Annotated in this window: 34 protein-coding genes, 1 tRNA gene and 1 riboswitch; of the genes, 31 read left to right on the top strand and 4 right to left on the bottom strand. The window is 49.1% G+C overall.

The features are described from left to right. Positions 1-232: 232 nt before the first annotated feature. A complete protein-coding gene (gene smc / locus PHS46_07310) occupies positions 233-3,901 on the top strand; it encodes a chromosome segregation protein SMC (protein ID MDD3906314.1) in 3,669 nt (1,222 codons plus the stop codon). A gap of 38 nt (positions 3,902-3,939) precedes the next feature. On the opposite strand, the gene PHS46_07315 is transcribed toward smc, so the two are convergent. Then, on the bottom strand, positions 3,940-5,139 hold the full coding sequence (locus tag PHS46_07315) for a diguanylate cyclase (GenBank protein MDD3906315.1): 1,200 nt from the start codon (positions 5,137-5,139) through the stop codon (positions 3,940-3,942). Between the two features lie 15 nt (positions 5,140-5,154). Next, on the bottom strand, positions 5,155-5,589 hold the full coding sequence (locus tag PHS46_07320; protein ID MDD3906316.1) for a hypothetical protein: 435 nt from the start codon (positions 5,587-5,589) through the stop codon (positions 5,155-5,157). A gap of 93 nt (positions 5,590-5,682) precedes the next feature. Further along, positions 5,683-5,830: riboswitch (FMN riboswitch) on the top strand. A gap of 67 nt (positions 5,831-5,897) precedes the next feature. Here PHS46_07320 and PHS46_07325 point away from each other — a divergent pair. The 30 genes from PHS46_07325 to PHS46_07470 all read left to right on the top strand — a co-directional run bounded on the left by PHS46_07325 (position 5,898) and on the right by PHS46_07470 (position 43,215). Further along, on the top strand, positions 5,898-7,091 hold the full coding sequence (locus PHS46_07325) for a bifunctional 3,4-dihydroxy-2-butanone-4-phosphate synthase/GTP cyclohydrolase II (protein MDD3906317.1): 1,194 nt from the start codon (positions 5,898-5,900) through the stop codon (positions 7,089-7,091). Between the two features lie 27 nt (positions 7,092-7,118). Further along, the gene (ribE, locus tag PHS46_07330) at positions 7,119-7,583 is read left to right on the top strand and encodes a 6,7-dimethyl-8-ribityllumazine synthase (GenBank protein MDD3906318.1); all 465 of its coding nucleotides are present in this window, start codon (positions 7,119-7,121) and stop codon (positions 7,581-7,583) included. A 38-nt stretch (positions 7,584-7,621) separates the two neighbouring features. Then, positions 7,622-8,047 (top strand): transcription antitermination factor NusB, encoded by a 426-nt coding sequence (gene nusB, locus PHS46_07335; GenBank protein MDD3906319.1) that lies wholly within the window; start codon positions 7,622-7,624, stop codon positions 8,045-8,047. Positions 8,048-8,054: 7 nt separating this feature from the next. Beyond that, positions 8,055-8,891 (top strand): PHP domain-containing protein, encoded by an 837-nt coding sequence (locus PHS46_07340; GenBank protein ID MDD3906320.1) that lies wholly within the window; start codon positions 8,055-8,057, stop codon positions 8,889-8,891. Beyond that, the gene (gene ribD / locus PHS46_07345) at positions 8,878-9,951 is read left to right on the top strand and encodes a bifunctional diaminohydroxyphosphoribosylaminopyrimidine deaminase/5-amino-6-(5-phosphoribosylamino)uracil reductase RibD (protein MDD3906321.1); all 1,074 of its coding nucleotides are present in this window, start codon (positions 8,878-8,880) and stop codon (positions 9,949-9,951) included. The genes PHS46_07340 and ribD overlap by 14 nt, the downstream gene beginning before the upstream one ends. Continuing rightward, complete coding sequence (locus tag PHS46_07350; protein MDD3906322.1) at positions 9,951-10,586, top strand: riboflavin synthase; 636 nt, start codon at positions 9,951-9,953, stop codon at positions 10,584-10,586. Before ribD ends, PHS46_07350 begins: the two co-directional genes overlap by 1 nt. Positions 10,587-10,659: 73 nt before the next feature. After that, positions 10,660-10,998, top strand: coding sequence for an exosortase system-associated protein, TIGR04073 family (locus PHS46_07355; GenBank protein MDD3906323.1), 339 nt, complete (start codon positions 10,660-10,662; stop codon positions 10,996-10,998). Between the two features lie 131 nt (positions 10,999-11,129). Further along, positions 11,130-11,206, top strand: a tRNA-Pro gene (locus PHS46_07360). Positions 11,207-11,307: 101 nt separating this feature from the next. Further along, the gene (locus PHS46_07365; GenBank protein MDD3906324.1) at positions 11,308-11,607 is read left to right on the top strand and encodes an acylphosphatase; all 300 of its coding nucleotides are present in this window, start codon (positions 11,308-11,310) and stop codon (positions 11,605-11,607) included. Between the two features lie 2 nt (positions 11,608-11,609). Beyond that, entirely contained in the window at positions 11,610-12,338 is a 729-nt protein-coding gene (locus tag PHS46_07370) for a metallophosphoesterase family protein (GenBank protein ID MDD3906325.1), read from the top strand. A gap of 3 nt (positions 12,339-12,341) precedes the next feature. Further along, entirely contained in the window at positions 12,342-14,351 is a 2,010-nt protein-coding gene (ligA, locus tag PHS46_07375; protein ID MDD3906326.1) for an NAD-dependent DNA ligase LigA, read from the top strand. Positions 14,352-14,371: 20 nt separating this feature from the next. Continuing rightward, a complete protein-coding gene (locus tag PHS46_07380) occupies positions 14,372-14,923 on the top strand; it encodes a hypothetical protein (protein MDD3906327.1) in 552 nt (183 codons plus the stop codon). Continuing rightward, the gene (locus tag PHS46_07385; protein MDD3906328.1) at positions 14,907-15,539 is read left to right on the top strand and encodes an MBL fold metallo-hydrolase; all 633 of its coding nucleotides are present in this window, start codon (positions 14,907-14,909) and stop codon (positions 15,537-15,539) included. Before PHS46_07380 ends, PHS46_07385 begins: the two co-directional genes overlap by 17 nt. Further along, complete coding sequence (xerD, locus tag PHS46_07390; protein MDD3906329.1) at positions 15,536-16,423, top strand: site-specific tyrosine recombinase XerD; 888 nt, start codon at positions 15,536-15,538, stop codon at positions 16,421-16,423. The genes PHS46_07385 and xerD overlap by 4 nt, the downstream gene beginning before the upstream one ends. Positions 16,424-16,829: 406 nt before the next feature. Continuing rightward, positions 16,830-17,735, top strand: coding sequence for a hypothetical protein (locus PHS46_07395; GenBank protein ID MDD3906330.1), 906 nt, complete (start codon positions 16,830-16,832; stop codon positions 17,733-17,735). 374 nt (positions 17,736-18,109) lie between these two features. Continuing rightward, positions 18,110-20,776, top strand: a complete 2,667-nt coding sequence (locus PHS46_07400) for a CBS domain-containing protein (GenBank protein ID MDD3906331.1) — start codon at positions 18,110-18,112, stop codon at positions 20,774-20,776. Positions 20,777-20,792: 16 nt separating this feature from the next. After that, on the top strand, positions 20,793-21,167 hold the full coding sequence (rbfA, locus tag PHS46_07405) for a 30S ribosome-binding factor RbfA (GenBank protein MDD3906332.1): 375 nt from the start codon (positions 20,793-20,795) through the stop codon (positions 21,165-21,167). Then, positions 21,164-22,138: a bifunctional oligoribonuclease/PAP phosphatase NrnA gene (locus PHS46_07410; GenBank protein MDD3906333.1), complete on the top strand. Its 975-nt coding sequence runs from the start codon at positions 21,164-21,166 to the stop codon at positions 22,136-22,138. The genes rbfA and PHS46_07410 overlap by 4 nt, the downstream gene beginning before the upstream one ends. Further along, positions 22,113-22,793, top strand: coding sequence for a tRNA pseudouridine(55) synthase TruB (gene truB / locus PHS46_07415; GenBank protein MDD3906334.1), 681 nt, complete (start codon positions 22,113-22,115; stop codon positions 22,791-22,793). The genes PHS46_07410 and truB overlap by 26 nt, the downstream gene beginning before the upstream one ends. Next, complete coding sequence (locus PHS46_07420) at positions 22,790-23,755, top strand: bifunctional riboflavin kinase/FAD synthetase (protein MDD3906335.1); 966 nt, start codon at positions 22,790-22,792, stop codon at positions 23,753-23,755. Before truB ends, PHS46_07420 begins: the two co-directional genes overlap by 4 nt. Before the next feature lie 36 nt (positions 23,756-23,791). Further along, positions 23,792-24,061 carry a 30S ribosomal protein S15 gene (gene rpsO / locus PHS46_07425; protein ID MDD3906336.1) on the top strand — a complete coding sequence of 90 codons (270 nt, stop codon included), beginning with the start codon at positions 23,792-23,794 and terminating at the stop codon, positions 24,059-24,061. A 20-nt stretch (positions 24,062-24,081) separates the two neighbouring features. Next, the gene (gene pnp / locus PHS46_07430; GenBank protein ID MDD3906337.1) at positions 24,082-26,232 is read left to right on the top strand and encodes a polyribonucleotide nucleotidyltransferase; all 2,151 of its coding nucleotides are present in this window, start codon (positions 24,082-24,084) and stop codon (positions 26,230-26,232) included. 77 nt (positions 26,233-26,309) lie between these two features. Next, positions 26,310-26,750, top strand: coding sequence for a dUTP diphosphatase (gene dut / locus PHS46_07435; GenBank protein MDD3906338.1), 441 nt, complete (start codon positions 26,310-26,312; stop codon positions 26,748-26,750). Beyond that, positions 26,750-28,957 (top strand): DNA translocase FtsK, encoded by a 2,208-nt coding sequence (locus PHS46_07440; protein MDD3906339.1) that lies wholly within the window; start codon positions 26,750-26,752, stop codon positions 28,955-28,957. Before dut ends, PHS46_07440 begins: the two co-directional genes overlap by 1 nt. Continuing rightward, positions 28,950-29,744: a DUF4115 domain-containing protein gene (locus tag PHS46_07445; GenBank protein ID MDD3906340.1), complete on the top strand. Its 795-nt coding sequence runs from the start codon at positions 28,950-28,952 to the stop codon at positions 29,742-29,744. The genes PHS46_07440 and PHS46_07445 overlap by 8 nt, the downstream gene beginning before the upstream one ends. Positions 29,745-29,831: 87 nt before the next feature. Continuing rightward, positions 29,832-31,163, top strand: a complete 1,332-nt coding sequence (rimO, locus tag PHS46_07450) for a 30S ribosomal protein S12 methylthiotransferase RimO (protein MDD3906341.1) — start codon at positions 29,832-29,834, stop codon at positions 31,161-31,163. Then, positions 31,160-31,750, top strand: coding sequence for a CDP-diacylglycerol--glycerol-3-phosphate 3-phosphatidyltransferase (gene pgsA, locus PHS46_07455; protein ID MDD3906342.1), 591 nt, complete (start codon positions 31,160-31,162; stop codon positions 31,748-31,750). Before rimO ends, pgsA begins: the two co-directional genes overlap by 4 nt. Then, entirely contained in the window at positions 31,734-32,189 is a 456-nt protein-coding gene (locus tag PHS46_07460) for a phosphatidylglycerophosphatase A (protein ID MDD3906343.1), read from the top strand. Before pgsA ends, PHS46_07460 begins: the two co-directional genes overlap by 17 nt. A 51-nt stretch (positions 32,190-32,240) precedes the next feature. Further along, positions 32,241-32,426: a hypothetical protein gene (locus PHS46_07465; GenBank protein MDD3906344.1), complete on the top strand. Its 186-nt coding sequence runs from the start codon at positions 32,241-32,243 to the stop codon at positions 32,424-32,426. A 202-nt stretch (positions 32,427-32,628) separates the two neighbouring features. Continuing rightward, positions 32,629-43,215, top strand: coding sequence for an HPr family phosphocarrier protein (locus PHS46_07470; protein MDD3906345.1), 10,587 nt, complete (start codon positions 32,629-32,631; stop codon positions 43,213-43,215). A gap of 237 nt (positions 43,216-43,452) precedes the next feature. Here PHS46_07470 and thpR read toward each other — a convergent pair whose 3' ends face one another. Together thpR and PHS46_07480 are read right to left on the bottom strand one after the other, a co-directional pair. After that, a complete protein-coding gene (thpR, locus tag PHS46_07475) occupies positions 43,453-44,070 on the bottom strand; it encodes an RNA 2',3'-cyclic phosphodiesterase (protein ID MDD3906346.1) in 618 nt (205 codons plus the stop codon). Between the two features lie 78 nt (positions 44,071-44,148). Beyond that, the coding region (locus PHS46_07480) for a nicotinamide-nucleotide amidohydrolase family protein (GenBank protein ID MDD3906347.1) at positions 44,149-44,564 on the bottom strand (416 nt) is incomplete at its 5' end.

Below are 44,564 nucleotides of genomic sequence, written 5' to 3' on the forward strand. Positions count from 1 at the left end.
ATGAGCGTGAGGATAAGTCTAAGTACATGTTTATGTTAATCAAAGAACCCTATTTTGAGATTGCTTCGCCGCCTTCGGCGTCTCGCAATGACAAAATAGAAAGCGCCCAATTATCTTGACACCACTTTTTTTTACCTTTTCTTGTTATTTACATGACTTCGTGATATAATTTTATACGATTTAGTATACATTATCGTATTTTATCTTTTTACTTAAGGCATAATAAAAACATATGCATTTTAAATCCTTAGAGCTTATCGGCTTTAAGTCATTCGCTGAAAAGACCAAAATAAACTTCGAACCCGGTGTCACTGCCATCGTCGGCCCAAATGGCTGTGGAAAAAGTAATATAGCCGATTCGATCCGCTGGGTCCTGGGCGAGCAATCCGCCAAATCCCTGCGCGCCTCCAGCATGCAGGACGTCATATTTAACGGCACTGATACCAAGGAGGCGATAAACTTCGCAGAAGTTTCCCTCACGTTCACCAATGAAAAACGCATTCTCCCTATAGATTATGATGAAGTGACCATATCGCGCCGCGTATTCCGCTCAGGCGAGACCGAATATCTGCTTAACAAAACTCCTGTCAGACTGAAAGATATTTCCGAACTTCTTATGGGTACCGGCATCGGCACCGAGAGCTATTCTATTATTGAACAAGGCAAAATGGACCTTATTTTAAGTTCCCGTCCGGAAGACAGGCGGTTCGTATTCGAAGAGGCGAGCGGCATAACCAAGTACAAATCAAAGAAAAAAGAGGCCATGCGCAAGTTGGAACAGACCGAGCAGAACCTTCTGCGCATAAACGACATCATACTCGAAGTAAAGCGGCAGATAGGTTCTATAGAGCGTCAGGCGCGTAAGGCCGAAAGATACAAGGTCGACTTCGACCGTCTCAAGGACATGGAGCTTAAAGTTTCGTCCGCCGAATATAAAGACCTGAAAACCGCCGAGATGACCTGCGCCGTAGAAAGCAATGATTCGAAGGGCCGGGAGAAAGAGATAGTAGCGGAGATGTCGGCCATAGTGACCACCATATCATCATACCGCGCCTCGCTCGACGACGTTAACCGCAAGATGCTTGAGTTGAAAGACAAATATCAGGCGATGTCCGGCGCGCTCGACATGAATAACCAGAAGATAACGATCGACAAGGAGAGAATAGCGGAGGCGTTGGCGCTTCAGGAAGGGTTGAAGCGCGAGATAGAGGCGGCCGCAGAAAAAATAAAACTTGCCCGCTCGATGGTCGAGCGCATAAAAGAAGACCTGCGTGTCGTCGCTACTTTAAGAGGCGATAAGCAGAAATCGGTTTCAGACAAGGACGCGTTTTTGCGCAGTATCGAGCAGTATATCGAGGAGACCGAAAAGCGCGCGGCCACATGTAAAGTCCAGCTGGTCGATTTCCTATCCAGAGAAACGCACATAAAGAACGAACTTATAAAGGTTAGCGCCGATATACAGAATAGGCGAGTTCGCGAGCGGCGTCTGCACATAGAGAAGGAGACGGTATTAAAAGATGTCGAAACTCTCGAGAGCGGCCTGACGACGATACTGAATGATTTCAAGGAAAGCGATAGCCGTGTATCCTTGATGAGAAAAGAGCTGGAAGAGAAGAAAGCCGCCGAGGATTCTGTCCTGGCGGAAGTCAAAGCTCTCGAAGAGGCGGTGGCGAAGGAAGAGAAGCGCTCGACGGCGTTAAAGTCGAAGATAGAGATACTGGAAGAGAATATCAGGTCATACGAAGGATTCAACCGCGGCGTAAAGACGATATTGAGCCGCCGGGATGAATTCGCGCCTCCGGCGGTGCTTGCCGATGTGATACGGGTGGAACGGGGGTATGTAGAGGCCGTCAGCGCTTTTCTGGGCGACGCGGCGCAGACTATTATAATGGATTCCGACGCCGACATATCCAGGACTATAAATTATCTAAAGGAAAATAACCTGGGCAAGGCGGCTTTCGTTTCGCTGGAGATGCTATCCCGGGCAGGAATTAACCGCACAGGTTATTTAACGGTGAACGCGTCGCCAGCCTGCGCGGTTGGCCATGCCGTTCCGCTTAAGAATTTCATCAAAGTTGATTCAAAATATGAGCCGGTGCTCGAATATTTCTTCGGCAATGCCTGCCTGGTCGAATCGATAGAGGATATGTCCAGGACTTTTGACGGCAGGGTTTCCGTAACAGCTGTGACAAAAGCGGGCGCCATATTCGATAACGGTAAGGTGTACGGTGGGAGCGCCGCGGAATCCATCGATACTATGCCGATAGGGCGTAAACACCGGCTGGAAGACATGAAGGTGGAATTAGCGGAAGCGGAATCGAATGCCGTATCTTTGGCTGAAAGCCGCGCGGGCAAAGAGACGACGGCGAAGGCTCTCGAGGCAGAAGTGGCGTCGCTCGCCGAACAACTGCATATCGAAGAGATAAAACTTTCCAATATAAAGATGAAGAAGGATTCGCAGGAAGAGTCCCAGAAGAAACTGAAGGAAGAGCTGGATATAGTCAGCTCGGAGTTTGCCGAAGCCGAAGAGACGATAAAAGAGCTTACCGAAAAAGGCGTATCTCTCAACGCGGAACTGAATAATTTAGAACAGGAGAGGTCGTCCTCGCAGAACTTTGTCGAAGAATCGCATGATCTTATTACAAATAAACGGCAGGAGCGGGAGGCTCTAAGCCTCGAGATGGCTACGCTTAAGGCCGAACTGCAGGCGATGGAGAAGGAAGAGGAGGGCGTGCGCAGTTCTCTTAAAGTTCAGGAAGGGATCGTCTTCGAGTCCGAAGAGACGCTGTATTCAAAAGAAGGGCTTTTAAAAGATTCAGCGGAGAAAGTAAAAGCGCTCGAGGACGAGATATCGAAATTGACTGCCGATAACGAAACTATCTCGAAGTCGCTTGAGGTATTTAACACGGAGTCATCGGCCATAGAGAATACGCGGACGGGCCTCGTCGGTGAACTGAATGCCGCGGAATCGCTTCTTAAGAATAAAGAGAACGCGGTTGAGTTATTAAGGAACCAGATACGGGATCTCGACGTTAAACTTACCGAATTAAATTACAAAAAGACGAACTTAAAAGAGCGGATAAGCCAGGCATACAAGACGGATCTGGAATCTCTGCATCCGGAGCCTGAGGAAGGGGTCGATTGGGAATCGATAAAGACGCAGGTTGTGGAGCTTAAAGACCGGTTGGAGAAACTGGGGCCTGTGAACCTTATCGCGATAGATGAACATAAAGAACTGGAGGAGCGGTATTCCTTCCTCGTGCATCAGCAGGAAGACCTTGTGAACGCGAAAGACTCTCTCCACAAGGCGATATTAAAGATAAATAAGACGACAAAAGATCTGTTTGTGGAGACTTTTCAGAAGATACAGGTGGAGTTCAAGAATTTCTTCCGCATGCTTTTCGGCGGCGGCCAGGCCGAGCTCGTCCTGATAGATGAGCAGGATGTGCTGGAATCGGGTATAGAAATAGTGGTGCGCCCTCCCGGCAAAAAACTGCAGAACCTTACGCTATTATCGGGCGGTGAAAAAGCCATGACCGCCACGGCGCTTTTATTCGCGATATTCAAAGTTAAGCCGAGCCCGTTCTGTGTGCTTGACGAAATAGACGCGCCTTTAGACGAGTCCAATGTTACGCGATTCTCGAGCGTATTGAAGGATTTTCTTAAGATATCCCAGTTTATAATAATAACGCACAACAAACGTACTATTGAGCTTGCGGATGTGATGTATGGTATAACGATGCAAGAGAGGGGCGTGTCGAAGATTGTGTCTGTGAAGTTCTCGGACGATAAGAAGAAGCCGGAAGCCAGAGAGATCTCCGGGCTTAAACAAAATGCAGAGGAATCAAAAGTAGAGATTAAAGAAGAACATAAGGAAGAAGTAAAAGAAGAAGTTAAGTAAGCGGAAGAATCTAAAACAGAGTTAACCCCGCAGGAAACCTAAGTCAGCTTTCGCTCGCCCATCGCTTTCGAATACACACAAGTCCTGTTTTTACCAGCGCCTTTTGCCTCATATAAGGCGGTATCCGCCATCGCTATGAGCTCATCTTTGGTATGCGCGTCGTCCGGATAGCTGGCGACGCCACAGCTTATGGTGAGCCGGTTCTGGGAAGGCAGTCCATTTTCACCCGCGAAGAGTTTTTCCACCTCGCTACGCAGTCGTTCCGCGAATAATCGGGCATTTTCTTTGGACGTATTCGGTATAACTATGGCGAACTCCTCGCCGCCGTAACGCGCGACCGTATCCACCTTGCGCGACTTAGCCTGCAGGACGGATGATATCTCCCGGAGGGCGCTGTCGCCGCGCACGTGGCCTAACGTATCGTTGTAATGTTTGAAGTTGTCCACATCGACCATGACAAGGCCGACGCTCGTTTGTGTTATCTTCGAGCGTTCGAGTTCATACGACAGGCGTTGTTGGAACTTGCCGTAATTCCAGAGTTTGGTGGACCAATCGATGCTCGACAGGTAAACCGTCTCTTCGTACAGACGTGAATTCTCTATAGCGAGCCCCGCGTGATTGGCGAACATGGTCAGCATCCTTACATCGGATTTCGATATAGGTTTTTTATTGAAGATATTATCGACGAGTATAGCGCCGAGCACCTTATCTTTTGCCTTGAGCGGGACGGTTACAAAGAAATCGGTTTTAAGCGTCTTCTGTGTGTCAGCGTCGACGAGCTTTTTGGCCTCTTGAGTCGTTATTTCGAAAGGCATCCCCTCAAGGATCGTGAGGACGAGTATCCCCATGTCTTCCCTGAGGGGTATTTTTATACCTTTGACTATCGAGTTCAGTTTCGACTCGGGGTCGCGTTTAAATGTGTCGTAAGAGGCTATGAAGTCGTCGAGCGTCTTCTTGCTCTGTGATACATAATGCCATATCTTTCCGGCTTCCTCGGCGCTGTGGGGCCCTATTCCCATCACGCCCTCGAGCACGTTCTCTTTCTCGTTTACGAGGAAGAGCATGGCGCGGTTGAAGCCGAGGCCTTCGTGAGAAGTAAGCGCCGTCAGGATTATGTACAGTATCTGGTCGAGCTTAAGCGTCGTGCGGATAGCATTTGAGATTTCATAAAGAAGCGCGAATTCCCAATTAAGCTGTTCTATCTCCGCGTAAAGCTCGCTCTCTTTCTCTTTATTCATAATTCTTCATAATTCCTATTTTTTCGCGGTGGCGGCCGTTGCCTTTGCGGCCGGTTTTGCGGCTGTAGCGGCGGGCGCGACCATAGGTTTCAATTTACCGAACATTATACCCATCGCAACCTCTTTATTATCGGCTTTTTTCGTCATCATCCTTACGTTATCGCCTGCCTTAAGCTCTGAGATATCCGTTGTCTTGGTGATACTCGTGTAAGGAGTGACCGATATGGCACGGACTACGCCGTCAGCGTCATTCTTTACCGATACTTTGATATTAGCCGGATCGGAAACATCGACCGATTCTATCGTTCCTGCTACCATGGCAAAGCTCGAGGTCGGTTTGATTGCGGCTTTGGGTGCGGCCGCTGTTTTCTGCTCTACGGCTAACGCGCCGATCTGGCCAACAAATGCAAAGCATACAGCTAAAATCACCACTAATGCTATTTTACGCATAAATCCTCCTTATATTTTATGACATTATGATACCATGGTGGCATACGGGGTGTCAATTTTACCTTGACAGGAGTATAATTGCTGTTATAATAGTAACATCTTCGGGGTGAGGTGCGATTCCTCGACCGGCGGTTATAATCCGCGAGCCAAAAGGCTGAGCCTGTGGAATTCAGGCATCGACAGTAAGTCCCACCGGCCGTATCGGAAGGGCGGGATAGAGTCTGGATGGAAGAAGATATAACAGAGAATTGCCGGATAACATTGTTTCAATTTTAACCCCGAAGGATAACCTGCGGGGTTTTTTATTTATGAAACTAAACACTATACCTGAAATCTTAGACGACATAAAACGCGGCCGGATGATCATAGTAATGGATGACGAGGGCCGTGAAAACGAGGGTGACCTTGTAATGTCCGGCGCGTTTGCCAAACCGTCCGATATTAATTTCATGGCGACTTACGGCCGCGGGCTCATCTGTGTTCCCATGGAAAGCGCAAGGCTGGACGATCTGGATCTGCACCCGATGTCTTCCGTCCGGCACGACGCTTACAGGACGGGGTGGGCGATATCGTGCGACGCGGGACAGGGTATAACTACCGGCATTTCCGCCCATGACAGGGCAAAGACCATCAATATACTGGCGAATCCTAAGAGTAAAGCCTCCGATCTTGTTCGTCCGGGCCACATGTTCCCGCTGAGGGCAAATGAGGGTGGCGTACTCGTCAGGGCCGGCCATACCGAAGCGTGTGTCGATCTTTTAAAGATGGCATCACAGCGGCCGGTAGGGGTTATCTGCGAGATAATGAGAGACGACGGCTCCATGGCAAGATTGCCGGATCTAAAGGAGTTCTCCCGAAAGCATCATCTTAAGATATGCACCATAGCAGGCCTTATAGAATATAGAAGAAGGTCGGAAAAGCTTGTGAAGGTTGTCGCCAGGACAAATATTCCGACGCCTTTCGGTGATTTTAAAGCGTTCATTTATGAATCGGTTGTAGATAAATACCATCATGTCGCGCTTGTAAAAGGCAGGCTCAATAAAAAAGATTCTCTTGTCAGGGTCCATTCGGAATGCCTTACCGGCGACGTATTTGGTTCCAAGAGATGCGACTGTGGAGAGCAATTGCACGCCGCCATGAAGCTTATAGGGAAAAGCCCGTGCGGTGTCGTCCTGTATATGAGGCAGGAGGGCAGGGGTATAGGATTGGCGAACAAGCTGAAGGCTTATGAGCTTCAGGATAAAGGGATGGATACCGTCGAGGCGAACGTGGCGCTGGGGTTTGAGCCCGACCTGAGGGATTACGGTATAGGCGCGCAGATCCTCGCGGATCTCGGCCTGAAGAAGATACGACTGCTTACGAATAATCCGAAGAAGATTGTGGGGCTCGAAGGGTACGGCCTCGAAGTGACCGAGCGTGTGCCGCTCGTGATACGTCCGAATAAATCAAACAGGAAGTATCTGCGGACGAAGAAGTATAAACTGGGGCATATAATAAAGTAGCGATTAACCTTAAGAAGGAGGATGGTTATGGCAAATGTAATAAAAGCGGATCTGACGGCTAAGGGAAAGAAGTTCGCGATAGTGATATCACGGTTCAACGAGTTCATTTCGACGAAACTTTTAGAGGGATGCTTAGATACTCTGTCACGGCACGGGGCGCAGGACAGCGCGCAGGACGTCGTGTGGGTACCGGGCGCTTTTGAGATACCGGTGGTGGCTCTGAAGATGGCGAAGTCGAAGAAGTACGACGGTGTGATATGCCTCGGGACGGTGATAAGGGGGGCGACGCCGCATTTCGAGTTCGTGGCCAGTGAGGCGGCAAAGGGCGTGGCGCAGGTTTCGATGAATACGGGTGTGCCGTGCATATTCGGTGTGATTACCGCCGATAGTATTGAGCAGGCCATAGAGCGCGCAGGCACTAAAGACGGCAACAAAGGCCGCGATGCCGCGGTATCCGCGATCGAGATGGCGAATCTGAACGATAAGATATAGCGTTTCCACCCCGGGGTGGAAATATAAGGAGACGATTGATGAGGAAGCGGACGAAAGCGCGCGAAGCGGCGCTCAAGATACTTTATGCCATCGACATTACCGGCGACGAGCCGAAGAAATGCATCGATGCGTTCTGGCGCGACAGCGAAGAGAAAGACACCGAGGTCAAGACGTTTGCCAATTCACTTGTCCTTGGCGTTTCGAATAAGATAAAAGATATCGATAAAACCATCACGGAATGCGCTACGAATTGGCAGCTTAAACGCATGGCGGTCATAGACAGGAATATTCTCAGGTTCGCGGCGTATGAACTTTTATTCGCAGACGAGATACCTCCCAAAGTTACTATGAACGAGGCGATAGACATAGCGAAGCGGTACGGTGACAACGAATCCGGTAAATTCGTTAACGGCGTGCTTGATAAGATAAATAAAGAGTTTATCGCGAAGAAGAAAGAGAAATAACCAAAGCATGAAATACGCGGATCTTCACATACATACCGATTTTTCAGATTCCACATTCACTCCCGAAGAAGTCGCGGCCTGCGCGAACGAAAGAGGTTTAAGCGCGATAGCCATCTGCGATCACGATTCCGTAGATGGTATAGCCCCTTGTGACCGGGCGGCAAAGCCTTTGGGTATCGAGGTGGTTCCCGGGATCGAGCTTACCGTCGAGAAAGAGGACGCAGAGATACACATCCTCGGCTATTTCATCCGGCCTGAAACCGTGTGGTTCTGTGAACGGCTTGCCGAAATCCGCCGCTCCCGCGTCGAGCGAACGCGTAAGATGATAGGGAAGCTTAACGAGCTGGGGATCGACGTGAAAGCCGAAGACGTATTCGCGCTTGCCGGTAGAGGCACGGTAGGCCGCCTGCATCTAGCCAGGGCGATGCTCAATACGGGCAAAGTCAACGGATTCCGCGAGGCGTTCAATAAGTATATAGGTTTTGCGAAACCATGTTATGTGCCGAATGAGCATTTCTCGCCCAGAGAAGCGATAGAAGCCATATCGAAAGCCGGAGGGGTTCCCGTTCTGGCGCATCCGGGTATCATGGATAAGGACGGGTATATCCCGGAACTGATCGGATACGGCCTTAAAGGCATAGAGGTTTATCATACAGACCATAAAGGCGCTACCGTGCGGCATTATGAAGAAGTGGCGGAAGAATACGGTTTATTGCTTACGGGTGGGTCGGATTGTCATGGGATGGGCAAAGGCAGAGTCCTTTTGGGCACGGTGAGAGTTCCGTATGAGCTCGTAGAGAAACTTAAAGCAGAAGCCGAAAAGATACGCGATGCATACAGATGAGAAATACATGCGCATGGCGCTTGATCTCGCGCGCAAAGGTTTGGCTCTGACGAGTCCGAACCCGGCCGTGGGCGCTGTCGTCGTCAAGGGCGGCAGAGTCGTCGGGCGCGGCTACCATAAGAAGTGCGGGGCGGCACACGCCGAAGTAAACGCGCTTAATGATGCCGGGGGTAAGGCTAAAGGCGCCACGCTTTACGTTACGCTCGAACCGTGCAATCATTTCGGCAGGACGCCTCCATGCACCGACGCTATAATCGCCGCTAAGATTGTAAGAGTAGTAGCCGCTATGAAAGACCCAAACCCGCTAAATGATGGCGGCGGACTGAGAAAGCTGAAAAAGCGCGGGGTAAAAGTTTCGGTTGGCGTGCTGGAAGAAGAGGCTCAGGGTTTGAATAAGCCTTTTGCAAAGTTTATTACCACGGGGATGCCGTACGTTACCGTGAAACTGGCAGAGTCGATAGACGGCAAAATAGCTACCAGGGCGGGTGATTCGAAATGGATAACCGGCCCTGCTTCGCGACGGTATGTCCATGATTTAAGATCGAGAGTTGATGCCGTCATGGTCGGTGTAAATACTGTTATAAAAGATGACCCCAGATTGACCTGCAGGATACCCGGCAGGCGGGATCCTGCCAGGGTCATAGTGGATAGCGCTTTAAAGACGCCGCCCGGCGCCAGAATATTTTCCGGAAGTTCCGCCGCGCCGGTCTACATGGCTACACTCCGCCGCGCCGGGACGGTGGCGAAGGACGCACGCCTTATAAGGACGCGTTCCGATCACGGGAGGGTGGATCTAAAAGAACTTTTAAAGAAACTCGCTCGGCTTGGCATGACGCATATATTAGTCGAAGGCGGTGGAGAGCTGGTAGCGGGCTTAATCGAGAAGAAGCTGGTCGACGAATTCATGTTTTTCATAGCGCCGATGATAATAGGCGGCAGAGACGCTGTGTCTTCGGTGGGAGGTGTTGGAGCGCGCAGGATGGGCCAGGCACTTGCGCTTGGCGAGATGAAGGTACGAAGATTTGGGAAAGATATTCTAATAGAAGCCGAGGTGAAATAATGTTTACTGGATTGATACGAGAGCTCGGGGTTGTGCGCAATTTTAATCGCTCCGGTAACGTCTACCGCCTGGAAGCCTCTTCGGATATAATCGCAAAGACGGCCCAGATAGGCGACAGCGTATCTATTAACGGCGCTTGTCTGACGCTTGTAAATAAGAAGTCGGGCGTCTTGGAGTTCGATGTCATGGAAGAGACTGTCCGCAGGACGGCTCTTTCGTCTGTAAAGAGCGGGGATAAGGTGAACATGGAGGACGCTTTGCGCGCCGGCGGGCCGCTTGGCGGACATTTTGTACTGGGCCACGTCGATTGCGTGGGTACGATAAAACACATTGAGAGTTCAGGGCAGGAATATATTATTGAAATTGAATTTCCGGCGGAATTCAGCCATCTCATCGTTGAAAAGGGATCGGTTACGCTGGATGGTATAAGCCTGACGATCGGCGAAACGGCTCGCGGCGGATTTAAAGTTTACATAATACCGCATACCATGAAGATGACCAATCTATCCGGTAAGCGCGCACGGGATAAGATCAATATAGAATTCGATATTATCGGGAAATATCTCGCGCGTTTCCGTCAACTCGATAAAGGCGGCGGGGTTACCGAAAAATTCCTGAAAGAGATGGGATTTTAAGCGGAATAGCGCTTAAATAGATTTGAAATATAGGGATTTTCGTGATATAGTTTTATCCAACAAGGAGGTAGGGATGGCCAGACGTGTGATATCGATAGCGTTGGTAGTGTTTTTGTTCGCTTTTGCGTTTGTTCCGTCGGGATACTGCGATGATCCGGTGAAAAAATTGGGTAGAGGATTATGTAATATCGGGACGTTTCCTTTTGAATTATGCCTGCAGACATCCAGGGTTAATGATACAGATGGCCCAATGGCGGCCTGTACCTGGGGGATTTTAAAAGGCCTGGGTATGAGCGGGATAAGACTTCTGGTGGGTGTGTATGAAACGGTGACATTCCCTATACCTCAACCGAAAAATTACGCGCCTATACTCACCGATCCGGAATTTATGTTTCAGGACCAGAACTGGTAATGGTTCGACGCGCCAAAAATTGCATATGCAATTTTTGGCTTGCTCGCCACTTATAATAAGTAGGGCACCTTAAAAGGTGCCCTACTTATTTATTTGCTCATAATATAATGTTATGTTATTATAAACCCAGTCGGGGCGTAGCGCAGTTGGCTAGCGCGCTTGGTTCGGGACCAAGAGGTCGACGGTTCAAATCCGCCCGCCCCGACCACTGACTTTGCCGTTATTTAAGTCCGGCAAAGTCGTGCCGAAGCCTATTTGAAGAATATCGAAGATATTTTTCAAATGCTTAGGCAAGGCATAAGCAATCATATGAAAACCGCTTCAAAAAAAATAACCGCGAATAAACGCGCACACCTCTACTATTCCGGAGCGGTCCAGGGAGTAGGTTTCCGGTATACGGCCGAGAGGCTGTCGAATTCTTTCAAAGTGTCCGGATGGGCTAAAAATCTGTCTGATGGCAGGGTGGAAATGGTCTGTGAAGGCGCCGAACCGGACGTCAGGGCCTTCCTCGAGAAGATCGCTGATGTGTTCATGGAGTATATTAGGGGCATTGACGCCGATTGGAGCGAGGCGACCGGTGAGTTTACCGGATTCGACATACGGTTCTAACGATGCGCTACGGTATTATATCCGACATACATGGAAATCTTGAAGCCCTCTCAGCCGTCCTTGAAGCTATGGCGTCGGAGCGGATAGACGCATATCTTTGCATAGGTGACATAGTCGGCTATGGCGCCAATCCGAAAGAATGCGTAAAGACGGTTGAATCGCTCCGGCCGGAACTGCTTATAGCGGGAAACCACGAGTGGGGTGTGGTCGACTTCCTCGATATCGATTATTTCACCGAAAATGCGGCAAAAGCTATTAACTGGACTAAGGATATTTTAAGCGACGATGAGAAAGAGTACATCCGGTCTTTTAAATTACTCGGTAACATTGGGCGCATGGTTCTGGTTCACGGCTCATTAGATGCGCCGGAAGATTTTAATTATATAGTTAACTCGACCGATGCCGTTAAAACACTTAAACTTTTAAAACAAGGGATATGTTTTGTGGGGCATTCCCACTATCCCGGCATATTCTGCCTGGAAGGCGATTCTGCCGTCGCTGTCGAAGGGTTCAAGGCCGGCATCGAAGACGGTAGGAAGTATGTCGTGAATGCCGGTAGCGTCGGACAGCCGCGAGACGGAGACCCGAGAGCGTCTTTTATCGTTTATGATGAAGATGCGGCTTTCGTGGAGATAAAAAGAGTAGATTATAACATCAAGGAAGCCCAGCGAAAAATAACTACCGCAGGACTCCCGGATGAGTTTGCGTTACGATTGGCGGAAGGGCGATAAAGGATGCGCGATATATCTGCGAAAAAAGAGATAGAAAAATTACGGGAAGAGATACGACGGGCCGACCGGCTTTATTACGTCGAGAACTCCCCCGAGATCGCGGATCAGGAATATGACCGCCTGTACCGGCGCCTTAAGGATCTCGAAAGCGCGAACCCGGAACTCATAACGCCGGATTCGCCTACCCGCCGGGTGGGTGGAGAGCCTGTGAAGGGCTTTAGCACGGTTAAGCACCTGACGCCTATGATGAGCCTCGACAATACCTATTCGCCGGACGAAATCCGCGCTTTCGACGCGAGGGTCAGGAAGAACCTGAAAGGCGAGGCGCTCGAATATGTGGCCGAACTGAAGTTCGACGGCGTATCGATATCGCTTCTTTATGAAGACGGCAGATGGGTTCGCGGCGCTACCAGGGGAAATGGTGTCGAAGGCGATGATGTTTCCAATAATTTAAGAACGATAAGCTCCATACCGTTAACGCTTTCAAAAGAAGCCGGGAAGCCGCCTAAAGTTATCGAGGTTCGAGGCGAAGTTTACATTACGAAGCTGTCGCTCGAGAAACTGAATAAAGAGAAAGAACGCGCCGGCGAAGAGCTCTTTGCGAACCCCCGTAACGCGACAGCCGGATCCTTAAAACTACTCGATCCGAAGATGGTCGCCGGGCGTTCGCTTGAAATATACGTCTGGGGCATCGGCCATTGCGAAGGAGTGGAGTTTAAGACGCATTCCGAGGTCTTGCAATATCTTCAGGCAGTAGGCTTCCGGGTCAACCCGCACCGCAAGGTTTGTGAAACAATCGAGGACGCGATAAGCTACTGCGATTCGTTCGAGGACAAAAGATATAAATTGGAATTTGAGATAGACGGAATGGTGCTGAAGGTCAACTCGCTTGCCCAGCAGAAACGCCTGGGCGCTACCTCGAAAAGCCCTCGCTGGTCGATCGCGTACAAGTTTCCGGCCGAGAGGGCGCTGACGGAGATAGAAGATATAGTGGTTGGCGTGGGAAGGACGGGAGTAATAACTCCGGTGGCAGTGCTCCGGCCGGTGCACCTTTCCGGTACGACAGTGTCGCGAGCAAGCCTGCACAATTTCGACGAGATAGAACGGCTCGGCGTCAGGATAGGCGATCACGTATACGTCGAGAAGTCGGGCGAGATAATCCCTAAAGTGATAAGTGTCGCCAAGGAGCGGCGGACGGGCAAGGAGAAGCGGTTTGCCATACCGTCGGAATGTCCGGCCTGCGGCGCGAAACTCGTCCGGCCGAACGAAGAGGTGGCCGTGCGATGCGATAACGCCGGATGCCCCGCGCAGATAAAAGAGTCGGTACTGCATTTCGCCGCGCGCGACGCGATGGACATAGAGGAGATGGGCGAGGCGATAGTCGGACAACTCGTCGAAAAGGGGTTTATCAGGGATTACGGCGACATATATCGTTTAAAATTCGATGACCTAAAAGGCCTCGAGCGCATGGCCGACAAGAGCGCCGCGAACCTTATCGCGGCGATCGACAGGAGCCGCTCGCGCGACCTGAATAAACTTATCTACGGCCTTGGTATACGCCATATAGGTGAGCATGCCGCCTGGGTGCTTACCGGGCATTTCGGTTCTATCGAACGGATCGAGCGCGCATCGCTGGAGGAGTTGTCCGGAGTCCCGGAGATGGGGCCGGTCATGGCCGAGTCGGTGTATAATTTTTTCCGTAACAAAGAAAATAACGCGATCGTAAAGAAACTGAAAGACGCAGGCCTTAAAATGTCCGCGCCCGTCAAGGCCGTCTCTGCAGGGCCATTCGCCGGAAAATCCGTCGTCATAACCGGTACTCTGAAAGGATTCTCACGATCCGAGGCGGAAGACGCGGTTCGTCATTCCGGCGGCTCTCCCTCGTCGAGTGTCGGTAAAAATACGGCATTCCTTGTGGCTGGCGATGAACCGGGGTCGAAATTGGACAGAGCGAAGGCCCTCGGAGTAAAAGTTATAAACGAAGAAGAATTTAAGGCTTTGATCCGGAAATGAAAAGCTACCGTGGAGATATCATGAAGAAATGGCTTGTTATGTTTTTTGCAATCATATTTATCGCCAATATTACAGGATGCGATGCCGTGCAGAGGAAATTTACACGAAAAAATAAAACGGTAAAGAAGCCGCGTTTTTATCAGCTAAAGAAGTACACTAAGAAACCGCCGCCGGAACTCTACAAACAGCATTACTCGTACTGGGCGTCATGGCAGGAGGAGATGGTGAAGGTCGTGGGGCAAAATATAAAGAAGGATCAGAGATGCGCGGCGGAAGCGATAGGTCATCTTAAAGATATGCAGGCCCTGCTCGTCGAGGAAAAAGCGGATGAGCTCGAGGCGCACATAGAGAGTATGGAAAGCCTTAAAGCGATAATAGCCAGGGGCAGTCTTTCGTCCGCCGGTAAAGATTATGTGCGGAATTCTCTGGACCGGGAGGATAGGATTATAAAGCGGGATTTTTGTTACAGTAAGGTCAAAAAATTCATAAGGATGGAAACGGAAGAGCCGTCGGGCGCCAAACTAAGCATGGCCGTCGGAAAGGAAATAAAACCGCTTGAATCGGAAAAATAAAGACAGATTTTTCCTCGAAAGGTTCGTTGTGGGCCCGTTGGGTGTCAACGCTTACCTGCTGGCAGATCCCGTCTCCAAAGATGCCTGCCTTATAGATCCGGGTGCCGACGCTGACAGGCTAAAAGATTGCATAAAGAAACACGGTTTCAATCTCCGCTGTATAATAAATACCCACGGCCATGGCGATCACATAGGCGCCAACGCAAGTTTTAAAGTCCCTATATACGTGCACGAAGCGGATAAGGATTTTCTCGCCGACCCCGATAAAAACATGTCCCGTTTTTTCTTTTTCAATATCATATCCCCTCCGGCCGAGCGCCTGCTTAAAGAAGGCGATATTATCGAAATCGGTTCCATTAAATTAAAAGTAATACATACGCCTGGACACACGCCCGGCTCGATCGCGCTTGCGACGGGCAATGTGATATTTACCGGCGACACGTTATTCAAAGACAGTGTCGGCCGCACCGATTTCGATTACGGCTCCTCCGCCGCGCTCTTCGATTCGATAAGGAAGAAGCTCCTTGTGTTTTCCGACGAGACGGTTATATATCCCGGTCATGGCGCGCCATCGACGATAGGCGACGAGAAGAAAGGCAATCAGTTCCTCGCATGAAACATCTGATAGAAGAATTTCTTAATTATCTTACCGTTGAAAGAGGCTTGAGCAAAAATACGACAGCCGCGTATGGTACGGACCTCAAACATTTCACCGAACGCATGGAGGCTATAGGCATAACCGACCCCGCGAAAATAAAACGGCAGGACATAATGGCCTATATGCTATACCTCAAAGATAACGGCATAGGGAGTAATTCTATATCGCGTTCGCTCGTGGCTATAAAGATGTTCTATCGATTTTTGGTTCAGGAGCGGCTCGCCAAAGAAGACGTCTCCGGACTGGTAGAGTCGCCTAAGCTTATACGCGCCCTGCCGGATGTGCTTAATCTCGATGAGATCGAAAAACTCCTGGCCGGCCCCGACCTGCGCGACGGTGTCGGCATACGGGACAGGGCGGCGCTGGAACTGATGTATGCTACGGGGATGCGGGTTTCGGAAGTCGTGGAGCTTACGAAAGAGGGTTTGAATCTCGATGTCGGGTTCGTGAAGTGCAAAGGCAAGGGGGATAAAGAGCGGATCGTGCCGCTGGGTAAGAAAGCCAAAGAGGCGCTCGCGCGATACATCGAAAAGGTGCGCCCCGGGCTCGTCAGAGACAAGGACGTTCCGCAACTTTTTATTTCGCGGCTTGGGAAGAAGGTATCGCGGCAGACATTCTGGAAGATGATAAAGCGCTACGCAAAACTTGCGCGCATAAAAAAGGAAGTAACTCCGCATACGCTTCGTCACAGTTTCGCGACGCACCTATTGGAACATGGAGCGGATCTTCGGGTCGTACAGGAGATGTTAGGGCACGCGGATATCGCGACGACTCAGTTTTATACGCACATCGATCGCACGCGGCTGAAGTCGGTCCACAAACAGTTCCATCCGCGCGCTTAAAATTTTTCGCTGTAATTTTAGAACGTGCTGTGCCTTTGCGGTTTGCGCCGAACGCGGGCGGTGACTTTTGGGTGGTGCCTTCGCTCGCCGCGAATCGGCATTAGGCATGCCGATTCGCTGTCAAAAATTTTCGATGGCCGTTCAACCTGCCAATACGCAACTATTGAGCAGTTTGTCCGGCCTTTCTGGATCGCCATAAAGTATCGAAAATTTTAAGATTCGCTTCGGCACGCACCCAAAAGTTTCGCCACTCTATAAGCGGAAATTTTATATGAAAGCGTCATTGCGAGGCCGCCACCGAAGGTGGCGAGCCGAAGCAATCTCGCTTGGAGAGTAATGTTGTTTTAGCATTTTTTTGCGCTGGAATTAAAAATAGAATGTTACTACGTAGGAGCAAGTAAATATAATGGGAAAGAATTTTAAATATTGCAACTACATAGTAGCGTTTATTGATGTTTTAGGGCAAAAAGATGCGTTTAATGGAATTAGCGATATTCCTGAAAATAAAGAGCAAGAACACAAATTGAATCAAGCTCATTCGCAAACTGTTTTGTTTGTTGAAAAATTGCGGGGGTATTTCTATAACTTTTTTAATTCTTATAGTGCTTATGCGGAAGAAGGATTGATTAAAGTAATTATTCCAGAAGAAAAAAAAGAGCAATTTAAAGAAATGCGTAAATGTATTTTAAAACATGTACGTTTTTCGGATTGCATTCAAGCATTTGTGCCCCTGGAAAGCGTTAAATATCACGCACCTTGCGCGAAAGGTGTTGTTGGGGTGTTAGGTGCTTGTGGCATGTCAATGCTGTTTTCTTTATCGGAAGGTAAGTCTTTCCGCGCTGGCATTGATGTTGGAATTGGAACGGAGCTAAGTAGCGGTGAAGTGTATGGGCCGGGTTTTTTCAGCGCATATAGATTAGAAAGTGAAATAGCTCAATATCCACGGATAGTAATAGGTGACACAATGGTTAATTATTTAGCAAATTTATGTCACAGCATAACGCAATTACCCAATCAAACAATAGAGGATATACAGGTATGCAAGGCGCTTGCCGGTATGTGCGAAAAAATGATGACCACGGACTTGGATGGGCGTTATATATTAGATTATCTAGGAGCCGGGTTTAGAGATATTTTTTATAGCAATTTGTCTGCAGAAGAAAAAAAGGAAATGGCAGATCTTTTTAAGTGCGCGTTTACCTTTGTCGAAAATGAGTATAAAAAACAGAAAGCTAATAGAGGTAAGCTGGCTATCAGATACTATATGCTTTATAACTATTTTAAAGCAAGAGTAAAGCTTTGGGAAAAATAGAAAACGCGTAATTTATTTTCCACCCCGGGATGGAAAATTTGGGTGCAAAAATCAGTTAAACTTAGCATTGGCACCTGTAGTGATAGAAGGGTAAATTTATGGGTGGCCGAGGTCTAAGCCTTGAGGCGCGAATTAAAAGGCCGAGGTTGGATGGGGTGCCGCCGCTTAGGATTGCGACAATAGTACGAGCTTGACTGTAAAAAGCCTCTCCGACAGGCAATCCTGGCGGCACATAGATACGCGCCTGGCCAGAGCGAAATTGTAAACCCAACCTCGGCCTAATGAGCGCCGAAAGGCGACCGAGGACAGGCCCCATAAATTTACACGTAGAAAGGCGGCAGGGCCCGCCCAGGGTTAAGCAGAAAAGGATAATCATGGATCTGATCACGACACATGTTAACGCCGACTTTGACGCGCTGGGTTCGCTCGTGGCCGCGAAGAAACTCTACCCGCAGTCGCGACTGCTTCTGCCCGGCTCGCAGGAGGAGGCGGTGCGCGAATTCCTCTCGCTGGCGCGCGAGCTTGTCGCCGTCGAGAGTGAACGCGAATGCCGGCTCGATGATATCGACAGGCTCGTCCTCGTCGATACTAAGCAGAAGGCGCGCATCGGTATTGCCGCCGAGCTCGTCGATAGAGGCGTCGAGGTGCACGTCTATGATCATCACCCGAGGATGAAGGGCGACGTCGTCGCCGATAAGGACGTCTACGAAGAAGTCGGCGCGACCGTTACGATACTATCCGGCATGATCAAAAAACGGAAGATAAAATTATCGTATCTTGAGGCGACGATAATGCTTCTCGGCATATACGAAGAGACAGGATCACTTACCTACCGGTCGACGACGAAATTCGACGTCGATATGGTCAGCTTCCTTTTTTCGCAGGGCGCCAATCTTTCGGTTGTATCGAGTTATCTGAACCGGGAAGTGAGCCGCGAGGGGCTTTCGCTTCTGACGAAACTCATTAACCTGACCGAGCGCGTGGAGATAAACGGCGTCAGCGTCTCGCTCGTCGAGATCGACGCCGAAAATTATGTCAGTGACTTAGGCGCGCTCATGCAGAAACTGATGGAGCTGGAAAACATCAATATCCTCTTTGTGCTCATAAAGTCGCCGGGCGGCAAGGTCGATATAATCGCGCGTAGCCGTGTGCCGGCCCTCGACGTCAATAAAGTGCTTTCGCTTTTTGGCGGCGGTGGTCACCCGGGCGCGGCCAGCGCTAAGACACGCGGCATTGGTATCGTGTCCATACGACAAAAACTTTTTAACGTTTTAAAGAGCAAAATCAAAGTCGCCAAGTATGCCAAAGACATAATGTCCAAAGGCGTCAAAGCGATGAGCGCGAATGAGAAGGTGTTCGCGGCGCGCGCGACGCTTACAAAGAATAATCTGGACGGGATGCCCGTTACACAGAAAGGCCGGGTCGTCGGTATCATAACTTTGAATGGCCTTAATAAGGCTATCAAGCGTAGTTTTGGCCATTCGCGTGTCAAAGGTTACATGACGCGGGAGTTTGTGACGGTAAGCCCGGACACGCCTTTACATATCCTGCAAAAAATGTTGTTTGAAAATCCAGTCGGCGTGTTTCCTGTGACGCGTGGGAAAAAGGTGGTGGGCGTGATAAACAGGACGGCGCTTTTACGAAGCGTCCACGGAACATTGTTTGCCAAGCCGCCGGTGATAGACAGGAATGTTACCTTAAATCTTGCTAAGAAGATGTCCGCGGTGTTGCCGGCGGATGTCATGGCGCTCGCCCGCAAGATCGGCCGGAAAGCCAATTCGCTTAACTATACCGCCTTTATTGTGGGTGGGCTTGTGCGCGATCTCATCCTCGGGGTGAAGAACCTGGATCTCGATATCGTAATAGAGGGTCCGGCCATAAAGATGGGCGAGGAGTTGGCAAAGGATCTGGGCGCGGCCCTTATAATTCACAGGCGTTTCGGCACATGCACGCTTATAACCAAAGCCACCGGATACAACCTACGCGGTAACCGCGTAGGTTACCGCGTAGGTTGTAGTGGTTTCAAGATAGACCTTGCAACGGCAAGGCGGGAGGTATATGAACGCCCTGCCGCGCTCCCTACGGTGGAGTTCAGTTCGCTTAAAGATGACCTTGTTCGGAGGGACTTTACTATAAATGCCATGGCGCTTAGCCTTAATAAAGAGAGCTTCGGCCGGCTGATAGATTTCTTCGGCGGTGAACGCGATCTCGCCCGGGGTGTTATAAAGGTAATGCACGACGCAAGTTTCATCGACGACCCGACGCGCGTATTCAGGGCGGTGAGGTTCGAACAGCGTTTTGGATTTACCATCGACCCGCACACCGAAGATCTCATAAAGAATGCCATAAAGATAGAGATGTTCGATAAAGTGGAGCCGCAGAGGATACGCGACGAGCTTATCGCGATATTGAAAGAAGACGATCCTTGCAGGGCGGTCAGGCGGATGTCGGAACTTGACGAATTGAGGTTCCTCCACCCGAAGATAAAGTTCGATAGCCGCATAGTGAAGCTCTGCCGCGCCATAAATAGTACCTGCGATCGCTATGACGGTTCTATTTTCAGAAAACGCAGTGTAGAGCGGTGGCTTATATATCTTATGGCGTTATTCGACCGTTTGAGTTATAATGATGTCTCCTCTATATGCAGTCGATTTGCCTTAAGACGCTCAGAGACTATCCGTCTTTTATCATGCAAAGAGGACGCCGACAAGGCGGCCAAGGCGCTCGCATCCGCCTCCGCGGTTTCTCCCAGCATAATATACAGGATATTGGAGCCGCTTTCATTTGAGGTGATACTATTCATTACCTCAAAGGCGTTTTCGCCTAAGGTAGCGGCCAGGGTGGAAGATTTTTTCCGCAAATTGAACGGCGCGAGGGTAAATATAAACGGCGCCGACATTGCTTCGATGGGATTGAGCCCGTGCCCGGAGTATAAAACGATCCTCGACAAAGTATTGTACGCGAAATTAGACGGCAAGGTAAAGACGAGGAAAGCAGAACTTGAACTAACGAGGAAACTTGTAAAAAAGTTTATGCGTTAACAACGAAAGAATAAATATGGCTAAGCAAAGACCCGAGAGAGTGCAGGAAGCGTTGCGGCAGGAGATATCAAAGATCGTTCAGGGCGAGATGAAGGATCCGAGGATAGGTTTCATTACGATTACGAAGGTCGACCTGACAAAGGATCTAAGGTATGCCAAGGTATATTTCAGCGTGTTTGGCGAGGATAAGGATAAGAAGCTTGCCCTTAAGGGGTTGAATAGCGCCAAAGGCTATGTAAAAGGCCTGATAGCGGACAGGATAAATTTGCGTTTCATGCCGGAGATAGTTTTTATGGTGGATGAATCAATAGAGCACACCAAACACATATACGGCATACTTGATAAGATAAGAAAAGAGAGAGAAGGCGCGGAGGAGGAACAGGGCGAATGAGACAGATAATCGACGCGATAAAAAAATACGACAGATTTCTGTTAACGGCCCATGTCAATCTGGAAGGCGATTCCCTCGGCAGTCAGCTCGGCATGAAGGCCCTCCTCGAGTCGCTCGGCAAGACGGCCATTATCGTAGATAACGATGCCGTGCCCGAGCATTACAAGTTCCTCCCCAAAGCGGCTGAAGTATCTAATGACATGGACGGAAAATACGATTTTGACGCCGCGATAGTCCTCGATTGTCCGACATTGAAGAGGACAGGTAAGGTGCGAGATATAATTTCGAAAGGAAAGCCTGTAATAAACATCGATCATCACATCTCGAACGAAAATTTCGGGGATGTAAACTGGGTAGACGCTAACGCCAGTTCCGCCGGAGAGATGGTTTACAAGATATATAAAGAGATGGGGATAAGCCCGACCAAAGAGGCGGCGCTCGTCCTCTACATCGCGATACTCACGGATACCGGTTCATTCAATTATGAAAACACCTCCCGCGTTACGCACGAGATAGCGGGCGAACTTTTAGGTTACGGCATAGAGCCGGCCAGTGTTTCCGAAAGTGTTTATGAGCGCCGCTCGGTCGCTGATATAAAATTTCTCGCGCTTGTCCTGGCTACGCTGAAGGTGAATAAAACCGGCGATGTCGCGTATCTCGAAGTTACTTCCGCGATGCTGAAGGCGACCGGCGCTAATCTTCTCAAGTCCGAGGGATTTATCAATTACGCTCGTTCCATAGATAAGGTGAAGGTCGCCGTGATATTCAAAGAGGACGCGCTCGGCAAGATAAGCGTGAGTTTCAGGTCGAAAGGTATCGTAGATGTCAATAAAATAGCGTCGTTCTTCGGCGGCGGCGGACATGCCCGCGCCTCGGGCTGTGTGATAGAGGGAAGGCTCGCTGAAGTGGAATCCAAAGTACTGGCAAAAGTCGAAGAGGTCTTGCGTGGACGGAGTACTGATAGTAAATAAAGCGCAAGGCATGACGAGCCACGACGTTGTCGATCTTGTAAGGCGGCGTTTCCGGATCAAAAAGGCGGGACACGCCGGAACCCTCGATCCGATGGCTACCGGGGTTTTAGTCCTTCTCATAGGCGCCTATACCAAACTCTCCGGACAACTGATGTCGGAGGAGAAAGAGTATGAAGGCTCGCTCATCCTAGGCGCCTCATCGGAAACCGGCGACGCGTGGGGAAAGATAACGCCGTCGGGTGTGAGTGTCGATTTCAGCGATGATGAGATAAGGGCGGCATTCGATAATTTTCTCGGCGAGATTGAACAATTCCCACCCATGTATTCATCCGTAAAGATCAATGGCCGCAAACTTTATGAGCTCGCCAGAAAAGGCGTAAGTGTCCAGGCCCCCGCGCGCAAGATAACGATAAAAAATATCGAGGTAACCCGGATAGCGCTCCCCGAAGTATTTTTTAAACTCACATGTTCAAAGGGCACGTATGTCCGCCAGCTCTCGTCGGACATCGGTAGTCATCTCGGGTGCGGGGCGTATATGGCGAGCCTGAACAGGACCCGATCGGGAAAGTTTGTGATAGATGAGGCGATAAGGGTTGAAGAATTGCGAAAAATGAATGACGAAGAACTGGCGGGTATAATAAAGAAGGTTGCATGAAGATCGTTACCGGATTACGGGGGGCCAAGGCGCCGGTTAAGGGTTCCGTTATCACGATAGGCGTATTCGACGGGGTGCACCTGGGGCATAAAGCTATAATACGCCGGACGGTGGATTTTGCGCGGAAGGCCGGGCTGGCAAGCGTTGTCATAACATTCGATCCGCATCCGGCAAAGATCATGAAGACGCTTTCAGGAGTTCCGAGCCTTATATCCTTAAGGCACAGGGCGCGGCTTATCGAAGAGCTCGGCGCGGACATACTGCTCGTAGTGAAATTCACCAGGGCGTTCTCGAAGATGCCGGCGGAAAGATTTGTGAAGGATGTGTTGGTCGGCAAATTCCGTGTTAAGCGCCTGTGCGTAGGAGAAGATTTCTGTTTCGGCAAAGATGCCGCCGCAGGCATGGATATTTTGCGAAAGCTCTCCGCACAGTACAGTTTTAAATTGACGGTTATAAAACAGGTGCGCTCGTCTGGCCGCGTAATAAGCTCCAGCGCTATCAGAGAATTGATAGCAGTGGGCAAACTTGATCAGGCGAAGCGGCTTCTGGGCAGGCCCGTGTCGGTTCTCGGCACGGTAGTCAGGGGCTCCGGCATAGGGAGGGGGTTGGGATTTCCGACAGCGAACGTGAACCCGCACCATGAAGTTATTCCGTCCAGAGGTGTCTATGCCGTAAAGGTGTTTTTTGACGGAAAAGAGTTCGATAGTATCCTTAATATAGGCTTTCGGCCGACATTTTACAGTTCCAGAGATAAGGAACCGACCATAGAGGTGCATTTGTTCGGATTCAAGGGCAATTTATATAATAAAGATATTGAAGTATATTTTGTGAAGAAGTTACGCGACGAGGTCAGATTCCGCTCGGAATCTGAGCTGGCACGGCAGATCGCCAAAGACATGAAGACAGCCCGGCAGTTGCTTTTCCACCCCGGGGTGGAAAAAATACTTTACAAATCGGCGTGAATATGTTAATATCATCAAAAAGCGAGGTATAAGAAAATGGCATTAGTAAAAGAAAAGAAGAAAGAGTTGATCGAAAAATTTAAAGAGCACGAAAAAGACACCGGTTCGCCGAGCGTCCAGATCGCGTTACTCACAGAGCGGATCAATTCGCTCTCGGATCATTTCAAGGCCCACAAACGCGACCACCACTCAAGGCGGGGTTTACTCAGAATGGTAAGTACAAGGCGGAGCCTTCTGGCGTATCTGAAGAATAACGATGAAAAAGAGTACCACGAGATCATAAAGCGTCTCGACCTCCGTAAATAAAACCACCCACAAAGGAAAAAATGGCTAAAAAATTTGAGATCCAATTAGGCGAAAACACGTTAATCATCGAAACCGGCAGGATGGCGAAACAGGCAGATGGCGCCTGCACCATCCAGTTGGGCGGCACCATGGTCTTATCGACCGCGGTATGCTCGAAACATGCCAGGGAAGATATCGATTTCTTTCCTCTTACCTGCGAATATCAGGAGAGGACGTACGCCGCGGGCAAGATACCCGGCGGTTTTTTTAAGCGCGAAGGAAGGCCTTCTGAAAAGGAGATACTTACAGCGCGTCTTACCGACAGGCCGATCAGGCCGCTATTTCCTAAAGGTTTTATAAACGAAGTCCAGCTGGTTTCAGTGGTAATGTCCAGCGATTGCGAGAACGATTCGGATATACTCGCGATGATCGGGGCATCGACCGCGCTTACCATTTCCGATATACCGTTCAACGGCCCGATAGGCGCCGTGAGAGTCGGCAGAGTGGATGGAAAATTCATCCTTAATCCGACGTTCCAACAACTTACAACAAGCGACCTCGATCTCGTAGTGGCGGGGACGCGTTCGGCCGTAATAATGATCGAGTCCGGTTCGAGCGAACTGGGCGAAGACGTTATATTCGAGGCGATAAAATTCGGCCACAAAGAGATGCAACCGATTATCGAGCTACAGGAGCGGATGGCAAAAGAGTGCGGCCGTAAAAAGAGAAACGTCGAGCTGTATAATGTCAGTGAAGAACTTGTGGACAAAGTCCGTTCGTTCTCAGAATCGCGCCTCGAGGAAGTGAATAAACTCAGCACGAAAGAGCAGAGGGAAGAGGCGATGGACTCTCTTGCGGCGGATCTGATAGAGAAGTTGATTACCGAAGATTCCGGATATTCCGAGAAGGATGTCAAGAATGCCCTCAATGAGGTTGAGGAAGAGAACGTCCGTAAATTCATAATAGAGAAGAACAGGCGCGTCGATGGAAGGAAATTCGACGAGATTCGCCAGATAACCTGCGAGGTCGGGGTGTTGCCGAGGACGCACGGGTCGGGGCTGTTTACGCGCGGCCAGACGCAGAGTCTGGCGGTCGCGACGCTCGGAACCAGCGCCGATGAGCAGAGGATAGATGCCCTTGAAGGCGAGATGCAGAAGAGTTTCATGTTGCACTACAACTTTCCGCCGTTTTCCGTCGGAGAAGCCAGGCCGATGAGAGGCCCCGGCAGGCGAGAGATCGGCCACGGCGCGCTTGCAGAAAGGGCGCTCAAGGCGGTTATGCCGGATAAAGAGAAGTTTCCGTACACCGTCAGAGTCGTATCGGATATACTCGAGTCTAATGGTTCTTCCAGCATGGCTACGGTGTGCGCAAGTTCGCTGGCGCTCATGGATGCCGGAGTTCCTATATTGAAGCCGGTCAGCGGCATCGCGCTCGGACTTGTGACGAACGGCAAGAAGTTTATAATACTTACCGATATCGGCGGAGTGGAAGATCACTACGGCGATATGGACTTCAAAGTCGCGGGCACAAAAGACGGTATTACTGCCGTGCAGATGGACCTGAAGATCGAAGGTATAAGTGAAGAGATAATTCGCGAGGCGCTTGCCGTGGGCAATAGGTCGCGATTAATCATACTGGACAAGATGGCCCAGGTAATTTCGGGCCCAAAAGAATCTGTTTCGTCCTTCGCGCCGCAGATCGTTACGTTCAAGATAAACCAGTCGAAGATCGGCGAGGTTATCGGGCCGGGCGGCAAGAATATAAAGAAGATCATCCAGGATTACGGTGTTACCATCGATATATCCGATGATGGCACGGTGCAGGTAGCATCGCACGATCAGGTTGCGATCGAACAGGCCGTGAATATAATCAAAGGGATAACCGAAGAGCCGGAGATCGGCAGGATATATAAAGGTAAAGTAAAACGCATAATGGCGTTCGGCGCTTTCTGTGAGATAATGCCGGGCAAAGAAGGCCTGGTACACGTCTCCGAACTTGCCAATAAATTTGTGAAGAACGTCGAGGATGTGGTTAAGATCGGTGACGAGGTAATGGTTAAAGTTACCGAAATAGACGACCAGGGCAGGGTCAATCTTTCAAAGAGGCAGGCGGATCCGGACTGGACTCCTGAAATGGCAAAAAAGGCGGAAGAGGAAAAGCAGAACCGTCCGCCAAGGCGTAAAAGAGAGTAATCCGAACCGGATTTGACCTCCGAGGTGCGACCTCCGAGGTGCGACCTCCGAGGTCGGACACGGTAAAATTGAAATCAATCAAGATCGGCCTTAAAATAAAAGATGGTTGTGAAGACCTGCCGCTCCCTAAATATGCGACATCGGGGTCGAGCGGTATGGACTTATGTGCCGATGTGGATAATGAGATAACAATAGTGCCAGGCGAGATAAAACTTGTATCGTCTGGCATTTATTTAAGCATTCCGCAGGGCTACGAGGCCGAAATACGGCCCAGGAGCGGGCTGGCGCTGAAACACGGTATAAGCCTGGTAAACGCCCCGGGCACTATAGATTCGGATTACAGAGGGCTCCTCTCGCTTATAATGATCAATCACGGTAAGGAGCCATTCAGGATAAAACGCGGCGACAGAGTTGCCCAGATGGTCATAAAAGAAGTTATCAGGGCCGAATTGGACGTGAAGCCTTCGTTGGACGATACCGCAAGGTCGTCCGGTGGGTTCGGCCACACGGGGCGATAATGGATAAAACAAAGTGGAATGAAATTCAGGCGATAGTTCTTTTCGCCGTAGCCATCCTTATTTTTACAAGCCTTCTAACCTTCAGTTTTTCCGATTTATCTATATTCACTTCGAAACCAAATGTCCCGGTAAAAAACCTGGCCGGCCTCTTCGGTGTTTACATCGGCGCCGCGCTATTTTTTCTCATGGGTTTAAGTTCATATGTCATACCGCTTCTTATATTAAGCTGGGCGGTGGCGCGCATCTACGGTATTACGCCTCAAAAGATACACTTCAAGCTTTTCGGAACATTCTTCCTTATTCTCGCGTCAAGTTCCATATTTTCGATTATAGGCCGTGGAGATAATTCATTCAGGTTCTCGCTCGGCGGCATAGCCGGGCTCATCTTTTCCGACTTTCTCATAAAATATCTGGGCCGCGGCGGCGCGATACTTACCATAGCGGTCTTGTTTCTGCTTTCGGTTTTGCTGGCGACGGAATTTTTACTTTTGCCGTTCCTGGTAAGCATGTACAACCGGATAAAAGGCATTAAGGAAGAGCGCGAGGAGAAGATGAAGAAACCAGTCGTCGCGCTTGGCGGCAGGAAGCCTACTTTGAAACCGGCTGTGAATTTACCGGTTGTGAATAAAGTTGCCGAAAAAGCGGTCGCGAAGATCGACTCCCGCGGGCCGATAAAGATAGTATCGTCGGAAGAACCACGAAAAGAGGCGCCTGCTCTGCGAAAAGAGGCGCCGGTGCCTCAGGCCGTGAAGGCGCCGCAGGAAGTATTGCGGACGGATCAGACGGGTACGAGCGGATACAAGCTTCCAGGGCTTGATATACTGGATACGCCGCCGCCGTTGGAATCACGACGCATAAAAGACGACCTCGAAGGTAACGCCCGCATACTTGAAGAAACACTGATGGATTTCGATATAGAGGCGAAGGTCGTTGAAATAAACAAGGGGCCGGTCATAACCAGATACGAGCTCGAGCCGGCCGCCGGGGTAAAAATACACAGGATAACTTCGCTAAGTGATAATATAGCCCTCGCGATGAAGGCGCAGTCGGTGAGGATAGTCGCGCCCGTGCCGGGAAAAGGCACGATAGGCTTCGAAGTGCCGAACTCGTCGAGTTCGCTCGTCTATTTGCGGGATGTCCTCGATTCAAAAGAGTACAGGGATCCTAAATCCAGATTGAAGCTGGCGCTCGGTAAGGATATAACAGGCAAACCCGTTATAGCCGACCTGGCTACGATGCCGCACCTCTTGATAGCCGGCGCCACAGGCTCCGGTAAAACGGTATGCGTAAATACCATAATAACTACGATACTTTATAATGCGACGCCCGACGAAGTAAAATTCATAATGATAGATCCGAAACGGGTTGAGCTGGCGGTATTTAACGACCTGCCGCATCTTCTGTCGCCGGTAGTTACCGACGCCAAGAAGGTCGCCAGTACGCTCGACTGGGTTGTGGGCGAGATGGATTCGCGTTATGAGTTATTCGCGAAGTCGGGGGTCAGGAATATCGCGCTTTATAATGAAAAGTTTGCCAAGGATCCGAAGGGTGGGCTTCCTTATATAGTTATAATCATCGACGAGCTTGCCGATCTCATGATGGTTGCGCAGGCGGACGTGGAAGGCGCTATAACGCGTTTAGCCCAGCTCTCTCGAGCGGTCGGCATTCACATCATAATAGCGACACAGAGGCCGTCGGTCGACGTAATAACGGGTGTAATAAAAGCCAACTTTCCGGCGAGGATATCGTTCAAAGTCGCGTCGAAGGTAGATTCGCGTACCGTCATGGATATGAACGGAGCGGATAAGCTCCTCGGCCGAGGCGACATGTTATTCATAGAGCCGGGCGCGTCGAGGCCGGTCAGGGCGCAGTGCAGTCTCATAAGCGACAAAGAGATCGAGCGGATAACATCTTTCATAAAGGCTCAACGCGCTCCGGAATATGTGAGCGGGATACTGGATGTTCAGAAGAAGACATCTTTTAAGAAATTCGACAAAGATGAGGTTTATGACGAAGCGGTAAAACTCATACTCGAGTCGCGTCAGGCATCGGTATCCGTTCTTCAAAGGCGTTTAGGCTTAGGATATACCAGGGCCGCGCGGCTGATCGATATGATGGAAGACGAGGGGCTTGTAGGTCCTTATCAGGGTTCGAAGCCGCGGGATATACTCGTAAACGTAGAGGAGTATAAAACAAAAAATGGGTAACGCTCAGGCACCCGAAAAGAAAGTTTCCGCAGTCGATATCGGTGAGAGACTGCGTCAGGCCAGGGAGAAGAGGGCACTTACCGTCGAGCAGGCTCAAAAGCAGACGCACATACATTCAACCGTGTTGTCGGCGCTCGAGGATGGCCGTTGCGATGAGATACTTACCCCCAACTATGTTAAAAGTTTTCTCAAGGAATACGCGAGCTTCTTAGGTTTCGACCATCAGGCGATAGTGGATGAATATCTCACCATTCATCCGGAGCTTAAAGTTAAAAATATAAATATTGGGCAATCCGGCGTTGATAGAAAGTCGTCGGTCGGTTTGGCCGGGGCGATCAGGACGGCCAGGGCTATCACAGTATTTCTTTTAATAGCCTTCGCGGCTGTATTCGCGGTTTCCAAAATAATATCGTTGTCCAGGAATCTAAAATCCGCCAAAAAAACACAATCGGCCAAAGCCGTAAAAACCACCGTCCGGCCGGACTCTTCCGCAAAAAAAACGGCCGTGGTTAAAAAAAGCGCGCCGGCAAAAAACAATCCGTTTACCATGACGCTGAAGGTGAAGAATCCCGTAATGATACAGCTTAAAAAAGACGGCGTTACTATATTCAAGAGAGTTTTGCCGAAGGGGGCAGAAGAGACATTCACACCCAATAGCTCCGTAAATATATTCGTCGCGCGCGCGGAATCGATAGAGATCTCCGTAAACGGACAGCCGCTCGGGTCTCCCGGCCGCGGCGTTATCAGGAACCTCGAAGTCACGAGTAACGGCTTCAGGGTGAGGTAGTTTTATTCTTCGAGCGAGGCCAAAAATATTCTTCTCGACAAGCTCGAAGAATGATTTTGTACGAGTCGAGAAGATACTCCCGTACCTATGCCAAACGTCAGCATAATCTCTCTCGGTTGTCCGCGCAATCAATTGGATTCGGAAGTAATAGCCGGCTTATTGAAGAAGTCGGGATTTACGATAGTCGGCGAATCCGATCACGCGGATGTGTGTGTTATAAATACCTGCGCTTTTATCAGGGCGGCGAGAGAAGAGTCCGTGGAAAAGATCCTGGCGGCGGCCCGGCTGAAAAAGTCCGGCAAGATCGGCCGCCTGGTTATCTGCGGATGTCTTCCGCAACTATATAAGGAAGACATCTCCGCGGAGCTTAAGGAAGCGGATCTGGTAATAGGGACTAGTGATTTCCCGAAACTGCCCGGATTATTGCGCAATAGGGCTGAACGTTCCACCCGCTCCGTAATATCGCGCAACCCCGACTACCTATATGACGAAACCTCGCCCAGGATCAGATCTACGCCGCCCCATTACGCTTATCTGAAGATATCCGAAGGATGCTCCAACTACTGCAGTTACTGCATAATATCGCGCCTGCGCGGAGCTTTCAGGAGCCGTCCGGTAAGTTCTGTCGTCGAGGAAGTCAGAAAGCTGTCGAAGTCTGGAAAATTGCGCGAGATAGACATTATAGGCCAGGACACCACGCTCTTCGGGATCGATAGGTACGGAAAGATGATGCTGGGTGACCTTCTGCGGCGCGTGTGCGCTCTCAAGAACGATGTGGAGTGGGTGCGCGTCCTTTACACGCATCCGGCGCATTATACCGACGACTTTATTTCCGCGGTGCGCGGCGAAAAGAAGATATGTAAATACCTCGATCTGCCGATACAGCACATATCCGACAAAATACTTAAGGCGATGAATCGCCGTGTAACTAAGAAAGAGCTCATAATCCTTATCGAAAAACTGCGTAAGCGCATACCGGGGCTTGTCCTGCGGACTTCGGTAATCGTAGGTTTCCCGGGCGAGACGGATAAAGATTTCGATGAGCTCCTCGGGTTTTTGCGCGATATTAAATTTGATAGGCTCGGCGCTTTTACCTATTCAAAAGAAGACCTGACGCGCTCGGCGCGACTTCCCAATCATTTACCTGAAAAAATAAAAAAAGAGCGGTATAATATTGTAATGGAACTGCAACAGGGCATATCGCGCGAAATCAATAAGAAATATCTTGGTAAGACGGTAGAAGTGCTTATAGACGAAAAGCTTACGGGCGAGAAGGAAAAATTTCTCGGCCGCACTTCCGGCGACGCGCCGGAAATAGACGGCGTCGTACATGTATCGGGGAAGGGTATGAAGGCCGGGGAGATGTATAAGGTAAAGATTACGGATACGCTGGAATACGACCTGATAGGTATGGCATGAACCTTCCAAACAAGCTTACTATATTGCGGATAGCGCTGACTTTTGTCTTTATGGCGTTTTTGTACACGCACGGCGTCGCGGCAAAAGTATTGGCGCTTTTTACATTTACGCTCGCCGCCGTTACCGATGCCCTCGATGGATACATCGCCAAAAAACGGAATGAGATAACCGACTTCGGCAGGCTCATGGATCCTATTGCCGACAAGATACTCGTCCTGGCGGCCCTTTTGGCGTTTGTGGAGAAGGGGGTCGTCCCGGCGTGGATGGCCGTCATAATCATATTTCGGGAAGTTACCGTGACGGGCCTGCGTCTTTTAGCGCTTACTAAAAATAAAGTCCTTCAGGCGGATGGCGGCGGTAAACATAAGACCGTATGGCAGATATCCGCCATAATTATAGTGCTGATATTCCTTATATTAAAAGAAGGCGGCGCGAGGATATTTCCGTTTTGGAACGCAGGGGTAGAGGCCACTTACAGGAACGGCATATTCGCAATAATGCTGGTTGCGGTCGTCCTGACTCTTTTGAGCGGAGTGTCGTATTTTATAAAGAATAAGGAGGTGTATTCCAATGAAAAAACGGATTAAGCTTATAACGAGTTTCTTTTATCTGGGCCACTCTCCATTTATGCCGGGAACCATGGGCTCGCTCGGCGGACTGGTCGTATATTTCCTCGTACGCAATAACGATATACTCTACGGATTTACAATATTATTCCTGTTCGTCCTCGGAATGCTATTTTCAGGCGAGGCTGAGAAAGTTTATAAACACAAAGACGCCAAGATGATCGTGATAGACGAGGCGTGCGGGATGCTTTTGGCGCTATTCTTCGTCCCTGTAAGTATATTTTCCGCGGTACTTGGCTTCTTTATATTCCGCGTACTCGACATATTGAAGCCGCCGCCGGCCCGGCGCATGGAGAAATTGACGGGCTCTCTCGGCGTAATGTTCGACGATGTCATCGCCGCCATTTATACCAACCTTATATTGCAAATAATATTTCGCGTTTTTATACTTGCAAATTGAGCAATTCTCATGTATAATATTTGATATACATGAGGAGGTGTTTAAGACCATATGAAAAAACTAAAACGTTGTGATGGATTTCTTGGTTGCAGGACGAGCAAGGTCATCGAGGAGAGGATAAAGGCTTTGTGTACCGAGAACAACCGGGAAGTGAGCGAAGTTATCAATTACATGTGCCGGATTTTTATCGAAGACCTCGACGGCATACGAACGAAGTTTTTCAAAAAGAGCGAATAGGTTAAAGTATAAAAAAGATAGAAAAGTCCTGTTGACTGATCCTAGAAAATGTGGTATTATTTCTCATATTTTCTAGGATCCCTTTTTTGTTAACTCGGGGGAGTCGAGGGTCTTAAGAAAAAATTTACAAGACCAGATCGCATAGATAGATGCTTGGCAGTCTGGTTTCATTTTTGCTATGTTAAAAGAATAAAAAAGAGAAATGATGAATTCGGAAAACGTCTTACCAAAATTACGGTGTCGCAGGTTTCCTCTCACTGTCAGGATCATAGCGTCGCTCCTGGTTATTACTTTCCTTGTTCAGGATATTGTCTGGGCGCATCCCGATATATGTCGCAATCCATCCGCAAGCAAAGATACTCTCGCGCCCGATACATTCTTTCGTCAAGACGGATCGCGTGAGAAGGCCGCTACGCTTTCTCTCGAGCTGTTGATAGAAAATCACCCATCCTTAAAATCCAATATATCATTGCCTGCGATAGAGCGTCTTCTCAAGGTAGAGCTGAAAGATTGGCTTGATATCAACGGAATAAGATGTGAGTACGAGAAGAAGGACGACAAAATCGTGTCTGTGTCGGCGCATATTCCCGCCGGCTATGTTCTTCGTTACTATGATCTCAAGGAGGACGCTTCGGATGTCGATGATCGATATGAAGAGGTGCCGGCCGGGATATCATCGTTAAATAACATCGCTAAGCAAGTCTTTAAGGTAAAAGGCTTGCATTTGCCGGGCGTTATATCAATGCCCGAACCCGATAAAGTCGATCCGCTTAAAAGGAATGCCGTTACGGCTGTGAATAATGCGATGACGGTTTTGCATCGCGAGGAGCGCGGAGGCGCGAAGACGCTCGCGTCGTTATCTACTCTCGGTTCTATCGCCGCGGTTTCACTGGGTTACTGGGCCACTGGCGGGGTTATTTTGTTGGTCGGCATGGCGCTTTCCATCGCGGAGGATAATAGAGAGATAATAACCAAGGCATGGGAAAATATTGAATATTTGAATAGCATCGAGAAGAAACTGCGTGCCGGTGAGCCGGTCGGATGGTTTGGATTTAAACGGGCCACCAGGGCGGCAAATTTTTTGGCACACCATGCCAAGGAGATAGCCTCCGCGCCAATTACTATATCAAATGACCCGGAACCCAGAATTCTTTCCTCTCATTTCGCATCGATGACTGCTCTTGATAAATTGACGGATGTATTACTGAGTATGAGTTTGAGTTCCGACTGCTTGCGTAAATTTGCCGATGCATCGGCTATCGCGTTATCCGCTATTACGCTTAGCGGTGACCGGAGCATAGATTTTAAAGTGCCGTCATCTAAGTTTGAGAAAATATTGACAGATACGCGGCTTAGTATTCCAGCCCGCAATGCGGCCTCTGACGCTGTGAGCGCCTCTTTTAATCGAATATTGCGTCGTGAAAGAGAACGGCCCGGCGAAGATACGCCTGCTATTATGAAAAGCGTCGCGGAACGTTATCGTAGCATGCTTTACGCGGCAAGGCGAAGTATGGAAGAGAGGGGCGCTAAGCCGACGCAGCTTAAACCCCTTAGCCGTATCCTGCAATTCATAAAATCCCGCGGCTTTTTAACATTGGTTCTTTTTGTAGCCGCATCCTCCGCGGTACTTATCTTCCTCCTGCATAACAATTCCGGTTTTGTTGCTATGGGCCCGGTATTTCCAACCGCTTCTATCATAGCCGGCAAGCTTGCGTTATTGCAAAAAGCCGCGCCGCTTAATCTTCTGAACGCTATGGAGCAGGCCTTAAAAAATGCGCCTGGTCATGCGATGCCGCGGCAGGAATTGCGGGATAGGTTTATATCAAAAGGGGTTAATGCGGATTATGTCGAGGCAATGATAAATGGTTTTATTAAATCCGGTTATACAGCTGATGAGGGTGGAGTGTTAAGGATTATCAGCGGCCGCCGCCCCACATTTGAACCGCTTGTGGAACTTATTCGCATATATGGCGAGAGAAAACTGAAACTTGAGGCAGAGCTTAAAGATAGGTTCGGCGCGGTTCTATGGAATCTGGATAAGCATGATATATCGTCGGAAAACGTAAGAAAATTATTTTACGGCCCGGATATGCAACCCAACAAAGCGACGAATGAAATATTCGACACTATACGAAAATTGAAAGAGGCATCAAGAGCTATCGCATTGGCAAAAGGGGAAAGCGGTAGATATGTCGGGTATAAAATATCGGATTCTCCAACCAGTTGCATGTGTGGGGACATAGCAATAAGTTTTGTGAACGCGGCTCTTGATGCGGGATTAAAATGCGGGTTGGCATACGAAAATCAGTATGGAGTGATAATATCGTCTCATATTGAGTGCTGGCTTGTGGGTAATACGGCAAACGTAAAGGTAGATTTCGCGCTGGGCCAATTCGACCCCATATATGAAGGCAGGGTTTTGGTGGAAGATATGTCAGCGGATAGTCCGTCCATATATAATGCCAGGATCGAGAAGATCGTTAATACCCCGTCGCTTATGGAAAGAATGATTCAGCGGCAAAAAGTGCTGGAGGAGGAATTTAAAGAACAGCATAAAGCTATGAGAATCGCAATGGGATTAGATGATCTTGCCGGCAGTGATCCGTCCGAAGATCCGCGCCGTCGTTTGCCTGGACGGGACATTTATAGGAATATACAAGGTAGCGCGAATACATTTCCATCGCTTCTTTTAATGGGTACCATAAGTGCCGCCGCCCTATCGGACGTTTATGGCCATCCGGGATTCGCAGTAGGATTTTTAGCGGCAGCTACTCTCGTGACACTATCTGAGGGACTTTTTAGCAGGCTTGGCAAGAGCATAATGTCCGCGAAGATGGATTCAGCGCATTTAATACTGACTATTGCGTGGATCGCGGTGGGGGGACTGGCGTTCGGCTCCGCGGGAAATTCTGTGTTTGCCTGGGCCGTATTTTTAGGATTACCCGCACCCTGGATACTGGACGCTGTTTTCCGTTCATTGCTTAGAAAGCGGCAGGCCGCAGACCGCGAATTATTGAATAGGTTTAAATCGCATAACGCAGAAGAGACTTATCGCACAGAGCAAAGATTTAGAGAAAGTCAGATCGGTAAACGCAGTCATGCCTATCTAAGTACGTTGAAATTATCAGACGATAGAAAGACCGGCTCTATCATCGCAATGGAGCCAAATGGTTCCAGGGTATCCGTCGACCTTTTGAATACAGGTATTAATCCTTTAGAAAGAGTGAAGATCGCAATAAATAAGATGCAGATTAGGGCAAGCCATAGAGATATTCTCCTGTCAATTCTCAGCCACTTCCAAAACTCACCGCCGGACTTTTATGTTTATAACGAACTTTTCGGCGATCTATTTGGTTTTTCCTCAGCAACTAATAATATCATAGCGCTTTACAGAGATCTCTTGAATGAACCGATAGCTGTATTTCACGAAATTGCCCACTTAATGATGCTGGAGAACATGACAACCGCGAAGGAAAAACTTTTAACAATTTCACTCGTCAATTCTAATAATACCGGAAATAAATTCAAAAATATTAAAATAAGATGGTTCAGCGCGGCTGATAAAGCGTATGTAGAGATTGCCGACTTGCCTCTTTCGATGGCCACTATGGATTTCATAAACAAAGAAAAGAAAGACTGGCCGAAAGGCTGGGCCAGAAACCACCACTATCTTTTGAGGATAATGCAATACGAGCTCTTCGGCATATATGACAACGTCCTTACCTCTAAATTACATTTGGCCGAACTATCGGCGCAGAATAAGGAGATAGATGCAAAGATGTCGCAGGAACCGGATGCGTCCGGTATGGATGCCATTAATCGTGTGAATATGTACATAGCGTATTATAATAAAAACATAGCGATCATCTCCGATATGGCATCGGAAGTAAAATTGGTTACGACCGATGGGAAAGAAAAATGTAACGATACGGTCTGTGGATGGTTTAAGCATCTCAACTCAGATGCCACCTGCCTGATAAATCTATCTCTTCAAGGTTCGATCGTTACAGGCAATCCGGAATTATTACATAATGCTGTCGAGGCGCTTTCGGGTGTCAAAATCATGCATAACGATGTTATAAAATGCACGCCGTTATTAAACCGTTATGAAGTGCTGAAGAATACCAGATACAAAGGGACGGATAGAGACCCCATACCTACTAATTGCTTGATCTATTATTATTTTAAGCAGGCTTTCATTGATAATAAAGACGCGGCGCAAAATCTTGCTGTATATTGGGCTTGCGTCCGGAATATGGATCTTGCGCTGAGTAAGATAGAGAATGCCATAAACGAAGCGGCGCAGGGGAGCTCTTCGTGGAGTAAGCCGGTTGACCGGAATAAAAAAGTCGGCGGGATCCTTGCCAGGCTATCTGAAATGGCTTCAGGAACTCCCAGAATAGCAAATGCCACCGACACAAGGGCATCCGATTTATTTACAAATGAAGCCGCTATTTTGACTGCCGCGGATAGATCGGAATTAGCGCATGAATTGATAAAGATTATGAGCGCTCAGGGCTCCGGATTATTACATCGTCAACTATGCATTAATTTGCTACGCTTGATTTTTGGCAAGAGCGATCTTAACGAAGAACCTTTGCGGATTACCGCTGATGATTTTGCGGTACTTTGGCATATCGTTCGTATTATTCCTACCGAAGAGCAGGGGAGAATCCTCGAATCGATAGCTATGGCGTTATCAAACGAATCGTTGATCATTACCGGTGATGCCGGTAAGCGTAAATCAATGCAGATGACTAAAAAGCTTTTTGGGGGACTATTGGATAAGCTTCTTAAGGAAGAAACGCTTACCATCAGCGCACAAAAGACGATTATTCTATGGAGCGGTTTTATTTCCAACGCTTGCCCGGAGCTTATAGATTTTGCGATGGATTTTATAAATGATAAAGCGCCCGAACGACGGCTTGCGAATAATGTGCTCAAGCTTTTAATGCACAGGCCGGATTCTAACAAAGTGCTTAAAAATAAATTACTGGAGATGGTAACGTCGTCGGCAAGTTTTAAGAATATCCCGGCCAATGTAAACACATCGGAAGAGGCGTGGAACGCTCTATTCGGCAATCAGGAGAACGCGAGAGAATTTTTTAGGTATACTTCTTTACTTCGAAAACTATATCCAGCTTCTGCTGGCGTGAATGACGATAGGCCGCCGTTAAAATACGCGCTCGAAGAAGGTCTATATTTCAAAATAGGTGAAAATCTTTTTGTAACACCCGTTACCGAATCTTTCCGGCGGCATCTTATATTCAGCAGGAACGCTGATGGGCGTATAAAATTCGCATTCGAAGTTATTATGCCAGGCGAGGCGGTAAAAAGAAGAGGCGTCGGCGTGGAAGATAGGCGCAGAATAGCAGAAGAACTCAACGCCTCTTATAAAGATTATTGCGTGAAGCCAATAGGTACAAAGCAGTTTTCTGATGGGAAATATGAAGTGTATGCCGAATCGGTCGATTTCGGCGGCGATACGCCTTTTAATATTATAGGATTCGATTATGCTGAAGATGGGAAGAGGCTTGATTATGTAGAGTCGGAAGAACTTGATAGAATAGCCGCCAAAATAAGCGTGAAACGCGAAGATCTCGATATGGCGATCGCCAGGCGTGTCGGCACCCTTACCGCCGCTACCCATGAGATGGGGTATATAGGGCATAATAGCGGCCAGGCCGCAAGCTCCGGCGCAAGGCTAACGTATTGGGACCATCATATAGGGAATTTCCGTCTAATCGTCCGGGATAGCGGCGAGGGCCTTGATAGGATAGTAATAAAATTTGTCGGTGATTTTGAGGCATTCGAAAAAGCCGCCGCTTTTAATTCTCCCGCAAAAGAAGAGGCCCTTGACAGAAAGCACATTATAGACATGACGAGTGCGCGCGGAGGGCTTTCCGGGCGCTTAAAAACGCTTTCACAGGAACATCTGCTTGCCATATTTGAGGAGGAGCGAGAGCTTATCCGGAAGAAGTCGGTTACAGCGGCCCCCGCTCAACCTGCGACAGGAGCCGAAACAGCTTCACAGAAAACGCGTGTTGTAAATGCGGACGAAGCGCTCGACGTTGTCAGGGGGATGCTGGACGGGAAAAGGTCGTCGATACGAGCCGGAGGCGACAATCGCCCGATACTTGTTATTGTCGATGGCGATGCCGGGGTAGGAAAGAGCGCGTTTACCGAATATCTCAAAAATAATATAGGATTTAAGGCCGGCGCTATCCATTTAGACCGGTATCAAAATCCGATCCAATTTGGGCACACCAAAAATTGGAGCGAAGTCCATCGGGATATACGCCTTGCCGCTATAGAGGGACAGAAGTGCATTTTTATAGACGGGCTCCGCGGGCTTGATATGGAGTATTACGGAGGGACCTTTAAATTCGATTTAAGGATTAAAGTTACAGCCGATGAAGAGACTCGCCGGGAAAATATCACGCACCGGCGATCATGGCAGTATATGGACGAAGATGTTATTACCAGGGTATTGGCATGTAAGGCGGAATATCCTGCGCTGAAGGGTGAGGATGAGCGCCGCACGGAGCCTCGATACGATATAATCGTCGAGAATAGCAGGGCGCACAGACTGCCTTTTACGGAAGCGGATAACGGTGAGCGGCGATATTATGAGAGGCTTAACGCGGACGGACAGCGTAATATACAGCGTGTAAATAAGCATGATGATCCTGCGATAGCCGAGATATTGGCGGCTTTCTTAGCGGGTGGATCGCGAAAAGATGCTACAGATGCCCTTGCGAAGCGCTTACTGGATAATTATCCCGACGAGGGGGATGATTACGCCGCCGCTGAAAAATCTGCCGGTAAGCTAATTGCTTTACTGTCACGGCAAATAGAAACAGGCGTGTATGGCAAAACAAGCGGCGTGGAAAATGCGCCGATAACAAGAGAGGTTGTTTTAAACGGGGAGAGATTGGCCCTTGCGCAGATGAAGCAAAAAGTTTCAGAGATGATCAAGGGGTTTTTCCGTTTCAATGCGCGTTTAGAAGACGGGGTCTTGTGCTTTGGCTGTACGGAAAATTCAGCGCAGCTGCACAATAGCATTAAATACCCGCCGACCGCTATGGGCACTTTTGCCGGGTTCGTGACTTCCGAAGGCTCGATTTTTATATTGCCCGAATTTGTAAGATGGATAGCGCCTCAAGGAGAAGATGAAACGAGGCGATATCATGATCTTTGTATAAAGTTGGCGCGTGTGCTTATAGAGTGCGGTTTTCCGGGATCGCTTCCCTTGAATTGGCAGGCAAAGGAATCGCTGGAGGAAGAGTTATTGTTTGACGGTTCAAAACTGCAAACGCTGGGCGACCTGGCGGGCGCGCCGCTGATAAGATTCGACAGCATGCCTGTCCATGCGCCGAATGTCGATCAAACGACAGTAAGCCAGGGTAAACCGGAAAAAATAGAGCGCAAGACTAAAATTGGAATAATCGACGGGCTTCACGTGACTCCTTCATTAATAATCAGTGATTTAGCCGGGCGCATCGAAGACGAATTTCATATAAATATAACGTTAAGAAAATCGGGCAGTGATTACACTACCTCAGCGAATATACCTATGGGAGTAACCTCTTTATGCGCGCTATGTGGTGATGAGGTTGTTTTTTCCGCGCGGGGGCCATATTCTTCGGAAAAATTAAACAAGGTCCTGGATGTCTTTCAGAAAATCGTAGAAGTAAAAAATTGGTCTTCCGAGTTTATAGCTAAAAATCAGAAGCATAAAGAAGTTGTAAGGGAATATTTAAATGAAGTCAGGAAAAGCGTTGGGTTCGGTGTTATGGAAGATATTCGCGCTGAACAGCGGATGAAACAAACAGCCGATTCCGGCGGGCTTAAGATGCGGTCGGATAACGGCGAAACAAAATTAGAGCCTCACGAGAATCTCGTCCGGCATTTTAAGGAGAAGGAGTTCAGGCGGGAAGATGTGCTCGATGTATTGGGAAGATTGAGCCGGAAGATAGACGCAGTTTGTCAAAGTGGCACGAACCTCGCGGGATTGGAGCCTGGAGATGCCGCAGTGGACGCAAGAGTTAGTGAGTTGGCGAAGTATGTCGAGCATTTTTACCAGGCTATGGACGTGGTGGGAAGTGGTAACGAAGAAGTTGTTGCCGCCGTGCGCGATGCTTTCGCCCAGCAGAATTTTTCACTCATCCTATCGATGTTTAAGATGCCCCAACATCGCACTTCCGCAAAACAACTTTTACGCAACGCGATAGAGCAGTGGCGCGCGAACGTGGAGTTTTTACGCGCCTATGCTTCCGTCGGCGCTGTGGCGGATGCGGTGGCGATTACGCCGTGGCGCGGGACGAACGAGCTTCCGGGGGCGGACAGACTGCTGTCCGATCTGGAAGCGAGCATTCCGGGCTATCGTCCCGGGGAGGATAATCCAGGACTTGGCCTCGGCGGCGCCCGCGGATTCGCGAATCGGGTGGAGGTGGCCGGTTCGCCGGTTGAAGAGTTTTTAGCGGTAGTATTAGGGCATATAACGCATGCGGATTATCTGACCGAACTTATCAATACATGCAAAACCGAGCCACGGCTCGCAGAGAGTGGGGTTGAGGTTTATGACAGGCTTAAGAGTATTATGGATAAATATAAAGACACCATTTCAGAATTGGCCCGCAAAGGAAATCTTACGGTCGGTGAAGTTAATGCTTTGGCTGAAGCGATAGAAGAATTGATGAGAGAGATAGATGAATTACTTGTGAGCTATGAAAGAAATGCACAGAAGCGTGAGACATATGAAAGAATGATGAAATTTATTGTTAATGAGATGCGGGGCAAATTACAGGGTCTGGCTATTGGGGCCGATGTGGGGATAATAAAAAGAATGCAAGATCAGGGGTGGATTACCACATTACTTACGGATATAAGAGAATCCATAGCTGACTTGGAGATCGTTATGCAGTGCTATAAATACGCTCTTTCGCAACAGCCGTACACCATGCTACATAGCAACCGGGAGGTTGTGATAACGAATCCCGCGGGGATTCATTTATGCCCATCCACCATTATCGGAAATCTTATATGGCAGATACAGCAAAGATTTAAGATGCCGATATCATTGAGTAATAAAAGTACAGGCAAAACACTCAAGGCAGACATTAGCGATTTACAAGATCTTATACTATCGATAGTAGGCTTGGGTATCAGAGAAAATGAGGCCGTAGAAATAAATATAGCGTATAGAGGTACAGAGAATAACGCATTAGCGGAAGCTCTTTTAGATGTGATCGCGCGATCATTGCGGGATAGCGCTGTGTTGGAAGGCGAAGACTCCGGCGGTGGCAGATTTATCGACGAGATCGAGGAATTAAAAAGGCATCCGCCCGCGATGCGCGATATAGAGCGCGCACCGGTTACTATGGAAGATATTTGTCATACTTTATTAAATTGGTTGGATGATAAAGATAGGCAAAGGATCGAGAAGATAGAATATGACGTTTTTGAAGATTCCAGAGTATCCCCTGAGGTAGATGTTAACAGATTGGAGGACGCGTTAATGGAAGTCATCCATAACGCTTTGGACCATTCCGACCCATCGCAAAAAATAACCGTCCGGCTAACTCCCTGCGACTCTCCGGAGTTTGTTAATTTTAATATTACAAATTATGGGAGCATCCCATGGGACTTATTAAGGGCAGAGGCCGTCCGATTGGCTGAAAATGGAGAATTATTTGCCCGAAAGAATGACAGTTCAAAAATAATTACCGGTACCGAATTACGCAGAATGCCGGAAAATGCAGGCGCGGATTATCTTCCGATGGCAACAGGAGAGGTTCGCGATATTCCTGACGAAGCATTGTTGTTTATAGAAGGCCTAAGCACTAGTAAGGTTCATGGTAAGCGCAGTGGGGCGGGTGTCGGACTGCGCAACGCCATGGTATATGCGAAAGCTGTTAATGCAGGATTCGGGGTCAGGGAGGATAAAGCCCATTCACAAGTTACCTTTATAATTAGTAACGTAAAGATATTGCGTCAGCCGTCTGCTATGGATGCGGGCCAGGGCGCAGTCTTGGGTGGCAGGGTTGGTATCGAGTCGATCGGCGTGCCGGGTGCGATTGCGAAGCAGGCAATCAAGCGGGGCGAGGGTTTACAGGGGACAGGTGCGACACCGGTTATGACGGGCCCATTGCCGGAAATGGATGTCCCGGCAAATGTGGCTAAGTGGTCGGTGCGGCAGATACTCGTCGCTATTCACGCGGTCAATATGGAAGCGGGTTGTGTTGCGGCGCCTCTGCCGCAGGACGCCTCTGTAGTTCTTTCGCGGAATCTATTTGGCGACGATTTTGAAACATCCCCGCTCATGGGTCTTTTTAAGAGTAGCGCCAATATCGAGATTGCCGCCGATAGCAAAACGTTAAAAGTCCGCGCCACAAACGAAAGCGAAAAGAATGGTCGCGACAGACGTATAGTCGTTATGACGGAAGATGAATTTAAGACGATCTGGCCCGATGAGGATGGGCGCCGCCAGATACGCTCAAGCGTACTGCTTCTTAAAAACCGATTAACTGATAAGAATTATCTCTATGTCGAAGGTGTGGTTAGGCTGGCGTTTGCGATGATGAAACAGGATCAAATGGCTGTAGCGGCTTATTACCAGCTCATGTCAGGGAAAAAACTGGACATAGTAACGCAGAACCTGTTTGGCGATAATGCGGTAGCGTTTGCGGTCAAAGCGGTGCTGGAATTCAGGCCGGCCGATGTAAAAGACGAGAGGGAGTTTACCGATTACAAGATTATGGTCGAGAACGCGTTGATACGAGCGTAAGGGTACCATTTCCAACCTCGGAGGTTATCCCGTGGTTAACACACGGCCAACCTCCGAGGTTATCCCGCAGAACGTATAATGCTCAGAGAACGACGAAAAACGAGCGACAAGCGACGCACGACAACGCACGGCGAACTACGAAAAACGACGCATGCGAAAAACGAACGACAAAAAACGCACGACGAACTACGCGATTGATGCCCGGGTAACCGGGGTTTAGGGCGCCTTTCCCCCGAGTTAGGCGGCCCTCATCCCGCCCCGGGCATTTTTTCCACCCCGGGGTGCAGTTTCCACCCCGGGGTGGAAATTCGATTCGTGGAGTTTCGTGTAGACGGGCCCGTGGGGCGTGAGTTTACTCTGGAATAGTATTATCGATGATGTTTTTTGGTAATCGGTCGTTTCTAATTTACAACATGCCATTTTTTCTTTCAGCGCTCCCTTATTTTTCCCGGAACGAACCCTGCCTATAGTCAAGTGCGCCGCGAATGCCCGCGGCTCTTTCGCGAAGCCTATCTTCGACAGTTTTTCGTCGATCCTTACAGCAAGCTCCGCGGATTCTTTTGCGCCTTTGTCCAGGCCAATCCAGATCACGCGGGGATTATCGATGCCGGGGAACGCGCCGACATCTTTCAGAGATAGCTCAAATGGGCGTGAACTATTTGCGACATCATCCAAAACGGCTTTAATCTGCTCCAACTTTTCTTCGGTTATCTCGCCCAGGAATTTTAAAGTGAGATGAATGTTGACCGGTTCGACCCACTTAACATCCGCGGCAGTATATTTGAGATGGGACTGGACTTGGGCGAGGATGTCTTTAATCGTGTCCGATAGTTCCATAGCTATAAATACGCGCATTGTGTTAAACCTATATAACCGTGTGTAACCTACGCGGTAACCGCGTAGGTTACCGCGTAGGTTGATTTAGGTTAATTTTTAGATATTTTTTCGTAACAGATCCAACGCCGCCTGCGACGCCCGGAAATTTATCTCCTCCCGCGAGCCTTTGAAACGCAGTTGCCTGACGATTTTTATGCTATTTGCCGCGAGCGCGATGTAGACGAGACCGACCGGCTTTGCCCGTGTCCCGCCGCCGGGCCCGGCAATTCCAGTTATGCCCACGCCTATGTCCGCGCGGCAGAGGCGCCGCACGTTCTGCGCCATTTCGAGCGCGACCTGTCGTGAGACGGCGCCGTACCGGCCGAGCGATCCGGCTGATACGCCGAGGATGTTTTCTTTGATAGCGTTGGAATAAGCGGTGATGCCCGCCATAAAGTAACGCGAGCTTCCCGATACATTCGTGAGCCGGTTGGCGAGTAGTCCGCCGGTGCAGGATTCGGCGACGGCGATCG

It is taken from the genome of Candidatus Omnitrophota bacterium (assembly GCA_028699255.1).
GTDB lineage: Bacteria > Omnitrophota > Gorgyraeia > 2-01-FULL-45-10 > 2-01-FULL-45-10 > FEN-1322.

Excerpts from the sequence above, each read along its gene's own strand:
- PHS46_07320 (MDD3906316.1), bottom strand. The coding sequence starts at position 5,589 with ATGCGTAAAATAGCATTAGTGGTGATTTTAGCTGTATGCTTTGCATTT.
- PHS46_07470 (MDD3906345.1), top strand. The coding sequence starts at position 32,629 with ATGATGAATTCGGAAAACGTCTTACCAAAATTACGGTGTCGCAGGTTT.
- PHS46_07355 (MDD3906323.1), top strand. The coding sequence starts at position 10,660 with ATGGCCAGACGTGTGATATCGATAGCGTTGGTAGTGTTTTTGTTCGCT.
- PHS46_07400 (MDD3906331.1), top strand. The coding sequence starts at position 18,110 with ATGGATCTGATCACGACACATGTTAACGCCGACTTTGACGCGCTGGGT.
- PHS46_07420 (MDD3906335.1), top strand. The coding sequence starts at position 22,790 with ATGAAGATCGTTACCGGATTACGGGGGGCCAAGGCGCCGGTTAAGGGT.
- PHS46_07340 (MDD3906320.1), top strand. The coding sequence starts at position 8,055 with ATGAAATACGCGGATCTTCACATACATACCGATTTTTCAGATTCCACA.
- pnp (MDD3906337.1), top strand. The coding sequence starts at position 24,082 with ATGGCTAAAAAATTTGAGATCCAATTAGGCGAAAACACGTTAATCATC.
- xerD (MDD3906329.1), top strand. The coding sequence starts at position 15,536 with ATGAAACATCTGATAGAAGAATTTCTTAATTATCTTACCGTTGAAAGA.
- PHS46_07315 (MDD3906315.1), bottom strand. The coding sequence starts at position 5,139 with ATGAATAAAGAGAAAGAGAGCGAGCTTTACGCGGAGATAGAACAGCTT.
- PHS46_07380 (MDD3906327.1), top strand. The coding sequence starts at position 14,372 with ATGAAGAAATGGCTTGTTATGTTTTTTGCAATCATATTTATCGCCAAT.
- PHS46_07460 (MDD3906343.1), top strand. The coding sequence starts at position 31,734 with ATGAAAAAACGGATTAAGCTTATAACGAGTTTCTTTTATCTGGGCCAC.
- PHS46_07445 (MDD3906340.1), top strand. The coding sequence starts at position 28,950 with ATGGGTAACGCTCAGGCACCCGAAAAGAAAGTTTCCGCAGTCGATATC.
- smc (MDD3906314.1), top strand. The coding sequence starts at position 233 with ATGCATTTTAAATCCTTAGAGCTTATCGGCTTTAAGTCATTCGCTGAA.
- PHS46_07370 (MDD3906325.1), top strand. The coding sequence starts at position 11,610 with ATGCGCTACGGTATTATATCCGACATACATGGAAATCTTGAAGCCCTC.
- nusB (MDD3906319.1), top strand. The coding sequence starts at position 7,622 with ATGAGGAAGCGGACGAAAGCGCGCGAAGCGGCGCTCAAGATACTTTAT.
- ribD (MDD3906321.1), top strand. The coding sequence starts at position 8,878 with ATGCATACAGATGAGAAATACATGCGCATGGCGCTTGATCTCGCGCGC.
- PHS46_07410 (MDD3906333.1), top strand. The coding sequence starts at position 21,164 with ATGAGACAGATAATCGACGCGATAAAAAAATACGACAGATTTCTGTTA.
- PHS46_07365 (MDD3906324.1), top strand. The coding sequence starts at position 11,308 with ATGAAAACCGCTTCAAAAAAAATAACCGCGAATAAACGCGCACACCTC.
- pgsA (MDD3906342.1), top strand. The coding sequence starts at position 31,160 with ATGAACCTTCCAAACAAGCTTACTATATTGCGGATAGCGCTGACTTTT.
- ribE (MDD3906318.1), top strand. The coding sequence starts at position 7,119 with ATGGCAAATGTAATAAAAGCGGATCTGACGGCTAAGGGAAAGAAGTTC.
- thpR (MDD3906346.1), bottom strand. The coding sequence starts at position 44,070 with ATGCGCGTATTTATAGCTATGGAACTATCGGACACGATTAAAGACATC.
- ligA (MDD3906326.1), top strand. The coding sequence starts at position 12,342 with ATGCGCGATATATCTGCGAAAAAAGAGATAGAAAAATTACGGGAAGAG.
- PHS46_07395 (MDD3906330.1), top strand. The coding sequence starts at position 16,830 with ATGGGAAAGAATTTTAAATATTGCAACTACATAGTAGCGTTTATTGAT.
- PHS46_07350 (MDD3906322.1), top strand. The coding sequence starts at position 9,951 with ATGTTTACTGGATTGATACGAGAGCTCGGGGTTGTGCGCAATTTTAAT.
- PHS46_07325 (MDD3906317.1), top strand. The coding sequence starts at position 5,898 with ATGAAACTAAACACTATACCTGAAATCTTAGACGACATAAAACGCGGC.
- rimO (MDD3906341.1), top strand. The coding sequence starts at position 29,832 with ATGCCAAACGTCAGCATAATCTCTCTCGGTTGTCCGCGCAATCAATTG.
- PHS46_07440 (MDD3906339.1), top strand. The coding sequence starts at position 26,750 with ATGGATAAAACAAAGTGGAATGAAATTCAGGCGATAGTTCTTTTCGCC.
- rpsO (MDD3906336.1), top strand. The coding sequence starts at position 23,792 with ATGGCATTAGTAAAAGAAAAGAAGAAAGAGTTGATCGAAAAATTTAAA.
- rbfA (MDD3906332.1), top strand. The coding sequence starts at position 20,793 with ATGGCTAAGCAAAGACCCGAGAGAGTGCAGGAAGCGTTGCGGCAGGAG.
- PHS46_07465 (MDD3906344.1), top strand. The coding sequence starts at position 32,241 with ATGAAAAAACTAAAACGTTGTGATGGATTTCTTGGTTGCAGGACGAGC.